Annotated in this window: 45 protein-coding genes and 1 other annotated feature (1 of these 46 running past the window's edge); of the genes, 19 read left to right on the forward strand and 26 right to left on the reverse strand. The window is 45.8% G+C overall.

The window, feature by feature from the left end; genetic code table 11:
* Window positions 1-245: 245 nt before the first annotated feature.
* The 8 genes from L5M29_RS02520 to L5M29_RS02555 all read right to left on the reverse strand — a co-directional run bounded on the left by L5M29_RS02520 (window position 246) and on the right by L5M29_RS02555 (window position 8,303).
* A complete protein-coding gene (locus L5M29_RS02520) occupies window positions 246-530 on the reverse strand; it encodes a DUF2798 domain-containing protein (protein WP_028761002.1) in 285 nt (94 codons plus the stop codon).
* A gap of 71 nt (window positions 531-601) precedes the next feature.
* Entirely contained in the window at window positions 602-1,033 is a 432-nt protein-coding gene (locus L5M29_RS02525) for a glycerate kinase (RefSeq protein WP_105252115.1), read from the reverse strand.
* Between the two features lie 246 nt (window positions 1,034-1,279).
* Window positions 1,280-2,101: a tryptophan synthase subunit alpha gene (trpA, locus tag L5M29_RS02530; protein ID WP_263166028.1), complete on the reverse strand. Its 822-nt coding sequence runs from the start codon at window positions 2,099-2,101 to the stop codon at window positions 1,280-1,282.
* 5 nt (window positions 2,102-2,106) lie between these two features.
* The gene (gene trpB, locus L5M29_RS02535) at window positions 2,107-3,297 is read right to left on the reverse strand and encodes a tryptophan synthase subunit beta (RefSeq protein WP_105252117.1); all 1,191 of its coding nucleotides are present in this window, start codon (window positions 3,295-3,297) and stop codon (window positions 2,107-2,109) included.
* Window positions 3,298-3,476: 179 nt separating this feature from the next.
* The gene (gene trpCF, locus L5M29_RS02540; RefSeq protein ID WP_263166109.1) at window positions 3,477-4,964 is read right to left on the reverse strand and encodes a bifunctional indole-3-glycerol-phosphate synthase TrpC/phosphoribosylanthranilate isomerase TrpF; all 1,488 of its coding nucleotides are present in this window, start codon (window positions 4,962-4,964) and stop codon (window positions 3,477-3,479) included.
* Between the two features lie 4 nt (window positions 4,965-4,968).
* Complete coding sequence (gene trpD, locus L5M29_RS02545; protein ID WP_263166030.1) at window positions 4,969-6,036, reverse strand: anthranilate phosphoribosyltransferase; 1,068 nt, start codon at window positions 6,034-6,036, stop codon at window positions 4,969-4,971.
* A complete protein-coding gene (locus L5M29_RS02550) occupies window positions 6,033-6,635 on the reverse strand; it encodes an aminodeoxychorismate/anthranilate synthase component II (protein ID WP_263166032.1) in 603 nt (200 codons plus the stop codon). The genes trpD and L5M29_RS02550 overlap by 4 nt, the downstream gene beginning before the upstream one ends.
* A gap of 9 nt (window positions 6,636-6,644) precedes the next feature.
* Entirely contained in the window at window positions 6,645-8,303 is a 1,659-nt protein-coding gene (locus L5M29_RS02555; RefSeq protein WP_263166034.1) for an anthranilate synthase component 1, read from the reverse strand.
* A 97-nt stretch (window positions 8,304-8,400) separates the two neighbouring features.
* Window positions 8,401-8,508, reverse strand: a sequence feature (Trp leader region).
* 211 nt (window positions 8,509-8,719) lie between these two features.
* Between L5M29_RS02555 and rnm the strand changes: the two genes are divergently transcribed.
* The 6 genes from rnm (at window position 8,720) to L5M29_RS02585 (ending at window position 13,680) form a co-directional block, all read left to right on the forward strand.
* Window positions 8,720-9,580 carry an RNase RNM gene (rnm, locus tag L5M29_RS02560; RefSeq protein ID WP_105253095.1) on the forward strand — a complete coding sequence of 287 codons (861 nt, stop codon included), beginning with the start codon at window positions 8,720-8,722 and terminating at the stop codon, window positions 9,578-9,580.
* Window positions 9,577-10,197 carry an L-threonylcarbamoyladenylate synthase gene (locus tag L5M29_RS02565; protein ID WP_028760994.1) on the forward strand — a complete coding sequence of 207 codons (621 nt, stop codon included), beginning with the start codon at window positions 9,577-9,579 and terminating at the stop codon, window positions 10,195-10,197. Before rnm ends, L5M29_RS02565 begins: the two co-directional genes overlap by 4 nt.
* A 159-nt stretch (window positions 10,198-10,356) precedes the next feature.
* Window positions 10,357-11,145, forward strand: a complete 789-nt coding sequence (locus L5M29_RS02570; RefSeq protein ID WP_105252121.1) for a segregation and condensation protein A — start codon at window positions 10,357-10,359, stop codon at window positions 11,143-11,145.
* Between the two features lie 3 nt (window positions 11,146-11,148).
* Window positions 11,149-11,745 carry an SMC-Scp complex subunit ScpB gene (scpB, locus tag L5M29_RS02575; RefSeq protein WP_011788946.1) on the forward strand — a complete coding sequence of 199 codons (597 nt, stop codon included), beginning with the start codon at window positions 11,149-11,151 and terminating at the stop codon, window positions 11,743-11,745.
* Complete coding sequence (gene rluB / locus L5M29_RS02580; protein ID WP_028760991.1) at window positions 11,738-12,613, forward strand: 23S rRNA pseudouridine(2605) synthase RluB; 876 nt, start codon at window positions 11,738-11,740, stop codon at window positions 12,611-12,613. Before scpB ends, rluB begins: the two co-directional genes overlap by 8 nt.
* A gap of 101 nt (window positions 12,614-12,714) precedes the next feature.
* Complete coding sequence (locus L5M29_RS02585) at window positions 12,715-13,680, forward strand: exo-alpha-sialidase (protein ID WP_263166036.1); 966 nt, start codon at window positions 12,715-12,717, stop codon at window positions 13,678-13,680.
* 146 nt (window positions 13,681-13,826) lie between these two features.
* On the opposite strand, the gene L5M29_RS02590 is transcribed toward L5M29_RS02585, so the two are convergent.
* Complete coding sequence (locus L5M29_RS02590; RefSeq protein ID WP_263166039.1) at window positions 13,827-14,564, reverse strand: YciK family oxidoreductase; 738 nt, start codon at window positions 14,562-14,564, stop codon at window positions 13,827-13,829.
* A 262-nt stretch (window positions 14,565-14,826) separates the two neighbouring features.
* Between L5M29_RS02590 and L5M29_RS02595 the strand changes: the two genes are divergently transcribed.
* A complete protein-coding gene (locus tag L5M29_RS02595) occupies window positions 14,827-17,310 on the forward strand; it encodes a VolA/Pla-1 family phospholipase (protein WP_263166041.1) in 2,484 nt (827 codons plus the stop codon).
* A 111-nt stretch (window positions 17,311-17,421) separates the two neighbouring features.
* Window positions 17,422-18,438, forward strand: coding sequence for a protease SohB (gene sohB / locus L5M29_RS02600; protein ID WP_105252126.1), 1,017 nt, complete (start codon window positions 17,422-17,424; stop codon window positions 18,436-18,438).
* Between the two features lie 87 nt (window positions 18,439-18,525).
* On the opposite strand, the gene L5M29_RS02605 is transcribed toward sohB, so the two are convergent.
* Together L5M29_RS02605 and L5M29_RS02610 are read right to left on the reverse strand one after the other, a co-directional pair.
* Window positions 18,526-19,593, reverse strand: coding sequence for a DUF3083 family protein (locus tag L5M29_RS02605; protein WP_028760986.1), 1,068 nt, complete (start codon window positions 19,591-19,593; stop codon window positions 18,526-18,528).
* Window positions 19,594-19,738: 145 nt separating this feature from the next.
* On the reverse strand, window positions 19,739-20,338 hold the full coding sequence (locus L5M29_RS02610; protein ID WP_028760985.1) for an arylesterase: 600 nt from the start codon (window positions 20,336-20,338) through the stop codon (window positions 19,739-19,741).
* A 52-nt stretch (window positions 20,339-20,390) separates the two neighbouring features.
* Between L5M29_RS02610 and L5M29_RS02615 the strand changes: the two genes are divergently transcribed.
* The 3 genes from L5M29_RS02615 to lepB all read left to right on the forward strand — a co-directional run bounded on the left by L5M29_RS02615 (window position 20,391) and on the right by lepB (window position 24,588).
* The gene (locus tag L5M29_RS02615) at window positions 20,391-21,119 is read left to right on the forward strand and encodes an ABC transporter ATP-binding protein (protein WP_212600695.1); all 729 of its coding nucleotides are present in this window, start codon (window positions 20,391-20,393) and stop codon (window positions 21,117-21,119) included.
* Between the two features lie 2 nt (window positions 21,120-21,121).
* Complete coding sequence (locus tag L5M29_RS02620) at window positions 21,122-23,617, forward strand: ABC transporter permease (RefSeq protein ID WP_263166043.1); 2,496 nt, start codon at window positions 21,122-21,124, stop codon at window positions 23,615-23,617.
* A gap of 308 nt (window positions 23,618-23,925) precedes the next feature.
* Window positions 23,926-24,588, forward strand: a complete 663-nt coding sequence (gene lepB / locus L5M29_RS02625) for a signal peptidase I (protein WP_263166045.1) — start codon at window positions 23,926-23,928, stop codon at window positions 24,586-24,588.
* A gap of 75 nt (window positions 24,589-24,663) precedes the next feature.
* On the opposite strand, the gene gltS is transcribed toward lepB, so the two are convergent.
* From gltS to folX, 3 genes are all read right to left on the reverse strand, one after another.
* Window positions 24,664-25,887 carry a sodium/glutamate symporter gene (gene gltS, locus L5M29_RS02630; protein WP_263139015.1) on the reverse strand — a complete coding sequence of 408 codons (1,224 nt, stop codon included), beginning with the start codon at window positions 25,885-25,887 and terminating at the stop codon, window positions 24,664-24,666.
* Window positions 25,888-26,419: 532 nt separating this feature from the next.
* The gene (locus L5M29_RS02635) at window positions 26,420-27,313 is read right to left on the reverse strand and encodes a TIGR01777 family oxidoreductase (protein ID WP_028760980.1); all 894 of its coding nucleotides are present in this window, start codon (window positions 27,311-27,313) and stop codon (window positions 26,420-26,422) included.
* 87 nt (window positions 27,314-27,400) lie between these two features.
* Complete coding sequence (gene folX, locus L5M29_RS02640) at window positions 27,401-27,763, reverse strand: dihydroneopterin triphosphate 2'-epimerase (RefSeq protein WP_006082167.1); 363 nt, start codon at window positions 27,761-27,763, stop codon at window positions 27,401-27,403.
* Window positions 27,764-27,861: 98 nt separating this feature from the next.
* Between folX and L5M29_RS02645 the strand changes: the two genes are divergently transcribed.
* Window positions 27,862-28,971, forward strand: a complete 1,110-nt coding sequence (locus tag L5M29_RS02645) for an AI-2E family transporter (protein WP_028760979.1) — start codon at window positions 27,862-27,864, stop codon at window positions 28,969-28,971.
* Between the two features lie 6 nt (window positions 28,972-28,977).
* On the forward strand, window positions 28,978-29,895 hold the full coding sequence (locus L5M29_RS02650; RefSeq protein WP_131523541.1) for a class I SAM-dependent methyltransferase: 918 nt from the start codon (window positions 28,978-28,980) through the stop codon (window positions 29,893-29,895).
* Between the two features lie 102 nt (window positions 29,896-29,997).
* Here L5M29_RS02650 and L5M29_RS02655 read toward each other — a convergent pair whose 3' ends face one another.
* The 4 genes from L5M29_RS02655 to ackA all read right to left on the reverse strand — a co-directional run bounded on the left by L5M29_RS02655 (window position 29,998) and on the right by ackA (window position 35,073).
* A complete protein-coding gene (locus L5M29_RS02655; RefSeq protein ID WP_263146341.1) occupies window positions 29,998-30,126 on the reverse strand; it encodes a hypothetical protein in 129 nt (42 codons plus the stop codon).
* Between the two features lie 569 nt (window positions 30,127-30,695).
* Window positions 30,696-31,130, reverse strand: a complete 435-nt coding sequence (locus tag L5M29_RS02660; protein ID WP_263166047.1) for a hypothetical protein — start codon at window positions 31,128-31,130, stop codon at window positions 30,696-30,698.
* A gap of 478 nt (window positions 31,131-31,608) precedes the next feature.
* The gene (gene pta, locus L5M29_RS02665) at window positions 31,609-33,762 is read right to left on the reverse strand and encodes a phosphate acetyltransferase (protein ID WP_028760976.1); all 2,154 of its coding nucleotides are present in this window, start codon (window positions 33,760-33,762) and stop codon (window positions 31,609-31,611) included.
* A gap of 111 nt (window positions 33,763-33,873) precedes the next feature.
* Window positions 33,874-35,073: an acetate kinase gene (ackA, locus tag L5M29_RS02670; RefSeq protein ID WP_107948097.1), complete on the reverse strand. Its 1,200-nt coding sequence runs from the start codon at window positions 35,071-35,073 to the stop codon at window positions 33,874-33,876.
* Window positions 35,074-35,214: 141 nt separating this feature from the next.
* Between ackA and yfbV the strand changes: the two genes are divergently transcribed.
* Complete coding sequence (gene yfbV / locus L5M29_RS02675; protein WP_081729091.1) at window positions 35,215-35,658, forward strand: terminus macrodomain insulation protein YfbV; 444 nt, start codon at window positions 35,215-35,217, stop codon at window positions 35,656-35,658.
* 44 nt (window positions 35,659-35,702) lie between these two features.
* Here yfbV and pflA read toward each other — a convergent pair whose 3' ends face one another.
* Window positions 35,703-36,443 carry a pyruvate formate lyase 1-activating protein gene (pflA, locus tag L5M29_RS02680; RefSeq protein ID WP_105252135.1) on the reverse strand — a complete coding sequence of 247 codons (741 nt, stop codon included), beginning with the start codon at window positions 36,441-36,443 and terminating at the stop codon, window positions 35,703-35,705.
* Between the two features lie 63 nt (window positions 36,444-36,506).
* Window positions 36,507-38,789: a formate C-acetyltransferase gene (gene pflB, locus L5M29_RS02685; RefSeq protein WP_263166049.1), complete on the reverse strand. Its 2,283-nt coding sequence runs from the start codon at window positions 38,787-38,789 to the stop codon at window positions 36,507-36,509.
* 1,197 nt (window positions 38,790-39,986) lie between these two features.
* Between pflB and focA the strand changes: the two genes are divergently transcribed.
* Window positions 39,987-40,982, forward strand: coding sequence for a formate transporter FocA (gene focA, locus L5M29_RS02690; RefSeq protein ID WP_263166051.1), 996 nt, complete (start codon window positions 39,987-39,989; stop codon window positions 40,980-40,982).
* Between the two features lie 158 nt (window positions 40,983-41,140).
* Here focA and L5M29_RS02695 read toward each other — a convergent pair whose 3' ends face one another.
* The 4 genes from L5M29_RS02695 to cysK all read right to left on the reverse strand — a co-directional run bounded on the left by L5M29_RS02695 (window position 41,141) and on the right by cysK (window position 47,836).
* Window positions 41,141-43,792, reverse strand: a complete 2,652-nt coding sequence (locus tag L5M29_RS02695; RefSeq protein WP_411569027.1) for a TonB-dependent receptor plug domain-containing protein — start codon at window positions 43,790-43,792, stop codon at window positions 41,141-41,143.
* A gap of 642 nt (window positions 43,793-44,434) precedes the next feature.
* Window positions 44,435-45,439: a TDT family transporter gene (locus L5M29_RS02700; protein WP_263166055.1), complete on the reverse strand. Its 1,005-nt coding sequence runs from the start codon at window positions 45,437-45,439 to the stop codon at window positions 44,435-44,437.
* A 152-nt stretch (window positions 45,440-45,591) separates the two neighbouring features.
* Window positions 45,592-46,665, reverse strand: a complete 1,074-nt coding sequence (locus L5M29_RS02705; RefSeq protein WP_263166057.1) for a methyltransferase — start codon at window positions 46,663-46,665, stop codon at window positions 45,592-45,594.
* Between the two features lie 202 nt (window positions 46,666-46,867).
* Window positions 46,868-47,836, reverse strand: coding sequence for a cysteine synthase A (gene cysK, locus L5M29_RS02710; RefSeq protein WP_113940761.1), 969 nt, complete (start codon window positions 47,834-47,836; stop codon window positions 46,868-46,870).
* A 250-nt stretch (window positions 47,837-48,086) separates the two neighbouring features.
* Between cysK and L5M29_RS02715 the strand changes: the two genes are divergently transcribed.
* Window positions 48,087-49,289 carry an RDD family protein gene (locus tag L5M29_RS02715; protein ID WP_263166059.1) on the forward strand — a complete coding sequence of 401 codons (1,203 nt, stop codon included), beginning with the start codon at window positions 48,087-48,089 and terminating at the stop codon, window positions 49,287-49,289.
* Window positions 49,286-50,407, forward strand: a complete 1,122-nt coding sequence (locus L5M29_RS02720) for a beta-ketoacyl-ACP synthase III (protein WP_263166062.1) — start codon at window positions 49,286-49,288, stop codon at window positions 50,405-50,407. Before L5M29_RS02715 ends, L5M29_RS02720 begins: the two co-directional genes overlap by 4 nt.
* A gap of 100 nt (window positions 50,408-50,507) precedes the next feature.
* Here the strand turns inward: L5M29_RS02720 and L5M29_RS02725 are convergent, their stop codons facing one another.
* Entirely contained in the window at window positions 50,508-52,949 is a 2,442-nt protein-coding gene (locus tag L5M29_RS02725) for a carbohydrate binding family 9 domain-containing protein (protein WP_263166063.1), read from the reverse strand.
* 142 nt (window positions 52,950-53,091) lie between these two features.
* Window positions 53,092-53,871, reverse strand: coding sequence for a sulfate transporter CysZ (cysZ, locus tag L5M29_RS02730; protein ID WP_131523549.1), 780 nt, complete (start codon window positions 53,869-53,871; stop codon window positions 53,092-53,094).
* A 197-nt stretch (window positions 53,872-54,068) separates the two neighbouring features.
* On the opposite strand from cysZ, the gene L5M29_RS02735 reads away from it, so the two are divergent.
* Both L5M29_RS02735 and zipA read left to right on the forward strand, forming a co-directional pair.
* Window positions 54,069-57,485: a chromosome segregation protein SMC gene (locus L5M29_RS02735; protein ID WP_263166066.1), complete on the forward strand. Its 3,417-nt coding sequence runs from the start codon at window positions 54,069-54,071 to the stop codon at window positions 57,483-57,485.
* Between the two features lie 23 nt (window positions 57,486-57,508).
* Window positions 57,509-57,671, forward strand: the start of a protein-coding gene (gene zipA / locus L5M29_RS02740; RefSeq protein ID WP_028760961.1) for a cell division protein ZipA. 911 nt of this gene lie beyond the right edge of the window; 163 of the gene's 1,074 nt are visible here — the first part of the coding sequence; it begins with the start codon at window positions 57,509-57,511; its stop codon lies beyond the right edge, outside the window.

Here is a 57,671-nt window from a genome sequence, read left to right on the forward strand (position 1 = left end):
TAAACGGTCAGTGTAAATCCATTGTAAAGCGTGGACTGGGGGCTCAATGAGCGCTTTGATTTAATACGATTGGTATGGTGTAGGTCGTACTGTTTTAGTTTAAGTGAATATTGGCAGGGTAACAGATCGAGCAATTATCGATGTGATTTTTAGTCGCTGTACGCATAAGAGAAGGAGTTCAAGATAAAGCCGTCCTAAAACGGCTTTGAAATAAAATAGTTAAATCGGAAGATTAAGTCGTAAAACTAGCGTAAATCGACAAAATGAGCTGTGATTTTACGCACCAAAGGTAACACCATCAGCAGTGTAGGAAAGGCGACAACCCATGAGATCAGCCAAGCGCCTAGCCAGAGTTCGAGAAATTGCGGTGAAGCGCCAACGCCATTGAAAGTGCTGATCCCAGAAACGATACAACTCATGAGAATAGAGAGAAAAAATGGCATCACCACAGTGGCATACTTGGCCGGTAATTTGGGTGTTCCCAAAAAAGTACGAGGTTTGTTATCGGGTAAAGATTTAGAAATGGTCATCGGATCCTCTAATGGATATGTATCAGGCGAATGATTTGTTACAGGCTAGCACTATACCTTTTTTTATCGACTCAATTCATCCAATTTGTTACCCAAAGCTCGCCTGTTACATTAACCCAATGGCCTAGCGAGATAGGGGATTTCCCAAGTTCATTATCAAAGGGGAGCGGTAAGTTTGATTGCAACAGGTAAATTGTATCTTCGGGTGTTTGGCTGATGTCGATGATTTGTCCCGAAGCTTCAAAGTGACAGTTATGCAACGGGAATTTCAGATGCTGGTGTGGCGTTTGTTTAATCATATCAGCTTGAAGACTGGCACTTGCTAATCGGCCAAGCAATTCAACTGTGACCCATTGGTTAACCGGAAAGCGAATTTCGGCCTGCTGATCGCTACCTTGGTAGTAAAACCAAATTGGTGCACCATTATCGCATTTACCTGCAACTTCACCTTCAAAACCACAGCCCCAAGGCGTTAATTCGAGAATATAGATCCGATACTGCATAAAAAGTCCGTTTTTCTTCGATAGGGCATTCTATCGAGGAACTGTGACTAAATAAATACGCTGTCAGTGTAGTACTGCGTGAGTGTCAGTATTGCCTTGATAGATTGTGTTTGAGGGAGATAAAGGCTGAGTAAACATAGAGCTTGGTAAATACAAACAAAATAAGCGAGGCGACGAGTCTACCTCACTTATTTTATTTGTAATTGAACTTTTGATTTATATTGGATTATTTAAATCAAGACTCGCTTAGGTTGCAGCCTTCATTGCGCGAGTAAATTCCCCAAGCGTTGCAAGTAGCTTAACTTCATCGTGCTGGTGGGTTTCGATGATTTTTACTACGGCAGAGCCAGAAATCGCCCCCGCAGCGCCCGCTTTGATGGCGGCGCTTACCTGTGAAGGCTCGGCAATACCAAAACCGAGGAGCGGTGGCGGGGCGTTAAAGGCTTTTAATTTAGATAAAATTTCCTCTACCGGCACGCCAGCTTTCGTGTCTGTGCCTGTGACCCCCGCGCGGGATAAGAGATAGGTGTAACCTTCACCACTTTTACTCACTTGCTCAAGGGTTTCACTGTCGGCATTGGGCGGTGCGATAAAAATCGGCGCAATACCATGGGCTTTAGCGGCTTCGCTAAAGGGCGCTGATTCTTCCACTGGCACATCGGCGATAAGTACTGAATCCACACCCGCTTGTTGCGCTTTGGCGTAAAACGCATCTATGCCATTAGCAAACACCAAGTTTGCATACAGCAGCAAACCGATTGGAAGTTCAGGATATTTTGCACGCACTTGCGCCAGTAATTCAAAACACGCCGTTGGAGTCGTGCCTGCGGCTAAAGAACGCAGGTTAGCGCCTTGGATCACTGGGCCATCGGCCAAGGGATCGGAAAATGGAAAGCCCAGTTCTAAGGCATCGGCACCGTTTTGCACTAAGGTATCGATAATTTTTAGCGATAACTCAGGGCTAGGATCGCCAAGGGTGACGAAGGGGACAAAAGCGCCACGGCCTTCGGCGTTGAGTTTGGCAAAGGAGGCTTGGTAACGGCCAGTGTTGGTAGACGTGTCACTCATGTTTATTATTCCTCTTTACCATTCAAAATGTCAGAAACGGTGAAAATATCTTTGTCGCCACGACCGGAAAGATTGACCACTAAAATGGTTTCTTTGGTGCACTCGCGCGCCATTTTCACGGCATAGGCGATAGCATGCGCCGATTCCAATGCAGGGATAATCCCTTCACAGCGCGCCAGTTGTTGGAAGGCTTCTAAGGCTTCATCGTCGGTAGCCGATTCATAACGGGCGCGGCCTGTAGCATTAAGATGCGCGTGCTGCGGGCCAACGGAGGGGAAGTCCAATCCGGCTGAAATCGAGTAAGATTCTTCAATTTGCCCTTCGCTATCTTGCATCAAAGGCGCTTTCATGCCGAAGAAAATCCCTGTCTTACCGTGTTTAAGCGGCGCGCCGTGCATTGGCGTGTCTATGCCTTTACCCGCAGGTTCGACGCCAATCAGTTCGACACTTGGTTCGTCGATAAAGTCAGCGAACATGCCGATAGCGTTGGAACCGCCGCCAACACAAGCGATAACGGCATCGGGCAGGCGACCTTCACGTTCCAGCATTTGCTTCTTGGTTTCTTCACCAATAATGCGTTGGAATTCACGCACGATTGTTGGGAACGGATGTGGCCCCGCAGCGGTGCCCAGAAGATAGTGGGCCTTTTCGTAGCTGCCAGACCAGTCGCGCATTGCTTCGTTACAGGCATCTTTTAGGGTGGCAGAACCTGAGGTGACAGGGATCACTTCCGCGCCCATCAAACGCATTCTAAATACGTTAGGTGATTGGCGCGCAACGTCTTTTGCGCCCATATAGACTTTACATTTCAAGCCTAATAGCGCGCAGGCAAGGGCGGTGGCAACGCCGTGTTGTCCTGCGCCAGTTTCGGCAATAATTTCTTTTTTACCCATGCGCTTAGCCAGCAGTGCTTGGCCTAACACTTGGTTGGTTTTATGGGCGCCGCCGTGGAGTAAATCTTCCCGTTTAAGGTAGATTTTCACCATAGGATTTGGGCTTAAATTGCGGGTTAAGGTCAGTGCTGTTGGGCGACCCGCGTAGTTTTTCAGTAAATCGGTAAATTCGGCTTTAAAGTCTTCATCTTCTTGCGCTTCCACAAAGGCAGTTTCTAATTGCTTAAGGGCTGGCACTAAAATCTGTGGCACATACATGCCGCCGTATTCGCCGAAATAAGGGTTAAGCTTTAACTTTGACATACCTTTTTCCTTATCTTATCAATCAGTTTGTCAGTGGCTTCGATTGTACTAACAGCGTCTTGGGGTTAACCGCATCGTTATCTATTTGGCCACTGGCATTAATAGGTTCATATTGTTTGTTGAGCATCACGCTTGTCCTGCACCAACAGCATCTAGGGCTTCTTGCTTAGCGCGATAGGCTAGAGACGTAAATGGGCAAAAGCCGTTTGGATCAGTTGCGCCGATTTAATTCCTGCGGCGGTTTCTAGGCCAGAATTAAAATCTAAACCGTAAAATCCTTGGGCATTGGCACTGGCCGCATTCTCGGCGTTGAGTCCACCCGCCAACATGGCATGGGCCTTTTGCTGGCCTAAGGACTTCACATCAATATTTTGCCAATTAAAGGCTTGGCCCGAGCCGCCAAATTGGTTTGCCGTTTTACTATCAAACAGATATCGCGATGCTCCCTGAGGTAAGTTACCAAGCTCACCCGTTTGCGCATCGACGCTGACGGCTTTCCAAATTTGAGTGGTGAGTCCCGCTTGCTCAAGTCGCTTAGTGAGCTCTGCGATTTCAAGTTCAGTTTCCGTGCCATGCAGCTGCACGGCAGATAACTGCAAACTGGCTGCGGTATCCGTAATGGTGCTTGGCGCTGCGTTAACAAACACACCGACGAATTCAATGGCGGGAGCCGCGGATGCGCGATATTCCCTGAGCAATTGTTCAGCGGCGTTAAGGGTTAACGCGCGCGGGGATTTTTCAGCAAAAATCAGCCCGGCATAGACGGCGCCTGACGTTGCCGCGGCGCGAATATCTTCCATGCGGGTGAGGCCGCAGACTTTATTGTGACCGAAGATCAATTTACGGCAGGCTAAGTCGATATCAGCCTCGGCCATTATCGAACTACCGACGAGGAAACCATCAACCAGTGGACTCAGGCGGCGTACTTGCTGATTGTTGTAGATGCCTGATTCGCTGATCACCACGCGGTCGCTGCCAATATGTGGCGCCAGCGTTTCTGTGGTGGCGAGATCGGTACTCAAATCCCTTAAGTTACGGTTATTGATCCCGATAATCGGCGCATCTAATGCGATGGCGCGTTTAAGTTCTTCTTCGTTACTGACTTCGGTCAGCACATCGAGTTGATACTTAGCGGCTTCTTTCGCTAGGCGGTGATATTGCGCATCATCGAGTACGGATAGCATTAACAGAATGGCATCGGCACCTTGGTGGGCGGCGAGTTTAATTTGGTATTCATCGACAAAAAAATCTTTGCACAGAATAGGTTGGTTCACCCGAGCGCGCACCTTAGGGATATAGTCCATATCCCCTTGGAAAAACTGCTCGTCGGTTAATACCGAAATGCCCGCCGCATATTTTCCGTAAATATCGGCAATGGCTTCTACATCAAACACATCGCGGATAAGCCCTTTGGACGGGCTGGCTTTTTTACATTCTAAAATGTAACCCGCCTTGGGCGCCTTGAGTGCGGCAAATAAACTGCGGTCAGAGATTTTTGGCGACAGACTGGCCTCGGGGAAACGCAGCTTCAGGGCGGCAATATGGGCAGCTTTGGTATCGACTATACGGGTTAACACATTACTTTTTGGCATAGGGTTTGTGGCTGCCTCTGGCTGAGTACGCAGGTCTTGAGTCATTGCTGTTGGAGTCACTTCTACTTGAGACATTCGCTTATCTTCCTCTTTCTTGACCGTTGGCATGGGCTTCACCGCTGACTTTTGCGAGCTGGCTTAACAATTCAAAGGCTTTACCGCTTTGTATGGTACTGAGCGCAAGTAAGGTTCCCGTTTTCACTGAATCAGCAATTCCACACACATATAAAGCACAACCGGCATTGATGGCGACCGCATTGGCATGTGCTTCAGTACCGTTGCCTTTTAAAATCGCCTCGGTAATCAAGGCATTCTGCGCGGGCTCGCCCCCTTCTAAGTCTGTTATTTGCGCTAAAGGCACACCTAAATCGGCGGGCGTGAGTTGATACTCAATAATGTCGCCGTCTTTTAACTCAGCAACTTGGGTGTTGCCGTGCAGCGCGACTTCATCTAAACCGCTGCCGTGCACTACCATAGCGCGTTTTGTGCCAAGCGCCTTTAATACTTTCGCTATCGGTAAGACTAACTCAGGGCTATAAACGCCAAGTAACATAAATTCGGGGCGGGCAGGATTGATAAGTGGCCCTAACACATTGAATAAAGTGCGCGTTTTCAGTGCTTGCCTGACCGGCCCCGCATGTTTTACTCCGCCGTGGTAGTGGGGCGCAAATAAAAAGCACAGGTTCAATGCGTCGAGGCAACGACTGGCGGTGTCTGGTGACATGGTTAAGTCAATGCCAAACTGCGCCAAAAGATCCGATGAACCCGATTTACTCGACACGCTACGATTGCCGTGTTTGGCGACCTTGGCGCCCGCCGCCGCGGCAACAAAGGCCGCAGTGGTGGAAATATTAATGGTATTAAAGCCATCGCCACCGGTGCCAACTATGTCAACGATGCCATTGCTAAGGTTATCGCCATTCGAGTAGGGAAACGTCTTGGCAGCGGCGCGCATCGCATCGGCGGCGCCGCTGATTTCATCAATGGTTTCGCCGCGCATCTTGAGCGCGACTAACATTCCAGCCATAGTGGCTTCACTCATTTCACCGCGAATTAACGCGCTAAAAATCTCAAAGGTGTGCTCGCGACTTAAACTCTTACCTTGGTATAAAACGTCGAGTAAAGGCTGAATATTGTTTGTACTCATGCATTTACTCCTGCTGTCATGTCTTGGGTCAGAAATGCCAAGGTTTGAATGAGCAGTGTGCTGCCCAACGTCGTCAGAATTGATTCTGGGTGGAACTGAAATCCAACGGCTCTATGCTGCGGGTGCAAAATTGCCATAGGCATAGCGTCAGTGGTTGCGATCACTTGCAAGCAATCCGGTACTTGAGTGGCGACGAGACTGTGATAGCGGGCAACGGGCAGGGGAGAGGGCAAACCAGCAAATACGCCAGTACCGTCATGGAAAGTGGGGCTTGCCTTGCCGTGTACCACAAAAGGTGCGCGTGCCACTGTGCCGCCGTAATATTCCACCATGGCTTGATGCCCAAGGCAGATACCCAGCATAGGCACCTTACCCGCAACTTTGGCGATAAGTGCCATCATAGAACCTGCCTCATGGGGTGCACCTGGTCCTGGTGATAACACGAGGGCTGCAGGCTCTTGTTCGTTTAGCAGTTTTTCAGCGATATAATCGGCGGCAACATCGTTGCGGTAAATCACCACTTCACAGCCAAGGCTGCGAAATTGATCCACTAAGTTATAGGTAAAGGAGTCAAAGTTATCGAGTAGATAGAGTTTCATGTTTGGCTCCTATTTATATTGTGCTGAAGAGGATTGTGCTGACGATTCATTCACTGGTGATTCAGTTACTAGCAGTCCAGCGCCCATTTTGATGGCTGAAATCACGGCTTGGGCCTTCTGACGGGTTTCATCTGCCTCGCTTTGTGGATCAGAATCAAATACCACGCCAGCGCCCGCTTGAATAAAGGCGGTGCCATTTTTCACAAAGGCGGAGCGGATAACGATGCAAGTGTCCATGTCACCAAGGGCATTAAGGTAACCCACTGCACCGCCATAGCTGCCGCGACGGGCTTTTTCTGCTTGGCGTACCAGTTGCGATGCACGTACTTTTGGTGCGCCCACTAATGTGCCCATATTCATACAGGCCTGATAAGCATGCAGCGCATCTAAATCTTGGCGCAGTTGACCCGTTACGCGGCTGACGAGGTGCATCACGTGGGAATAACGGTCAACTTTTAATAATTCGGCGACTTTGCGGCTGCCGCTTTGGCTGATGCGTGCGATATCGTTGCGCGCTAAATCGACCAGCATTAAGTGTTCCGACAGTTCTTTTTTATCTAAACGCAGTTCAAGTTCAATACGGCTGTCTAAGTCAAAATCAATCTCGCCCGTTGTGGTTTTGCCGCGTTTGCGGGTGCCAGCAATTGGGTAGACCTCGACTTGATTACTGCTGGCATCAAATTTGAGCGCACTTTCTGGCGAGGCGCCAAACAGGGTGAAATCATGGCCCCTGAAATAAAACATGTAAGGGCTAGGGTTAGTCAGGCGCAGGGCACGATAAGCCCCTAAAGTATTCGGGCAAGGCAAACTAAAGCTACGGGATGGCACTACTTGGAAAATATCGCCCGCAATAATGTGTTCTTTCAAATCGATAATGGTTTGTTTGAACACCTCATCGGAAATATTGACTTGCTCAGTTGCGTCGATGGCGACCAGTGTCGGTATATCGGCAGGTGAATTACCCAGAGTTTTACATTGTGTGCTTAACTGCTGAACTCGTTCGCTTAGCGCTGCGGTGATGGCGGCATACTGGGCTGAATCACGACTGAAATTATGGGTAATGATGTCGGCTTGTTTCAGTTTATGGTCGATAAGGATTAAGGTTTCAGCGAGGTAAAATAAGTAGTCAGGGCAATCGTTATCGCGGTTCGGTACGGCAGGCAGTGGTTCGACGGTATCAATCAAGTCGTATGCCAGCACGCCACCTAAAAACAGATCCTCAAAGGCGGGCTTGGTCTGGCTGTCAGTATGGGCGCCACAATCAATCTGCTGGATAAACATCCGCAGGCCATCGAGTGGCGAGGTCGATTTTAAGCGCGCATCTTCATCCTGCAGTTGAGTGTCTTTTTGCAATGTCACCACTAAGGTCAAGTTATCTCTGGCGACATTGACTGCTGTACTGAAAAACAGCGCGATGGGAGCAAGTAAGCTCGCGCCATTGTCGGTCAGTGCGGTGAAGGTCAGCTGATAACCGTCACAGCGGATCATCATGGCGGCATGGGTCATTACCATGCTTTTTAAGTGATCTTTACTGTCGATTTCGGCCGATTCGAGCAACATAGTATGGGGCGCATCTTGGGTGATGTGCTGATATAAGCGTAGTGGATCGCTGTGGTAGGTTAATGCCGCTTTGAGTGTGCTTGAGCGTGCGAATGTCTGTTTGGGCATGTTCATATTCCAGCTACCTTATAAAATGTCTTTAACATCATGAGTTATCTCGCTTTCTTAATTTTTTGCCCGAGTCTGCCGACATTTTTCGCACCTAACAAAAAAGCCCGCATTTCTGCGGGCTTCTTGTTGATTCTGGTCACTTTCAAATGAGCACAGAGCTTCACACCACCCGCTACGTTGGGAAGTGCCACCACCAAATGATGTTTAATGAAGCGTTAATGTGTGTCATTCAAAAGGGTCTCGCTAATTCAGTCAATTGGTGTATAGAAAACCTTAGCTGGAGCTGAATGTCAATTGAATATTTTTCACTTCCTGCGATTTATTCGCTGCAATGATGCATAAAATTGATGTTACTCAGCCACAAAATACGAGATAGCAGCGCATTTGTTAACAAGTTCGCGTACAATAGCGCCATGAATACTCAAAGCATATTGGCTGATCTACACAGCCACACGACCGCGTCCGATGGTCAGTTAACGCCGTCTGAATTGGTGGCAAGAGCCCTTGAAAAGGGGGTGCAGTTATTTGCCATTACCGATCACGACACAGTGGCTGGTTTACCTGAAGCCCGTGCCTTTAATCAGGCACAAGCTACTCCATTGAAATTGATTTCTGGCGTGGAAATCTCTACTCGCTGGAACAGTTACGATATCCACATAGTGGCGCTTAACTTCGATGCTGATAATCCAGCGTTATTAGCATTTTTAGAAAACCAGCGTGAATTACGTGAATTACGGGCTCAAGAAATTGGCCATAGATTAGCTAAAGCTGGCATTGAAGGTGCCTACGAAGGTGCTAAGGCGTTGGCGGGTGATGCGGCATTGAGCCGTGGACATTACGCTCGCTGGATGGCTGAAAATGGTCATGCTGTGGATATGCCCAGCGTCTTTAAACGCTACCTTGCACGCGGTAAAACCGGTTATGTGCCTAATAATTGGGGTGATATGGCCAGTGCCATTGATATCATCCATAACGCAGGTGGGTTAGCCGTGTTGGCGCACCCCAGTGGTTATAAGTTATCGGCTAAGTGGCTTAAGCGCTTAGTGCGTGAATTTAAAGAAGCCGGTGGAGATGCCATGGAAGTGGTGCTTGGCCAGCAAACATTAGACGACAGGGCCAATCTTGTGGCGCTGAGTGTCCAAAACCAGTTGCTCGCATCGATAGGGAGTGATTTTCACTTTCCGAGCAATTGGATAGAATTAGGTAAAAATCTGTATCAGCCCCAAGGTATTGATTGGGTCTGGCAATCGGAATCTTGGATGGAACGACCATGAGTCAGTTTTTTTATGTACATGAAGTAAATCCGCAAACGCGGCTTATTAGTCAGGCGGTCGCCGTATTGAAAAGCGGCGGTGTGATTGTTTATCCCACCGATTCGGGCTATGCCTTAGGCTGCTTGATTGGTGAGAAAGACGCGATGACGCGGATGGCGAGAATTCGTCAAATTGAGAACGATCATAACTTTTCCTTGATGTGCCGTGATTTATCCGAGCTTGCGACCTACGCTAAAGTGGATAATCAGGCGTATCGCATCCTAAAAAGCTGCACGCCTGGGCCTTATACGTTCATTTTCAAAGCGACTAAAGAAGTACCGCGTCGCTTACAAAATGACAAGAAAAAGACCATAGGTATTCGTGTGCCCGACAATGTAATCGCACTGGCGTTGCTGGAAGCCTTAGATGCGCCGCTGATGTCGACCAGTTTAGTGATGCCGAATGCAGAATTTGCCGAGTCTGATCCTGAACAAATTCGTGATTTGCTCGAGCATCAAGTGGATGTGATTATCCACGGTGGTTATTTAGGCGAAAAGCCAACGACTGTGATTGATATGTCTGAAGATGGCGCCGAGATTTTACGTGAAGGCGCGGGTGATATCACGCCGTTCCTCTAAATCTGCCACATTAGATTTATCGCTAATGGATGCGGGTAAGTGATTCTGATCGTGGTAGTCAACATTTGGCAGTTTTATCGCCGTAGATTTACAGGTATAATCGCGCGTTTGGCGTTAGCCTAGGTTGGATAGCGCAGTGTTAACGGAGCAAGATAGCGGATGCAGGGCACGCAACAAAGTTTACCCTTAGCCGTTATTCGTGGTCAGGCAATGACCGAAATGCCGCTGGATTTGTTTATTCCGCCTGAGGCATTGGAAGTGTTCCTCGAGTCCTTTGAAGGGCCATTGGATTTACTTTTATATTTGATCCGTAAGCAAAAATTAGACGTTGTCGATTTACCCATTCAGCAAATCACCGCGCAGTATTTAGAATATATTACGTTGCTGACTCAGGCTCGAATCGAACTTGCTGCCGATTACTTAGTGATGGCGGCAACGCTTGCCGAGATTAAATCCCGTTTGCTGCTGCCGCGTATGGTGGCTGAAGATGAGGTTGAGGAAGATCCTCGGGCGCAATTGATCCGTCAGTTGAAAGCCTATGAAGTGATTAAAGAAGCGTCGCAAAAACTCGATGATTTGCCGCGGCTCGAGCGGGATGTGTTTCAAGCCAAGGCAGTGGCAGCACCTGACATTAAGCCGTTAATGATCCCGCCAGAAGTCTCGTTGTTTGAAATTGCCCGTGCCTTTGGTGATGTACTCAAACGTATCGATGCCTATGAAGATCATCACGTTAAGCGTGAACAGTTATCGACCCGTGAGCGCATGAGCCAGATTTTAGCCATGTTGAACTCGGAAGATTTTACGGCATTTGAACGTTTATTTACCCTAGAAGAAGGCCGTGCCGGCGTGGTTGTCACCTTCTTAGCTTTGATGGAATTAGTCAAAGAATTATTGGTCGAATTGTACCAAACAGAACCGTTTTCAACTATTTACGTTAAGGCCTATTAATTGATGCAGATAAATCCTACTCAATTAAAACAGCTTATTGAAGCGAGTTTGTTTGTATTGGGGAAACCCTTGTCGGCGAAAATGTTGAAAGACACTGTATTGGTGGATTTCACGGTTTCCAGAGACAAAATAAAAGCTGCATTGGATGAGCTGCAGCAGGATTATCAAGACAGAGGTGTGCAACTTGTGAAAGTCGCTGGGGGTTATCGCTTCCAGACCTTAGAAGTCTTGAGTCCATTTTTGCAGCCTCTGTGGCAAGAAAAGGCGCCTAAATATTCGCGTGCGACATTAGAAACCTTGGCGGTGATTGCTTATCGTCAACCTGTGACTCGCGGCGATATTGAACAGGTGCGCGGTGTGGCTATAAGTAGCCATATCATAAAAAGTTTGTCAGATAGACATTGGATTAAAGTAGTTGGCCATAAAGAAGTACCGGGGCGACCCGCGTTATATGCCACTACCTTAGAATTTTTAGCATATTTTGGCTTAGATACCTTAGCGGATTTACCGCCGTTGTCGGATACTGAGTCATTGCAGGCGGTTTTTTCAGGTTTGAAATCAGCGCCAGAACAGTCAGAAGAGCAAAATACTAATGAGTGAAAAATTGCAGAAAGTCTTGGCCCGTGCAGGCCATGGCTCCCGTCGTGAGATGGAGGCATGGATTGCTGCAGGCCGAGTTAGTATTGATGGTGAAATTGCTAGCCTTGGGGATCGTATTGAAGCTGATGCTAAAGTGCGTATCGATGGCAGAGCCATTTCGTTAAAGTCTGCCGAAGATGTGATTTGCCGTGTGCTGGCATATCATAAACCTGAAGGCGAAATTTGTAGTCGTAAAGATCCTGAAGGCCGTCCAACGGTATTCGATCGCTTACCTAAAGTGCGTGATTCACGCTGGGTAGCGGTTGGTCGTTTAGACATTAACACCTCAGGCTTATTGTTGTTTACGTCAGATGGTGAGTTGGCGAACCGTTTAATGCATCCATCGAACGAAGTCGACCGCGAATACGCAGTGCGTACCTTTGGTGAAATCCCTGAGGCGACAGTGCAACGTTTACGTACTGGCGTCATGTTAGAAGACGGCCCTGCGCAGTTTGATAGCATCAAGCCAGCGGGCGGCGAAGGCATGAACCAGTGGTGGCATGTGTGTTTACGCGAAGGTCGCAACCGTGAAGTGCGCCGTTTGTGGGAATCCCAAGAAGTACAGGTGAGTCGTTTGATCCGTATTCGTTATGGTATGGTCGAACTGCCAAAATCACTGCCTCGCGGTGGCTGGGTTGAATTGCCAGTAGAGCAAGTTAACTACTTGCGTAAGCTGGCGGGTCTTGAGCCCGAAACTCGTACTATGCTCGCCGCTGATAAACACAGCGTAGCCCGTGCTCAGGTGAAGAGTGCTAAAATTCGCCGCGCCGTACGTAAGCATAAAGTGACCGGATCGGGAAAACCCAAGCCATCGCGTCAGCGCAGCTAAGTTGTTTTATCCCAATGAAAAAGGCCGCTAAGCGGCCTTTTTGCTTTCTGTTATTTGCAGCTATGTTATAACAAGTCTCAGTTGGATTGAGGAGTGAATGAATGAAGCTAATTTCAGTGAAACGGATTTGGGAACACGCTGCCCATAATGCGTTTACCGATTTAATCACGTTTCAGGGGGCACTGTTTTGCGTTTTCCGTGAAGGGACAGCCCATGTGTCACCCGATGGTGCGCTACGAATTCTACGCTCAGCGGATTTAGGTGACACTTGGCAGAGCGTGGCGCTGATCCGTTCGGATGAGGCGGATTTACGCGATGGCAAACTGATTGAGTATCAAGGGGAATTACTCTTACTCGGCGGCGGGACTTTACACGATAAGTCTGGTTTACAATCACATCTTTGGCGCTCAGCCAATGGGCTAGCGTGGTCGGATGCGTTAAAAGTCGCTGATAAAGGCTATTGGTTATGGCGCTTAACCGAGCATCAAAATGCACTCTATGGCGTGGGTTATCGCGCTGGGCCCGATGGTGATACCCGTTTGTATAAGAGTGAGGATGGGGTGAAGTTTGAAACTTGGCTAAAGCTGTTTAATAATCAAGGTTATGTCAACGAAACTGCCATTGTTTTTCATCAAGAAAACGGCTTTTGTCTATTGAGGCGCGATCCCGTATGGGGCCCAGAATTTGTCGGTTTACTCGGCCGCAGTCAAATGCCATTCACTGATTGGCAATGGCAAGAACTCGATAAGCGCATTGGTGGGCCAGTGATGTTGATGTATCAATCCCGTTTGTTGGCTGTAGTGCGTTTATATGATGAACGAGTTCGCACGGCTTTAGTTGAAATTCATCCAGATACTGGCGTGGTTCAAGAACTACTGACACTGCCATCGAAGGGCGATACCAGTTATGCGGGCGTTGTGATTGACGGAAATGAGTTGTGGGTAAGTTATTACTCCAGCCATGAGTTAGCTGACTCACAGCTGGATACACAAAATTCGCTTGATGAGTCAAACAGAGTCGCCAAAGCTAAAACGATGATTTATTTTGCAAAAATTCAGTTAAGCTAGGATTGGCGGTGCGGTATCTTTGTCGTACTTAATATCATCGACAAGTTCTGGGTTTCATTTTGAGAATATCTAAAATATTAAAGAGCCATAAATAGGCCCTTTAATATTGCTGAATCATATCGGCAGAAACTCAATAAGCGATTCGATTACTGTGCGTTAAACTGCCGTCCGTTGACGGCACTAGAATCTTGACCCATCAAATAGAGATAGGTCGGCATGATCTCTTCAGCTGTTTTGAGATCCAGTGGATTCTCTGCAGGGTAGGCTTTAGCGCGCATCTCAGTGCGGGTAGCTCCTGGATTGATGCTGTTAACTCGAACTGAGGTGCCATCGCATTCATGGGCGAGAACTTGCATCATGCCTTCGGTGGCAAACTTAGAGAAGGCATAAGGTCCCCAATAAGCGCGGCCTTGACGACCCACACTGCTCGACGTAAAGATAATCGATGCACTGGGTGCTTGGCGCATCACAGGTAGTAATGCTTTAGTTAGCATGACTTGGGCCGTGACGTTCACTTTGAGCACGTCTTCGAGTGATGGAATATCTATGTGTTCAAACGGACCTAAGGCACCGAGTAAGCTAGCATTATGTAATAAGCCGTCTAAATGATCGAATTGCTCGGCTATGGTATCGGCCATATCGCGATAATTTTGTTCCGTTGCGCCCTTAAGATCCAATGGCACTATGGCAGGCTTGGGATAACCGGCTTGTTCTATTACGTCGTAAACTGCTTCCAATTTTTTCACTGTTTTACCAAGTAAAATCACAGTGGCGCCGTGTTTTGCAAACTCAATGGCGGCGGTTCGGCCTATGCCAGCACCAGCGCCTGTGACTAAAATCGTCTTGCCCTTGAGTAAATCTTTTGCTGCTTGATATTCCAACATGAGTCTCTTTTTCCTCTTGGCGAGAATGCCCGCCACTTCTAGAGTCGCCGAAGTGATAAACGCATGTTTCAAACAAATGAATGAAACTTTGTTATCAATAGCTGAAATCTTTGTGACAAACTTGTGGCTAACTCAATATTTTTACGTTAACTTGAAATGAGTTAGGGGCTAACATAAGCCCTATTGGTCACAGATCTAAAAGCTATTGTGACTAATTTCTTGGGGAAAACAAAACTATTACAACAAGATTTGGGGAAAAAAGATGAAAAGACTCATTTTGGGTGTTGCGATTGCATCTGCACTGGGCCTCACAGGATGTGGTGAGGACAGTTTTAATGAACTCAAGGATAAGACAGAAGTGCTCATCCCTGAATCGCACATGGTGTTCGACCCTGCTAATTCAAAAGTTCCATTACCGAATGATTTGCTGTTCAGTGGCACCAAAGATGGCACATTATCAATTCCGGGTGAAAGCTCGGGCAATTATGTTGATCCACAAATAGCGCTTGGGGCGTTAGATGGGTGGTCGACAACATCACCGATTTCTATTGATATCGATTTGGCGAAAAAACATGACGGTACACCGCTAACCTTAATGGCGGCATCGGTTGCGCAACCGGGTGCTGTCAGAATGTTTGAAGCCACAGTAGGCGGCGCATTATCATCTGATCCCGAATGTAAGGCTAAACCGTCAGTTTCAGCCTGTAAAGTGGGCGCTGAGTTGCAGTTTGGCGTTGACTTTATATCAACCGCTTCGGGCAAAAAAGTGGTGATAATTCCGCTTAAGCCACTCAAAGCCGGGCAATCTTATATTTATGCGACAACGAATCTTATTCAAGATTCTGAAGGTCGTGGTATCGCTCCTTCAACGACCTATGGTTTGTTGAAGCTGGATATCAATACGTTACCTTTAGAAACGCCAGATCAATTGATGCTGCAAACCTTAGTGAACAGTTATGAGAAAGGGATTGCTGCGGCCCATAAGGTCGATCCTTTAACCATCAGTTACTCTGGCTTATTTACCACTCAGTCTGTTGCTAACGTCTATGAAACCACCAAATTGCTGATGGCGAAGGGTGCTCCCTATGCACCAAGCTTTGCCCAGATGCCAACACCGACTGGATTGACTGTGGCTCAAGTGGCAGGCTTAACACCAGCTGCTGGAGCTGCCTATGTTGCCGCAAACTTGGCTGATGTGTATACGGCAAAAATTAAACTGCCTATTTACGGTGATTGTTCTTCAGTTGGTTGTTTATCCGCTGAAGGTAAACCATTAATTAATGGTCATTGGAAAGCCCAAGGTGATAGCCCTGTATCTGTGCTACTAGCACTGCAAGCGGGCACACTCAGCCAGAATAATTTTGGTATGCAAGCGGTGGCTAATGGTATTGCCAACCCTGCTGATGCTTTAGCCAATCCCTCGTTAATGGCGGGTAAAACATGGGTTTTAGACGATGGTACGGCAGTTGATAAAACCAAACATCTGACTAAATTCAATCCTATTCCAGCAATCAAAGGTTATGAAACAGTATCTGTACTGATTTCTATGCCCAATGCAACGAAATTGGCCGCTTTTTATCAACAGCAAGGTCGTGAGTTTATTCCTCCTACATCTGGTTGGCCAACAACAATTGCCCTTCACGGTTTAGGTGGCGGTAAAGAAATGTCATTGGCCTATGCCGGCACGTATGCGGCAATGGGGGTTGCGACTGTTGCTATTGATATGCCACTTCACGGTGCGCGTTCATTTGATGCTAACGGAGATGGGATTTATGAAGTCTCTGCGACAGATCCTGCCTTCGGTGCAGTTGTTGGTAAACCGGACGCCTTTAAAAATGGTAACCCGTTGGTGTTTGTGAATATTTCTAGCACTTTGTCGGTGCGAGATAATTTCCGTCAAGCGACGATGGACCATTTAGGGGTGCGTCTTGCTCTTACGGGCTTAGCACAGGGCTTAGCACAAGCAGGTCAGCCGCAAGTATTTGATGTGACTAAAATCAGTGCTCAAGGTCTGAGTTTAGGCGCCATTGTGGGCACCGATTTTGCGACCTATGCCAGCACGGGCATGAAGAATCCAGCAACCGGCGATGCCTTGCCAAATGCTTATGTTATCAATGCTGTATCCTTAGTTGCGCCAGCAGGTGGATTAGCAGGATCATTCGCAGGTTCTGCAACCTTTGGCCCAGTACTGTTTAGTAATATTACGGCATCTGCAACTTTCCAAGCACAGGTCGATGCGGCTAATACAGCTGGTTATGAGCCTGGTAGCCCTGAATATGCGGCACTGGTGCAGGGGGTATATGCCCAATTTATTCCGACGTTTGCCTTTGCGGTTCAAACAGCGGTAGATTCTGCAGATCCTGTTAACCATGCTGCTATGTTAAAAGCGACAGGCTTACCTGTTCACTTAATTGAAGTGGCGGGTGATGGTAACGGTAACTTAGCAGATCAAGTGCTGCCTAATCGCGTCGATAACTTCCCATTATCGGGCACTGAGCCGCTGATCGCTGCCATCGGGCTACCTTGTGCCGATAGCACGAGCAAAGGTCATGGCGTTGTGCGTTTCGCTAAAGGTCACCACAGTTCGATTGTTGATCCTAAAGAAAAGGAATCAACGGATGGTATGGCCGCGGCTGCCACGGTTGAAATGCAGACTCAAGTGGCAACCTATGCTGCTACTGCAGGTAAGGACGACGTGACGATTTTAGTGACAAACAGTGGGGTCATTGCGACTTGTCCTAACTAATCTTGCCTTAATCGGAAAAACCCAGCCTTTGCTGGGTTTTTTTATGGGCCTTTAGGCTGTTAGAATAGCGCGCAATTGATTGAATGATGTAACGCCCTAACGGAGAACACTTTGGAATTTTTATACGAGTATGGAATGTTTTTGGCGAAAGCCGTCACAATAGTGGTCGCAATCGTTGCCGTTATTATTGTGGTGTTGGCTTCCACTGTAAAACACAAGTCAGATAAGGGCGAGCTGAGGATCACTAACTTGTCTGAAGAGTTAGAAGAACTTAAGCATGGCTTAAAAGAAGAACTTCTGTCAAAGAAACAATTCAAAGCCTATGAAAAGCAATTAAAAGCTGACGAAAAGGCAAAAGACAAAGCCGCAGATGAAGCCTGCACGGGCAAAGTGTTCGTGATTGATTTTAAGGGCAGTATTGATGCCGCTGAGGTCGCATCACTGCGTGAAGAAATCAGTGCAATTATTGCTATCGCAGAAAAAGGCGATGAAGTGGTTGTCAATGTAGAGAGTGGCGGTGGTATGGTGCATGGTTATGGTTTAGCCTCCAGCCAGTTAGATCGCTTACGCCAAGCTGATATTCCATTGACTGTCTGTGTTGATAAAGTCGCCGCCAGTGGTGGCTATATGATGGCCTGTGTAGCGAATAAAATTTATGCTGCACCTTTTGCCATTGTCGGTTCTATTGGTGTTGTTGCTCAACTGCCTAACTTTAATCGCCTGCTGAAAAAGCATGAAATTGATTATGAGCAACATACGGCTGGTAATTTTAAACGCACCTTGACAGTGTTTGGTGAAAACTCCGATGAGGGAAGACAGAAGTTTCAAGAGGAACTCGAAGAAACCCACGTCTTATTTAAAGCGTTTGTTGGTAAGTATCGCCCTGAGTTGGATTTAGTGAAAGTCGCTACTGGCGAGCATTGGTACGGTCAGCAAGCTATTGAATTAGGTTTAGTTGATGCGATTTCGACCAGCGATGATGTGATAATGTCACTCGCCACAGAGCGTACTGTGTACAAGATACGTTATCAGGTGAGAAAGAAACTCGCCGATAAAATTGCCCACGGTGCTTCTTTGTCTGTGAACGCTATTTTCAATCGCCTCATAGAAAAAAATCGTCCTATGTAATTCTGTCTATTGGTGAATAAAAGTAAAAATGCCTGCATTTGCAGGCGTTTTCATTTGCTGAGCTTTCGCGGCTAATACCGAAGTGGGTTAGATTTGATAGCTGATATGTTGATGGAAACGTACGATGAGATCTTCACGCTCCGGATCGACACCTATGTCGGCTGCGAAGGCCTTCAGAGCCGTTTCAACATTGTTCATAAAACGACCGAAACCCGAATCGTCACAGTCCTTAGTACCTGCCACTATTGTAAAGTGCGCGGCTTCGACTAAGTTATCGGCATCCCAGCGACGGATAACTTGTTGCTCAGTCGCATTAGGATCGAACCCTATCATTTGTACTTCGGCTTTGCTGTCGAGCTTTTCAAACTTACTGTTACGCACAAGTGGTGTTAAGCCGTTCGCTATCATAGCAAGGCGTGTCAGTTGTCTATTAGCTGCCGCTTTGAGGAAGCAGTCTTCAAGATGCTGATATAAAGGCGTAAAGTCAGTGGCTGAGTCAGGTAATAAACCCTGTTTGAGTTTGCGACTCAGCGGCAAGCTCACCGTCACATAGGTAAGAGAGCTAACGTTTTCTGGTAACTCACATTTTCTGGCTTTATATCTTGGGCCGATGGCGCGCAGTTTATAACCATAGGTTTCTTTATAGCCCTTAGCTTTTGCGAACAGATCATAGGATAAATGCTGATGGTCGCGGACCTTAACCTTAAGATCGCTTATTGGCATTAAGGGCATTAATTCAGTGAGCAACTCACGCACCTTGATATGGAAACTGGCGGAATTACTGCGAATATCGTCACCTGTGGCAAGAAACACAATGCGCAGTTTGCGGGCGCGATAGTTTTCTTGCGAGAATAAGTTTTGGGCTTCGTGGTAGGCTGGGTTATAAAAAAATAGAATTTGTTCAGTGGTTTGGAAGCAATATGCTTCGGTATGGTAACGCACTACTGGCAGTTTATCGTTAGTGATCACGTGAACATTACGGAGATCGTGTTGTTCTGCCAAATTAAATATCAAACGGCTTAAAGTTTGATAACAGCTTTGATAATCGGGATATTGATTGAGTAGCTCATCCGTCACCTTGATTTCGGCTGTGATGTATTGATTTGTACGGGCTTCCTTGGGTATGTACACTTTTTGCTGATGGCTAAGGGACATATTGACTCCTTGTTTGAGTTAACCATTTGCTAACACGAATTTTACTGTTTATCTATAGGGTTAATCTTGCGTTAGAACACGTTTTTATCCGTTGAGTATGAGTTTAGCTAAGTAAGCGGTTCGTTAGCTTAAAATAGCAGCTATTTTATTGGGTTAACGCATTTTCTATCCATGGTTGCATCCAAGCCGCAATCTGAGCTTGTGCCTTTTCGTTGGGATGAATGCCATCCCTTTGCATTAATTCTGGATGGGGCGCGATATCCTGCATAAAGAAGGGGATCAACACTATATCCTGGGTTTTAGATATGTCTTGATACACTTGGGTGAACTTTTGGGTATAGCGAGGGCCATAGTTAGGCGGTACCATGATCTCGGTCAGCAGCACTTTTGCGCCGCTATCTTTGGCTAGGGTAATGATTTGGATTAGATTATTTTCGAGTTGCGTTGGGGGGAATCCACGTAAACCATCATTACCTCCTAGCTCAACGACCACAAGATCGGGAGCAACAGAATCGAGCAAGGCGGGTAATCGGCGTAGGCCGCCCGCTGTGGTTTCGCCGCTCACTGAGCCATTGGTAAACTGATGTTCGGGCAGATTTTTTTGCAGTAGTGCTACCCAGCCTGACTGTTCTGCCATGCCGTAGCTAGCGCCTAAGCTATCGCCGAGGATCAGTATCTTTGCCGCGTGAGCGGGCGTGACCATGAGTACACTCAGTAGGATGAATGCCCCTAGGGTCTTCGCCATTGATTTTAATCTTAGCGATTGATACCAGAACGATTTATATAAGAAGGATCCTATGTCTAACGTCATCTTAAAAAACAGTGCCATTAATGTTGTTAACCTCGAAAAATCAGTGATTACTCAGGAAGGAACGCTCACTATCCTCAAGGGCATTAACTTAGATGTCAAGCAAGGTGAGAGTGTGGCTATTCTCGGCCCATCAGGTTCGGGCAAATCCACCTTATTGGGATTGCTTGCGGCGCTTGATACGCCTACGTCGGGGGAGATTTGGCTCGATGGTGTGGCATTATCACCACTGAATGAAGAGCAAAAAGCGGCACTGCGTAAACAGAAGGTCAGCTTTATTTTTCAATCCTTTATGTTAGTGGATACCTTAACTGCGCTCGAGAACGTCATGTTACCCGCCGAGCTTGCGGGCGTGAGCAATGCCAAGGAAAAAGCGCAGGCCATGTTGGTGCGGGTTGGTTTATCCCATCGCTTGACTCATTTACCCAAACAGCTTTCGGGTGGTGAACAGCAAAGGGTGGCGATTGCCCGCGCTTTTATCTGTGAGCCTACAGTTTTGTTTGCCGATGAACCAACAGGCAATTTAGACAGCGTCAACGGCCATAAGATTGCCGATATGTTGTTTGAGCTTAATCAAGAAAGCCATACAACCTTAGTCCTCGTTACCCATGATCTGCTGCTGGCCAAACGGTGTGAGCGTCAACTAGTGATGGATAACGGCCATTTACAGGAAGATATTACTCAAACAGAACCGCTAGCCGATGTTAAGGAGGCTTAATAATGGAGTTAAGTCTGGCATGGCGTCTGTTTAAACGCGAGTTACAGCAAGGGCAATTGTTATTGATTATCCTCGCTATTACGCTCGCGGTTTTGTCTGTGAGTGGCTTGGCGCGGGTGAGTGAACGTCTGCAAGTGGCAATTAGTGGTCAAGCTTCACAGTTTATTGCGGCCGACCGTATTATCGATTCGCCGGTTAAAATTGATGCGGCGATTTTATCCAAAGCCGAAGCGCTTGGGCTTAAGCATGTGACTAACATGCAATTTAATTCCATGGTCTATTCGGGAGATAAGTTTCAGTTAGTCACAGTACGCGCCGTAGAGTCGGGTTACCCGCTTAAGGGCGATATTGAACTCACCAGCGGTAAAACAAAGGCGTTACCTCAAGCGGATCAAATTTGGTTTGAGACTCGCTTAGGCGGACTTTTGGGTTATCCCAAATCCATCGAACTAGGTAACAGCGAATTTGTGCTCAGCAATGAGATCAGCCGCTTACCCGACGCAGGTTTTAATCCTTTTGCTTCATCGCCAGTGGTATTGATGCGGATGGAGGATGTCGCCAAAACAGGTGTTATTCAACCGGGCAGTCGCGTGACTTATCTGTATCAATTTGCCGGAGATGAAGCCTCGCTTACGGCCTTTGAACAAAGTGTTAAACCGCTTTTGAATAGTACCCAGCGTTGGGTCGATGTGCAATCCGGTGACTCGCCGATTGCGGGAGCCGTTAAGCGAGCGGAGCGCTTCTTACTGCTGGCAAGTTTGATGGGCATTGCATTGGCCTGCGCGGCGATAGGTATTGCCGCCCAGCGTTATTGTCAGCGCCATTACGATGTGGTGGCCATGCTGAAAACCTTTGGCGCCTCGGCAAAGCAAATTCGCCTGTTGTTTGGTACTCATTTATTGTTGGTAACGCTACTGGGAATTGGTCTAGGCCTTATTGGGGGAGGGTTACTCGATTTTGGGATCAGTTATCTCTTGCCACCCGAAATTGCGGCCTATTCACCGCCACTCACACGGCCATTATTACTCGGTATCAGCACTGGGCTCATCAGCGCCTTTATGTTTTCGGCTTATCCATTGATGCGTTTACTGGCTATTCCGCCACTGCGGGTGTTGCAGCGTCAGTTAGAAGGCTTACAGCTTGGTATGTGGCTGCATTTGCTACTGAGTCTAGGGGCTATGGCACTACTGGGCTATTTGTATTCCCAAAGTTGGACTTTGACTCTGACTGTGGTCGCGGCTGTGCTATTGCTGGCTGTGCTGTTAAGTCTGCTTGGATTTGTGATGATACGAGCAGGACACAGTGTTGGTATGAAGACTACCAATCCTTTGCAATTAGCGCTGGCGGGGCTAAGGCGTCGTGCGCGGCAAAATGCGGTGCAATTGGTTGGTTTTAGCGCTGCACTGGTACTGTTATTGACGATTTTGGCGCTAAGACAAGATTTACTTAACGAATGGCAAAAACAGTTGCCCGAAAATGCGCCTAATTATTTCCTTGTCAATATTGCGCCTGATGATGCAAAGCCCTTGAATGATTTCATGACTACTAAGGGGATAGTGGCGACGGACATTTATCCGGTGATCCGTGGCCGGTTAACCCAAATTAATGGTGAAGCACTGATTTCGAATGAACAGTCCGAAGCGGGTGAAAAGGGGAGAGTGGGCATTTCGCGCGAGTTAAACCTAACGTGGCGCAATACACTGCCTGCTAACAACGAACTGTTAGAGGGGCATTTTAATCAAGCCGCCGATGAAGTGTCGGTGGAGTCCGGCGTGGCGGAGCGTCTAGGTATTGGTCTTGGCGATAAGCTGACTTACGTGATTGATAATCAAGAGCTCACAGTTAAAGTTGCCAGTATTCGTGCCGTGCATTGGGAAACACTGCAACCGAACTTCTTTATGATTTTCACCCAAGAAGCGCTCGCGCCTTTTGCGTATACCTCGATGGCGAGTTTTTATCTGAATGATCAGGCGACTAACGATAAGACTATTAATGCTGATGGTACGCCTAAGGGGGCAGTGATCCTTGCGCTTATTCAGCAATTTCCGACGATATCTATCATAGATGTTGGCGCTATGGTGGGGCAGTTGCGGCAGATAATTGAGCAAGTGTCGCTGTCGTTGTCTTTAGTGCTGGCCTTAGTGTTATTAGCCAGTGCCTTAGTCTTGATTGCACAGACTGAGGCTGGCATGGCAACTCGGCAACGTGAATTAGCTGTGTTGCGTACCTTTGGTGCTTCAGGATGGTTATTGCGCAGTGCAACGGGTTTAGAGTTCGCCTTACTTGGCGGTATTGCGGGTGTGTTAGCCGTAATTGTGGCCGAATTTGCGTTATATCTACTTAAGACGCAAGTATTTGAACTTAATGTATACATGCACTGGCCTTGGTGGGGTATTGCCCCTGTTTCTGGAGCCTTAATTGTCGCCCTACTTGGGGTTTGGCGTTGTCGACAATTGCTCAGCCAATCTTGTTCCGAGCTATTGAAGGCTGGGAGCTAGGGCGGTTTGTGAACTCTGTTGATGGGCTAAAACATAAAGCTTATTAAGACAACAAGCTGAGCCAACATTAAAAGCACTGATGCTGCCTAAGCTCAGTGCTTTTTTATTGTCTGGCTGATTCTGCTGAGTATGAGCATGACTCGAACATGAGCATGACTCGAACATGAATTTGAGCATGAACATGCGTTTTTGCATTGGCTTACAAATTGATCTGTGCTTAAGCAGGTAGCAACAGAACTTAGTGCAACTCAATGGGTCTATCTAACTGAGAACAGCGACTAGCTTATATATGCCATAGAGGGAATATTATGTTCAAAGGAATAACAAAACTGCTTAAAGATAATCGCTCTTTTTTTCTGTTTATCAGTTTAATGTTAGTGTTCAGGAGCGCTGTGGCCGATTGGAATACTGTGCCATCGGGTTCTATGCTGCCGACTATCGTCGAGGGTGATCGCATTCTAGTTAATAAGATGGCTTATGATCTTAGGGTGCCATTTACGCATATCGCATTAGTTAAACTGGCAGATCCTGCTCGCGGCGATATCGTGGTATTTGACTCAAAAAAGGCTGATAAAAAACTGATTAAGCGGGTAATAGCTGTGCCAGGCGATACTGTGATGATGCAGGATAATCGCTTGTATTTAAACGGCGAACTGCTCAGCTACACATCCCAAGCATTGAGTACTTATGCTCCCGCTGATGTGACAGAAATGCAGGAAAATTTACTCGGTATGGTCCACAGTATTCGCCTTAACCCAGTACCCTCAAGGCTTGCCAATTTTGGACCTGTCACAGTGCCGGATGCGCATTATTTAGCACTGGGTGATAATCGTGATAACAGCGCAGACTCTCGGGTTATTGGCTTCGTGCCCCGTGATGAGATTGTTGGCCGTTCAAGTTCAGTCGTTTTCTCCCTTGATTATGATGATTATTACCTGCCTCGGCCTGAACGCTTAATGCGTGAATTCTAGTCTTAACTATTTTGAACCATGAAATAGGGCGCTAAAGTCGGCGCCCTATTTTTTAAGTGATTGAGTTATAAACAACTACTTCATAAAGCTCAGATAGCCCTGTAAGACAATTAAGTTAACTATGTCGATGAAGAAGGCACCGACGATAGGTACTACCATAAAGGCTTGGGGTGATGGCCCTGTGCGTGATACTAGCGCGCCCATATTCATTACCGCTGTTGGGGTTGCACCCATACCAAAGCCGCAGTGGCCACCGGTGATCACCGCAGCATCGTAATTACTGCCCATGACTTTGAACGTCACGAAATAGGCAAAAATGGCCAACACTGCGGTTTGTACCAGTAAAATCACCAGTAGCGGGATCGCTAAATCAAAAATTTCCCATAACTTTAAAGTCATTAAGGCCATTGAGAGGAAGAGTGACAGCGCGACAGTCCCTATCACATCGATACTTTCGGTATGGGGTTTGTAACCGCGGGTGAGTTCTGTGAGATTAGCGATGAGCACGCCAAGAAAAAGAGCATATACAAAGTCGGGCATTTTTAGCCATGCAATACCCGATTGGCTGATCCACAGCGTGAGCCATTTTGATCCTGCAACACACAACAACAGCACAAACAGAGTTTCTAATATAGTTTTGGCGGTGACTTGGTCTTCTTCTAAGTGATCATAAGTGACTAAATGCGGATGTTCACTGTGATGCTTGCGGCCAACCCCATAGCGAGAAACAAGATTATGCTTACCGATTAATCGCTGCGCGACGGGGCCACCGATGATCCCACCCATGATCAAACCAAAAGTTGCCGCGGCCATAGCAAACTCTAAGGTGTTGATACCGTAGCGCTCAGCAAAGGTTTGTGACCAAGCAACGCCGGTACCATGGCCGCCCGACAGGGTAATTGATCCTGCGATAAGTCCCATTATGGGATCGAGCCCCAATAGGCTGGCTAAACTGACTCCGACGGCATTTTGAATCACAATATACATTGAGGCCACACCTAAAAAGATGAAGACTTTTTTACCACCGCTGAGCAATAGCTTGTAGTTTGCCGAGAGGCCAATGGTGCTAAAAAACATCAGCATTAAGGTATTTTGCAGTGATAGGCTGAAGTCGAGACTGATATTTTGAAAGTGAAGAAATGTGACTCCCGCGGCGACAACTAGGCCACCCACTATGGGTTCGGGAATATTATATTGTCTGAAGACACGTACATGGCGATTGATAGAGTGGCCGATAAACAGCACGAAAATGGCAATTAAAAATGATTCTAGCTCGCCAATCATATAGGTCGTGTGCATGAAAATTCCTTACAAACTGTCTTAGTGCGGGCGTTTCATTGGGCACAATGTCCAATGAGAAGTAACCCATCTTGTTATTAAGTACCTGCTAATGCTGGATGTTAAGCGCTTGATGTCGAGGACAGATCAGTGTCAATCCGATAAAAAATTTAAAGGACGAGTAGGCGCGAGTGTGTATCGTTTTATGGTCTACAGACCAAGAACAGCAGATTAAATAGCCTGTTCCTGAGCATAAATAACTGTCTATTTATGAGGTGTTGCTGAGTCTATCTGTGGTCAAGGCTGAGGCGGTTAATGCGTGCCTCCTATGACCGAATGGAGGCGAGTTTAGCAGAAAATGGACGGATTGTCGCTAAATCATAATAGAAATCATGATGTTACATTCTTGTTTTTCTAGTGTTGCTAAAATAATGGCAAGATTGACGCTACAATATACCTGGTTGTTGAGCGGATTTGGGTACTAAGAACCGCCTGCATCAGCGACTGATTTTATCAGCATATTAAAGCTGAGTTTGGGCTCTAGCGTGCTAGCCTATTTGGCTAACACGTTTGTTAAGGCGTTATCGAGATCACTGAATTGAAACTGAAAACCCGCTTCGAGGGCACGTTTGGGGTAAACAAATTGCCCTTCTGTCAGTAGCTCCGACATTTCGCCCATCGCTAAGCGTAATGCAAGCGGTGGGGTAGTGATTAATGCTGGGCGATTAAGTGCTTTTCCGAGCGCTTTGGTAAACACAGCGTTACTCACTGGATTGGGTGCAGTGGCATTAAATATGCCTTTACAGTGTTGTTGAGTGAGTAAAAAATCAATAAGGGAAATGAGATCCTGCACATGTATCCAGCTCATACCTTGGCGTCCATGGCCAATTGGGCCACCGAGTCCGAGTTTAAATGGCGGTAACATTTTCTCTAAGGCACCACCTTTACCTAGCACGATACCAATACGGATAATGCAGACGCGTGTGTGCTCTGAGGTTGCATTTAGCGCTTCTTGCTCCCATTTTCGACAGATGTCATGGCTAAACTCAACATGGGCGCCACTAGACTCATCGAGTAATTTATCATCGTGCCGCCCGTAATAACCGACTGCCGAACCACTCACCATGATCTGAGGAGGAGTGCTACTCTGTTGTATTAGCTGAGTTAATCTTGCCGTAATATCCCAGCGACTATCACAAATACGTTGCTTCTGGTTTTTACTCCAACGTTTAGCGACTATGGGTTCACCCGCAAGATTTACGATGGCATCAATGTGATTTAAGTCGCTTAGCGCATCGAGACTTTCGAGGTAGTGGTGCTGATTGCCGAGCACTTTTTGTGTTTGTTGCACCGAGCGAGTTAATAACGTCAGTTGATGATATGGCGCCAGTCGTTCGACTAATTGGCGGCCAATAAAGCCGCTTGCGCCGGTGATCAGTATATTCATGGAACCTCTCTTAATTGGTTAAGCTCTGCGGATATATACCAAAATGCGGTGTGCAACGATCACTTAGTCGGAGTATTTTTAGCCAGATTATTTTTGATAACATAACTCCATCGAGACTGAATCGGCAAAGCGTAGTGCATGGGGTTTGTCGATTTCGACACTGGCAAATTCAACCCAAGGATGCTCACTGGCGATGGCCAGCGTTTGGCTGGTGAGATTTTCGAGTAATGAGAAACGGTTATTTTCAATCAGTTCAATGATCTTTTTGGTAATTGTGCGGTAATTGAGCGCATCCTCGACATTGTCACTGTTGCGGGCACGTTCGGCACAATAATGGATCACGACATTAATGATCACGTCTTGGCGATTTTGGATTTCATCTTCTTTAATGCCAATAAAAGTACGAAGTCTTAAGTTTTTAATGCGTATAATCGCGGTTTCTGGTTTCATAATGACAAATGGCTATCTTAAGCTAAAGTTTCTGAGGTTAAGTGGTTTCAAGGGTTAGCCTAACAATTTTATCTAAGATCAAGAAGGATTTTTAATAAATGACTCGACCTAATGCGCCCTCTGCTGCTTATCGTGGCTTTGCGGTTATGGCCTTTGTAGTGATTATTTTGGCAGGGATTAAGGCGGCGAGCCCGATTGTGGTGCCGTTTGTGCTGTCCAGTTTTCTTGCGGTGATTTGTAATCCTGCAATCGGTTTGATGACAAAGTTCCGTGTGCCTAAATGGCTGGCAGTGATCCTTTTGATGGGTTTTATTGTGTTGATGGGCCTATGGTTAGCCTCAGTCGTTGGCAGTTCTGTCAATGAGTTTTCTAAACAATTGCCCCAATATCGCGATCAGCTGGTGGAGCAGTTTTCGTGGATTATCCATAAATTACAGGCATTAAATATTCAGATTTCGAAGGATCAGGTATTAGCCTATTTTGACCCTGGCATGGCCTTGTCTATGACCACGAATATGCTATCGGGTGTCGGCAATGTGATGGCGAATTTATTTCTGATCATCCTCACTATCGTCTTTATGCTGTTTGAAGCTCAGTCGCTGCCAAAGAAATTGCACCTGGCATTGGACGATCCCGATATGCGCTTAAAGCAGATTGACCGCTTTTTACAATCTGTGAATCAGTACATGGTGATCAAGACCTTAGTGAGTTTGGCTACTGGGATCATCGTCGGTGTGGGATTGACCTTCATCGGCGTGGATTACGCCATGTTATGGGCGGTGATTGCTTTCCTGTTTAATTACATTCCCAATATTGGTTCTATCATTGCCGCCATTCCAGCGGTGTTGTTGGCCTTTATTCAGCTTGGCCCTGCGGCTGCGGGGGGGACTGCACTTTTGTACGTGGGTGCCAACATGGTGATGGGCAATATCATTGAGCCTAAATTTATGGGGCGCGGTCTGGGGTTATCGACCTTAGTGGTGTTTTTATCATTAATTTTCTGGGGCTGGTTATTAGGTTCTGTGGGCATGTTGCTGTCAGTGCCATTGACTATGGTGGTTAAAATTGCCCTCGAATCGAGTAAAAGTGGTAATTGGTTAGCCATTTTATTATCGGACGATATTGAAGATAAGTTCTTGGCCAGTAACACGGAAAATTCAATTCCCAATGGCGATGAAGCCAATACAAGTGCAACTGAGAGTAAGTAATAGAAGATGCAAAGTTTTATACAAGCGCTAGCGACAATTGAGTTAGGTGATGATGCGGTGCGGTTATTCCACGGCCGCGGTGGGCATTACGTGGGTTGTGAGCACCTATGTTTAGATTGGTTTGCACCCGTACTATTGCTGACCAGCTTTACTCCCTTGGAGGATACGGATTTAACCCTCTGCCAACAGGCGATTGCAGCGCGCTGGCAAGCTATTAGGCCAGATAGCCAATTGAATTTAGTCTACCAATACCGTAGTGCGGGGGAGACGTTTACCCAATTATTGCAAGGTGAAGTGCCTGAGCCGCATATCGTTAGCGAAAATGGTGCACGGTTTCAGGTGCACCTAATGCGCGGACAAAACCACGGACTCTTCCTCGATATGGCTAATGGTCGTGAGTGGGTTAGAGCAAACGCCCGTTATAAAAAGGTGCTTAATTTGTTCGCTTATACCTGTGGTTTCTCGGTCGCGGCATTACAAGGGGGCGCCGATGAAGTTGTGAATATGGACATGAGCAAAGGCGCATTAGGCATAGGTAAGCAGAACCATTTGCTGAATGGCTTTAGCGCGGGAGCCCGTTTTTTAGGCCATGATATTTTTAAATCTTGGGGCAAACTGAAAAAGCTCGGTCCCTACGACATTGTTGTTGCCGATCCACCGAGCAATCAAAAGGGCAGTTTTGTCGCGACTAAGGATTATGTGCGTTTAATTAGGCGTTTACCTGAGTTGCTTGCCGAGAATGGTGAAGTATTACTGTGTCTAAATGCACCTGAACTCGATACCGCTTTCCTGCGTCAACAGGTAGCGGAAGCAGCACCTGCACTCGAATACATAGAGCGCTTAGCCAATCCGCTAGCCTTTATGGATGTGTCGGAAGAGAAGTCACTTAAGGTGCTTCGCTACCGCTTATCGACTCAAGCCTAGGCCTGATTTAGCTTAACTGGCCAGTATTAACTGGCCTTTTTTGTCGGCTTAGGTTGAGTGTTTAGCTTTTTACACTGTCGCTTATTACACAGCACTTATTCTTCAGTAGCTTAATCGCTCTGATAGCTGCGATCGCCCATAGGTTTCAATCACTTTACTGACTTGATGTTGGTCTAAGTGTTTGAGGGTGGAAATTTCACCATAAAGCCTGCCCTGAACATCTAATGGCATTCCCTAGATTCATTTTATGTAAGCGATTTTTGTTAATCGCTTTTGTGTATAAAGCGAATGATGAAATGGCGTCAGCATGGTCTCAATATCCTCGTAGAAAGTGAAAGTCTTTCATGTAGAAGTACTGATTGTGAGCTATTCAAATGATAACCAGCCTTAAATGCCATGCTTGGTGATACAAAACTGAAAGTTTTCTGTAATTATGGCTTTTGCTTTGTTATACTCCCGCCCACGGAATGTATCCCTTTCCTCATAGGCAAAATGTCAGCATAGAATGACAAGCCTCTGCGACCTTACCCAATCAAGCAGGAGTTGTTATGGAAGTTCATGAATACGAAAATGCTTATTATCAAGTGAAAGACGATGTACTAACGTCTTTACCTGCTGAAAGCGAAGAAGAAGTGATCCAGGCTTAATCGATAACGATTAAACTGACGGTACTTATGAGTCGGAAATAACAGAACAAGCACAAAAAAATAGCAACCTTAGGGTTGCTATTTTTTTGGCTGAAAGTAAGCAGGATGATTGTATGACAAGGTATGCGCGGTGAAAGCAGGCAAGAAAGGGGGTTAACCGTTAACTTTGCGCTTTTCAGGCAGAAGTTCGACGATAATCCATTGGCTACCAATTTTGTGTAGGCGTATGGTCCTGTCATCAATCCATGGTTGACCACCTTTAAGACCTTTCATTTTGACCACAACAATGACGTCTTTGGTAAATTTGCGGAAGAAGTCAATATCGATATCATCAATTTCCATTTCAACATTGGTCATAGATAGGCCGAGCATATTACGCTGTACGGCTGCGGCAATGTGGTAATGGGTGAGCACTTGTTTAATGGGATCGTCGACGTATTGCTTGGCTTGTTCAACATTACGATCAACATAAATCGCTTGAAAAAAGCCTAAGCTCACTTCTTCCGGTGATAACTGGTGCTGCTCTTGCGTTGAGGGATCGCCACAACCGAAGAGGAACAGGAGGGAGAAAAAAAATAGAGTTCGCATAAGTTTTAGTTATTGGAATTTGTTCCGAGTATCGCGATTTTAGCTGTAATGTACAAGTCTTGTCGTGATTCGCTGTCTATTGTGAAAAGCATTGACTCAAACCTCATGTGTGTGGCATATAGTTAGGAGTCATATAAAAAGGTTATCCACAGAAACTGTGGAAAACTATGTTGAAGACTTCAGTGATACTTTGTAAGTCACTGATATTGTCTTGCTTTATTTGCTGGTTAAAAAGTGACGCTTTTCTGCTTTCCATTACGCTCCACTTCTACTTGTGGATATTTTTCGCAATTTGCCGAGCTTATTCACACTGCATAATTCGATATTTCTCGTTTTTTCTTCATCTTTTGCAATTTCGACTTATCCATTAAGCGATTCTTGCGATCAACGGTATGGTTTACGCTAAATTTGAGCATAAAAAAAGCACCGGTAATAACCAGTGCTTTTTTGTGCGTAACGCTATGCAGATTTAATGCTGTTAGCCTTTAGCTGCGTCGTTTTGTGCAGCTTGAATTGCCGTTAGTGCGATAGTGTAGACGATGTCATCGACTAACGCGCCGCGAGACAAGTCGTTCACAGGTTTGCGCATACCTTGCAGCATAGGACCAATACTGATCAGATCGGCGCTTCGCTGTACGGCCTTGTAAGTCGTGTTGCCTGTATTAAGATCTGGGAACACGAAAACGGTAGCTTGACCAGCGACAGGGCTATTAGGTGCCTTAGAGCGGGCAACGTTTGGCATAACCGCCGCATCGTATTGCAATGGACCATCAATAATCAGATCTGGGCGTTTTTCTTTGGCAATACGGGTTGCTTCACGCACTTTATCAACATCAGAACCTGTACCTGAGTTGCCAGTTGAGTAGCTGATCATTGCCACTCTTGGCTCGATACCGAAGGCTTTTGCTGATTCTGCCGATTGGATGGCGATATCTGCTAACTGCTCAGCATTGGGATCTGGGTTAATCGCACAGTCACCGTAAACAAGCACTTGATCTGGCATCAGCATAAAGAAGATGGATGAAACTAAGCTTGAGCCCGGTGCCGTTTTGATCAATTGCAGTGGTGGGCGAATGGTATTGGCTGTGGTGTTAACCGCACCAGAAACGATACCGTCGACTTCGTTTTGCGCCAACATCATAGTGCCGAGCACCATGTTGTCTTCTAACTGTTCACGGGCAACGACTTCAGTTAAGCCTTTGCTGCGACGCAGTTCCAACATAGGTTCTACGTAACGGTCGCGCACCTCTTCTGGATCGATAATGATCACGCCTTCGCCAAGCACCACATCTTGCTGTGCGGCGATACGCAGGATTTCATCTTTTTTACCTAAAAGCACACAGCGAGCAATACCGCGTTCTGCACAAATGGCCGCCGCTTTAATGGTACGCGGCTCATCACCTTCTGGCAGCACCACAGTCTTGTGGGCGGCGCGCGCTAATTCCGTGAGTTTGTAACGGAAAGCTGGTGGTGACAGGCGATGCTCACGGGGCGAGTTTTTAGTCACGCTTTCAATCCACGTTTGGTCAATGTGGCTGGCCACATAATCCTGCACCAGATCGATACGGACGGCGTCATCAACGGGTACTTCATGGTCGAAACGTTGAATGTTGAGCGAGGTTTGCCAAGTGTTACTGTCGATCAAGAACACAGGTAAACCGGTTTCAAAGGCCTGCTCACACAGCTTAAGAATTTCTGGCTCCGGCTCATAGCTACCGGTCAACAACAGGGCACCAATTTTCACGCCGTTCATGGCCGCAAGACAGGCTGATACGATCACATCTGAGCGGTCGCCTGAGGTTACAAGCAAGGAGTCAGTCTTAATATGAGTGACCATGTTCGGTATACTGCGGGCACAAAACGTTACTTTACGCAGACGGCGGGTATGCATTTCGCCAGCATTCAGAATGCGTGCACTTAAATGTTTCGCTAAATCCGATGCACGAGGTGCAACAAGATCAAGATTGTAGGGCACGCTGCCTAAAATACGCAGTGGGCTCTTACCCGGCAGTTGGAACATGCTGGCCGCATCTGAGCGTTGAACACCTTGGTGATCAAAGACTTCAGATAGATCAGGGCGCGCGCGACCTTCGTCGTCCACGGGTGCTCCAATCTTGTTAATCACAGCGCCAATTAAGCGTTTATTCTTTTTCCCGCCCCAAGAGTTATAGGCGATTTCGAGGCGATTCATTAGCCCTGTGGCCGTATCACTGCCTGGTGTGGCAATAAAAATCACGTCGGCATCCATAGCTTTAGCGATGGCATAGTTCACATCATCGGCGAAGGGATGATTACGCGTTGGTACTAGACCTTCGACAATTAAGGTCTCTGTGTTGCTAGCGCAATCGGCCGCACGGGCAATGATTTGCTCCATTAAGACGTCGATTTGGTCGGCGCGGATTAAGGCTTCGGCATGGGCCATGTCGAAGGGCTCTAAGGGATTTACTGTTGGCGATTTGCTCAGAATAGTGGTCGAGCGTTCTGGGCCATTATCGTTTGGACGAAGCTGAGAAATAGGCTTAAAGAACTGAACCTTAACCCCGTGGCGCTCCAGTGCGCGCACCATCCCAAGGCTTAAGGAGGTCAGGCCGACTCCGGTACCTATGGGGATTAACATAATATTACGAGACATAAAAACCTCTAGTTTCGATGGTTTTTGGCAGAAGAGTTTCTGCAAATTTGCTTGTGAGTACGGCTACGTAAGGTATAAAGCCGTTTGGGTGAGCAAACGGCTTAGGTCTTTTTATTTGTTGATAAGTTTAATGGAATCTTCGGCGATAACCCATTCTTCGTTCGTTGGGATCACCATGGCAATCGTGCCTTTATCTTGGGTGATGATACCTTTCTTACCGAAACGCGCCGCTTTGTTGCGCTCACTATCGACATGGAAATTGAATATTTCCAGCATGTTGAGCACTTTTTCACGGATTAAATCTGAGTTTTCACCAATACCACCGGTGAAGACGACTGCATCTAAACGGCCCAGTGGCACAGTGTAAGAGGCGATGTACTTGGCTAAGCGGTAGCAGAAGATTTCTAAGGCTAAGGTCGCGCCTTTATGACCGTCTGCGTAACCTTCTTCGATGCCGCGGCAATCGTTAGTCAGCTCGGAAATGCCCAGCAGACCACTTTGCTTGTTCATCAGGTTATTCACTTCTTCTAAGGTGTAACCCAGTTGATGAACTAAGTGGTAGATGATTGAAGGGTCAATATCGCCACAACGAGTGCCCATGACCAAACCTTCTAATGGGGTTAAGCCCATAGAAGTGTCGACACTTTTGCCGCCTTTGATGGCGGTGACTGATGCACCGTTGCCTAAGTGAGCACAGATTACATTCGTTTCTTCAATTGGCTTGTTGAGCATTTTTGCCGCTTCACGGCTAACGAATAAATGACTCGTGCCATGCATGCCATAACGACGGATACCGTGTTCACGGTATAACTTGTAAGGCAGGGCGTAGACATAAGCTCTGTCTGGCATGCTTTGGTGGAAAGCGGTATCAAATACAGCAACCTGTGGCAATTTAGGGAAAGAGGCCATTGCCGCGCGGATGCCGATAAGGTGAGCAGGATTGTGCAGTGGGGCTAATGAAGCACAGTCTTCGATACCTTTGATCACGCTCTCATCGATGATCACTGAGCGAGTGAATTTCTCACCACCGTGAACGATACGATGGCCAACGGCTTGAATTTTTGCTGCTAATTCAGGTTGTTCCGCAAGAATTTTATTAACAATGTATTCAACTGCTTCACGGTGAGCCGTAAATGCACCTAAGGCTGCTTCATGTTTTTCGCCGTTGATTTTCCATTTAATGCGAGAGTCTTCTAAACCAAAACATTCGGCTAAGCCAGAAATTTGGTCGTCACCTGTTTGCGCGTCAATGACGGCAAATTTGAGAGAAGAGCTACCGCAATTGAGAACTAAAACCAGTTTATTTGACATGTGTAAACCCTTTGCCATTGTGTTTAATATAACGATTCAAAATAATGAGGAACTGCGGTGTTTTTACCATATCAGTCTTGGGGCGATTCGCCAGATTGTGCTATGGTAAGAGCAGTATTCCATTGTAGTTGGTGTCTAAGATTGAGCATTAAGATCCTCAAAACCTTAGGTGATGGTCATCAGTATATGAAGACTTGGCCTATGGTTAGACAACTGGGTTTTTATTTTCCTGAGTATCGGGTCGTCCGAGCGACTCAGCTCGCCATACTGGTGATGCCAGTGCTGGCGATTTTTGTGAGCATGAGCCAGCTGTATATTCACGGTTGGGCATTTCTGCCCCAAGCTGTCACTCTCGGTTTATTTTTCATCAGCTTACCGTTACAGGGGCTGCTGTGGTTAGGCTGGCGAGCTCGCCATCCATTACCGTTAACGCTGTTCGACTGGATTAACCAGTTGAGTGCGAAGTTGTCATCCATGGGTATCAATTGCCACACGTTAGGCGCTAAGGCCTGTTACCTCGATATGGCACTGATTTTAAAAATAGCCTTTGAGCGTTTAGATGCCAGTTATTGGGAAGAACTTTAGGCCGTTGCCGCGGTTATCCCTTTTGGCTCTTTTGTTACTGTGGATTAATAAATCGCGTTAATCCCTTGCTGGACAAATACCGCTTTGATCTTTTCCATGGTTTCTCGACTCGGGGGGGATATCCCATCGAGTTGATAGCTTTCGCCCATGGCTTCCCACTTATGTTTACCTAATTCGTGATAGGGTAGTAATTCTACCTTTTCAATGTTTTTCATGGGCTTGATAAACTCGGCCAGTTGTAATGCCGATGCTTCATCGTCGGTAAATCCGCCCACTACGACATAACGTATCCACGTCGCTTGATTACGCTCTGCCAAATATTGCGCAAACTGTAATGTTCTATGGTTGCTGACTTTAGTTAACTCAATATGTTTTTCATCGTCCATGTGCTTGATGTCGAGCAGGACCAAGTCAGTATGGTCGAGCAACTCATCAATCACTGGCGTGTACTTACGTACAAAACCATTGGTATCTAAACAGGTATGAATACCTTCTTGCTGACAAGCCGTGAATAATTCGGCGACAAATTCGGCCTGTAAAATGGCTTCACCACCACTGGCCGTAACACCACCATTGCTGGCATCGAGAAAAGGCCGATAGCTGATGATTTGACTCATTAACTCATCGACCAGAACTTCTTTTCCGCCATCAAGATCCCAAGTGTCACGGTTGTGGCAATATTGGCAGCGCATTAAACAGCCCTGCATAAAGGTGATAAACCGTATGCCGGGACCATCTACTGTGCCAAAGGATTCCACCGAGTGGATCCGACCGATAACTGCCATTGTGACTCCTGTTAAAATAAGTGAGGCTGTAGCACAGTGTACTACAGCCTTGACTAATTTAGCTTACAGACCTTTTGTGAACGTACGCGTGATCACATCTTGTTGTTGTTCTGGCGTCAGTGAGTTGAAGCGCACTGCATAGCCAGAAACACGGATGGTCAGCTGTGGATACTTGTCTGGATGCTTAACGGCATCTTCGAGCATCTCGCGGTTCATCACGTTGACGTTCAAGTGTTGGCCACCTTCTTTTTTGTCATTGTGGTCGAAGTATCCGTCCATCAATGCCGCTAAGTTGGTACGGCGAGCATCATCATCTTTACCCAGCGCATTTGGCACGATTGAGAAGGTATAAGAGATACCATCTTGAGCGTGGGCAAATGGGAGTTTTGCCACTGAGGTTAAAGAAGCGATTGCGCCTTTTTCATCACGGCCATGCATAGGGTTTGCACCCGGTGCAAATGGCGCACCTGAACGACGACCATCGGGTGTGTTACCGGTTTTCTTACCATAAACCACGTTTGAGGTGATGGTCAGAATTGACTGCGTTGGGATCGCATTGCGATACATTTTACGGTCACGAATTTTCGCCATAAAACGTTCAACTAAGTCACAGGCGATATCATCTACACGTGGGTCGTTGTTACCAAATTTTGGATAGTCACCGCTGATATCGAAATCAACTGCTATGCCGTTTTCATCACGCACTGGTTTTACGGTGGCGTATTTGATGGCAGACAGTGAGTCGGCTGCGATAGATAAACCCGCAATACCACAAGCCATAGTGCGACGTACGTCTCTGTCGTGCAGCGCCATAAGCGCGGCTTCGTAAGAGTACTTATCATGCATGTAGTGGATTGAGTTCAGTGCAGTGACATATTGAGTCGCTAACCAATCCATTAAACCGTCTAAGCGATTCATCACATCATCAAAGTTGAGCACTTCGTCTGTGATCATGTTTGCTTTAGGGGCAATTTGGATTTTCAGTTTTTCGTCTACGCCGCCGTTAATCGCATACAGCATGGTTTTCGCTAAGTTAGCGCGAGCACCGAAGAACTGCATGTGTTTACCCACAACCATAGGGCTCACACAACAGGCGATTGCATAGTCGTCTGATTGGAAATCTGGACGCATTAAGTCATCGTTTTCGTATTGGATTGAGCTAGTGTCGATAGACACTTTGGCGCAATATTTTTTGAAACCGATTGGCAGTTTATCTGACCATAATACTGTGATGTTTGGCTCTGGACTTGGACCCATAGTGTAAAGGGTGTTCAAGAAACGGAAGCTTGATTTCGTCACTAACGTACGGCCATCTAAGCCCATACCGCCGATTGACTCCGTCGCCCAAATTGGGTCGCCTGAGAACAATTCGTCGTATTCAGGGGTACGTAGGAAACGCACCATACGCAATTTCATCACGAAATGGTCAACCATTTCCTGAGCTTGTTGCTCAGTTAAGGTGCCATTTTTCAGATCACGTTCAATATAGATGTCGAGGAATGAAGAGGTACGACCTAATGACATGGCAGCGCCGTTTTGGCTCTTCACTGCAGCTAAATAGCCGAAGTAAGTCCATTGGATCGCTTCTTGTGCATTAGTCGCTGGACGAGAAATATCGAAGCCATACTTGGCAGCCATTTTCTTCATTTGGCCTAATGCACGGTGTTGCTCGGCAATTTCTTCACGTAATTGGATAACGTTAGATAACTCTTCACCCGCTTCGAACTGCGCTTGCAGTGAGCTAAATTGGGCAAACTTATCTTTCATCAGGTAATCGATACCGTAAAGTGCCACACGGCGATAGTCACCAATGATACGGCCACGGCCATAAGCATCGGGTAAGCCCGTTAAAATACCTGATTTACGACAGGCCATAATTTCGGGGGTGTAAACATCGAACACACCTTGGTTATGGGTTTTACGCAGTTCTGAATAAACGTATTTAACATCTTCATCCAGTACACGATCGTAGGCGGCGCATGAGCTTTCCACCATACGAATACCACCGTTAGGCAACATAGCGCGTTTTAGCGGCGCGTCTGTTTGTAAGCCAACGATAGTTTCTAATTCTTTGTTGATATAGCCAGCGTCGTGGGAAGTGATGGTTGAAACCATCTTAGTGTCGAAATCAACAGGCGCGTGGGTACGGTTTTCCTGTTTGATGCCTTCCATGACTTTATCCCACAATTTTGTGGTCGCTTCGGTGGCACCGGCGAGGAAGGACTCGTCGCCTTCAAAAGGCGCGTAGTTTTGTTGGATAAAGTCACGTACATTGACTTCAGATTTCCAATCGCCAGGAGTAAAGCCTTCCCATGCGTTGGCAAACAGTTCAGTTTTGTCGGTCATCGTACTAATACCTTCTGGTTGAGATAAAAGGTTATTGGCGATCAGCGTTAAGCAATGCTGAGTATAAGCCAATAGCTAATTCCTGAAATAAAGCTCCCTTCATGATGACGCCCTATGATGGGAACTGGATTTTGAAGCGCTCGTCACTCCAAAAGTCTGTCTATTGATATCCGATAAGATGACAAATATTCGCTTACTTTGATTATCGGCTACTGATAAATCTTTATAATTGGTAAGACCAATTGTCCATAAGTATATTAACATAGGTCTGTCGCTATCGCATCTTAAACGGCTTGGTTTATGCTCTGTTAATCCCAAATTTGCTAGCTAGGTAGCATTTTTTTACCACAATAGGGAATACGGCACGCTTTTTAAGTTGGTGTGACATCTGAACCCCATTATCTCTTAAATCAGCCTGCCTATATTGTTCCCATTTACTGTCCACCTTTAGCAAGGATAAATCTATCCTCGTATAGGCTGATTTTGATTGGTGGGAGTCACGGCTCGATAATGGGAGCTGTCACAGTGGTTATGATATTAAAAATAAGTTTGATGCTAGCTATTTGTATTAATTTATTTTTATTTGCTAACTTAGTGTCGATTTAGGAGACGGCATGTCATAACGCCATCAAATAAAGCATGCAATGCTTAAATCATTCAGGAAGGGTTAAAGAGTGGCTAAATACAGTAGTTTGTTATGATGCAGGCAACTTGTTACTTGCTGTTGGACTAAACTGTAAATGCTAAAGTATCGGTTCAATTTAATGAATACCGAGAGACACGCGTCAAGCTCTTGGTCATTTAATGTGTCATTGCTGAGGTTAACTTGAATCTATAGGGCATTAATTTAAGCGTTAGTTCACTAAATATGAGATGGAAACGTGCAGGATTTGCATCGTATACCATCTTAATTAAGCCACATTCTCGCGATGAAAATTGTGTCACCATGGTAAGACCAATTAACCTTTTGTGTTTTTGGCTTCAAAGTTTTCACATTTTGGGTGTGAATAGCATCACGCTTTAGCAATATCTGCTTCACAGCATAAGCGCGTTGTATGATACAAAGCGAGACTTTAGTGAATCATCATTTAAGCAAATCATTATCTCGGTTTTGATTCGTATTATCTGCGCAATGGCGCTGCTGGAGATACCTATGCTACGCGTTCAAGTTTGTTTATCTGAAGTTGGAGTTATGCAATGAAAAGCCCAAATCCATCGTCATCAGTTCCAACTGTGACAAACAGCGCACATGAAGCGCCACAGGTTTCAGCTCATTTTAGTTGTTACAATCAGGCTGAAATTTACGGGACAAGCAAAGTGGTTAAAGCACCTTGGCAGTCCTTTGGTTTAGCCGTGTTTGCTGGCGCATTTATCGCCTTAGCCTTTGTTTTTTATTTAACCGTAACCACTGGCGCAGGCGATGCGTCTTGGGGTTTAGTTCGTTTCGTTGGCGGAATAGCCTTTAGTTTAGGTTTAATCTTAGTGGTTGTTTGCGGTGGAGAATTGTTCACCAGTTCTGTACTCAGTACCGTCGCCTGGGCACAAAAACAGGTCACTGGCGCTGAATTACTCAAATGTTGGTGCCGCGTGTATGCCGGCAATTTTGTCGGCGCTATGTTGATGGTTTGCTTGATCACTGCCGCAGGTATGTATGAGCTCGATGGTGGTAATTGGGGATTAAATGCCCTTAAAGTGGCACAGCACAAACTGCACCATACTTGGATTCAAGCCTTTAGTTTAGGCATTTTATGTAACATGTTGGTGTGTTTAGGTGTGTGGATGACCTTTGCCAGCCGTGATGTGCTGACTAAATCGTTACTGTTAATTTTACCTGTGGCTATGTTCGTCAGTAGTGGCTTTGAACACAGTATCGCTAACCTGTTTATGGTGCCTATGGGCATGATGATCCAATCAATCGCCAGCCCAGAGTTCTTCGCGTCTTTAGGGGTTACTCAAGCACAATTTGCCGATTTAACCGTGGCAAACTTTATATTCAATAATTTAATACCTGTAACCTTAGGCAATATTGTCGGTGGCGGTGTGATTGTTGGTTTAGGTTATTGGTGGATAGAGCAGGGTAAAGTAACCTTGGCTGAACCACACAAAGCTCATCATGAACACTTTTCTGCACCACATTCACATACTGAAAAACCTCAGCATCAGAGTGAGATTAAGCTGACTAAACATTCCTAAAACGTCTTTAATTATTAGTCTGAAGTGAAAGTGTCCAGCAGGTAGCTGGGCATTTTTATGTCGGTTTACTATGATGTGTAAATAATGAAGTAAATAAAAACGGCATCCGAAGATGCCGTTTTTTGATTAGGTTCTAGTTCTAATTGAGAAATGCGATATTAGAACTTAACTTTGTATCCTGCAAATACTACACGACCTAAGATGTTGTGCGTATCAGTGTCGTATCCAGGGTAACCTAAGCTATAGTTAACTGTTGGCATAGCATCAAATAAGTTACGTGCACCTACAGTGACTTTCCCATAATTGTTGAAGTCATAGTTAAGTGTCATATCCCAAGTTGTAAACGAAGAGAAGTCTTGCTTATTAGTGCCGGCTTCCTGCTGTTGTGGTGTTTCACCATCATAAGAATCAATATATTTAGCGATTAAAGACGCGGAAAAATCGTCAATAGCGTAGCTAAATGTAGTATTGAAACGCAGTGGTGGATAACCTTTAGTTCCTAAAACATCATAGCGTTGAGCAATTGGACTTGCTTGCTCTGAATATTCAAGTGCATATGTACCCTCAACTGCGAACTTCAGCTCACCCATAGTGCCTAGATCGTATTTAGACGTAAAAGAGACATCAAGACCTGAGGTTTGTACGCCATCCATGTTGATGTTGCCAGCACCAATTTCATCGATTGTGCCATCAGCTTTACGTTTTACATAAATGTAGTTTGGATCGTAGGCGCCTAAACCAGCTGTCGCTTCTAAGTCGACAATAGTCTGAGCATCGATATAACTTACTTGGTCAGTGATTTCAATATTGTAGTAATCAACGACAAAATCAATATTTTCGGTGATGTTCCACACTGCACCAAATGAGTATTGAGCTGATTTTTCTGGTTCTAAATCTTTATTACCTGAACTTTTACGTAAATACTGGTTATCTTCACATGCTTTGTTACCTGCTTGTTGATCATCAGGTAAGCTTTGGCACAGAGTTGTATCAGTTATTGAATCATAACTTGTTGCTGGCTCGCCTAGTAAGTCGTCTAAAGACGGTGCTCTAAAGCCTTGTCCATAAGATGCTCTTAATACTAAGTTATCAAGCACTTCATAACGCACGTTAATTGAACTTGATAATTGGCCAACATCAGGAAGACTGTATTGGTCATAACGACTAGCAAGTTTAACGTTTAAATTTTCTAGAACTGGAAGCTCTAATTCAACAAATGCAGCTTTATAGCTTCGGTCACCAGCTGAATCACCACCATAAGTACCTAGTACATTGCCTGCCGCTTGTTGTGCATCACGAGTATCTTTGTACTCCATTTTTTGATATTCAACACCGACGGCATAGCCTAAATCGCCACCAGGTAATGCTATTGGTGCTAAAGCTGCCCAAGATAAACCTGTACCAGTTGTGTTCGATGTCGCTTTACGTGTTGCTGTATGCAAAAATGTATCTAAGGTTGCCTGTGTTGCATTGCCACCTTCCACAAAAGGGTTATACAGTTCTTTATCTACAGCTTCTTGTAACTTATCTTCAAAGACATAAGAGTCCGTTTCAATATTAACGACTTGATCAGAATATTGAACATACCAGCTTAATGAACCAGCATCTAATTCAAGATTCAAGCCAGTAACGATATCGACTACATTTGAGTCGAATTCTGTTTTGCGATCAGCTACACCTTTTAAGCGGTGATAGGCTTGAACCTCTGACGCTTGAGCTGTGCCATATGTTGGATTTAACTTGTTATCAGCAGCCATATATAGATTAGGAGTCCATAATGCTGTTGAAGATGTGGTTGATTTATCACGCATTACAATTGCTTGACCAAACCACTCTAGTTCATCAGTAATGCGATGAGTCATATTTGAAAAAATAGAGTCTTTAGTTTGTTCAGGTAAGTAATCTGTGCCATCAAAATGACTGAATCCACAGGCCGAGCCATCTTTAGTGGTAATAACTCTATCAGCAGGACAGTCTTTACCTGGAACTTGTAATCCTGTGTAAACAGGGTCATCAAATGTTCCATCAGCGCCTTTTCCTGGGCGAGATGCTACAGGACGATATGTTCCTTCTGGAGCATACAAACCACTTCGACCATATTTTTGGTCCCAGTTAGCTGTTATGTGAGGGCGTTGTCCACCTTGCAGAGGGTCAAATGCCTTATGTTCGATAACAACTAAACTACTACCTTTATCATCAGTTTTACCAAATGTAATAGAAGCAGATTTTTCATCACGGCCACCTTGTGTTGGGCTACCGAATTTTGCATCGAATGCTAAGCCATCGAATGTCTTTTTAAGAATGATGTTAATTACACCACCGATAGCGTCAGAACCATAAATAGCTGATGCACCATCACGTAAAATTTCGATACGCTCAATTGCATCCATGGGGATTAAGTTGAGGTTGGTTGAATCACCACCAAATGTTGCGGAAGGAGCGATCCGACGTCCGTTAATTAATGTTAGCGTACGGTTAGAGCCTAATCCGCGCATACCTGAACTTGCATGGTTACTTGCTGAACTTCCAGCGTCACTAATAAAACTTCCCGCAGTGTTAAATGGCATTTGTGCTAATACTGCAGAAACGTCGCTTAAGCCTGTTTTAGCTATATCTTCAGCCGATAAAACCGTAACAGGCAATGCTGATTCCATATCAGTTCTTTGAATACGAGAACCTGTTACTTCAATACGTTCAACTTTTGCACCGTCTTCAGCAGCAAATACTGCTGAAGTTGATAATGCTGCTGTAGCAGCTCCGCTGATTAACGCAAAGCGAACTGCTTTGGCTAATGTAGATTTTGCGCGCATTCTATTCTCCCTTAACATTTGTTTTTTTTGTTTAATTCTTATTTTATTAAAAGTCACTTTTGTAACCAATAAGTGTCACCTTTAATTAGGTTCAAGATATAACCACAAGGAAATAACAAGTGCAACATTATAAATGTTGCTTAAATTGTTTCAAATTTGTAAATTTCTATTCTAAATGTTTTTTTACAAAGGGTTTGTGCATCATTAATGCCGTTAATGATGGCTACTTAGTACTGGTTTTGATGTTTTTTTGTTAAGCCTGTTAATTAAATGTTTATTTATTTTTTATAATTGTTTTCATTTTGTTTTAATTTGCTTTTGGTTAAATCATACTTTTTTATTATTTTTATAGGGAAAATAGGAAATTTTGCTTATTTAGTTAGTCATTCTGTATCTCTTCAGGTTTTCTTGTGCAGCTTAACTTTATATATAGAATTTCATGCTGTTTAAGTTAGATGGCTGATTCTCTTAAATATGCACTTTTTTAGAAGGGCTAGGATAGGTTCGGTTTGAAATTGAACTGATTTTTGAGGGTTTTATTAATATCTTCGTTACTCAAAAAAAGATGAATCTCGATTCATCTTTCTTTGAGTTTTGGTAGGTTATTCCAATTAATGTGTACAGAGCGCATAAAATTGAGAATTAATTTTTACTTGGTTCTATTCTGTTTATTAGCTCTTCCACTTTAAATTGCAGTGGAAAGTAGTGTCCTAAATAACGTAGGGCGACATAGGCAACCACTAAGGTGGCGATTACCAGTTCGAATTCTGCTAAGTATTTTATCCATATCGCTAACTCACCCATGTTATTGAACTGCGTTAACCAAGCTGCGGTTTTAAAGAGGGCGGTTGCACCGATCACCATAGGGAAGGTAAAGGCTGCGTAGCCTGGGCTAAAGGGCAGTTTTAGTAGGTGAAAGAAGGCCAAGTAGATGATGCTGGTCATCAGAATGGCGATGCTCAGTAGTAAGGCGACTAAGGGAATCGACGCCTGCTCGCAAACGGTCAGATAACCTGCAAGTGATAAACTGGCGGGCGCCGCGAGAATGGCAATGGTTGGTTTAGCGGCATCGGGTATCGCCTGACAGAAAATGAGGCGATAGAGCATCAAAGGCAGCATGATTAAGTAAGCCAACATCCCAAAAACCAAAATGGCGTTTGCTAACCATTGGTAATCAGACACAGGGAAAGACACCGCCGCGACGATAATGCCAATCGGTGGTACAAACCAGCTTGGAACCATGTGCTCGAGTTTAAAATCGATGGCGCGAAAGTAGATAAACGCGCTTAGGAAGATCACATGGATACCAATGGCGACTAGCCACAGAGTTAAGCCTGCATGGGGGAAATAATCGCCGAGTGATTTAGACACCACCATCAAGCCCATGGCGAAGGTGGGGATCACACTACCAATCACAGGGTGGCTTAGCTCGTCCTTTAAAATATTAGGATGAAGCATGAATTTACCCATGAGCAGTAGCAGCAACACAGAGGCTATGATGGCACCTGTGAGTTGTCCTGCGCCATTAAGTGAAGGTGTCATGTTCTCCCATGTCCAACCTAAGCTGGCAATTGCCAGTGCCAACCCAGCCATAGGGCTGGGAAGTTTAGCTGCGTGGGATGTCCAGCGTTTGCGTTTTGAAGTCATTTTGAATACCTCTCAATACTGACAATGCTTAACATCGCTTTTTTGGGGCGCTGTTTTGATGTATTTAGTGTACTGCGGGTATCAATGATAAATAAATTTGATTAATTTTATTCATTGCATAAGTTTTGTTTACTTTGATGTTGCTATTAAACTTAAGGTTTGAGTTTACAACGCAGTAGCGTGTGCCCTAGGCCAAGATTGTCTGTGTCTTCATCCACATACAGTCCCGCTTGGTGAAGCAGGGCCAATAAATCCTTAGAGTGATACATGCGGCTATTGCCATTGGCCATGGCGCTGAAATAGAGGCTAGTGGCATTTACGCAATAGGCGGAGGCGGCCGATGGCTGTCTATCCCAAAAGGTTTCGACGATAAAGAGTTGGCTGCTTGAGGTCATTGCCTTTGCCGTGCGTTGTAAAATGCTCAGGATTTGGCTTTTTGAAAAGCAATCCAAAAATTGACTCATCCAGTAAGTATCGGCGCCTTCGACAAAGGGTAGGGAGTCGTCCAGCAGATCGGTGGCAAAGGTATGCACGCGCGCTGCAAAACCTCGTGCGAGTGCATTTTGTGTGGCTACCTCTAGTTGCCCCGGGAAATCCATAATCGTGACTTCAACGTTTGCGTCATAATCACAGCAGCTCAGTGCCCATTTTCCCGTATTGCCGCCTATATCCACTAAATGGCTTGGCTTATGGGCAAACGCTAATGGCAGAAGCTGTGGAAAGGCATGATCCGAATAGTAATGATCGAAGGCAAACCAGCTCTGTTTCGCTTTGGGTGGTAGATCTTTTAAGGCAGGGTAGATGGTATTCCAGTCACCGAACACCTTAAGTCCTGCGGCCTTGCCTTCGAGTAGCGCGGTATCAAGGTTAAAAAGGCCTTGATAGCAAACATCCTGCACAAAGTTAAGGTTGATGGCGGCCATGTCGTCATGGAGTAAAAAGTGCCCCGTTTTATCGAGCACATAGCCATTTTCATTTTGCCAAACGAGCCCCATGCTAAGTCCCATATCCAGCAATACCCCAAGGGCGTACTCGCTCAGTGGTGTCGATTGGCTTAACTCGGCTGCAGTGATCCCATGCTCGGCCGCTTTATCTATTTGGGCTAGCACATCGAATTTGAGTAGGCAGTGGGCGACTTGAAAGCTGATGGGGCCAAAGGCAATTTTTTGAGCTTCAAACTTCGCATTGAAGGCGCTGATGTTACTTGGTGTTCGGTAAAAAGACATAAAAAGGAATGAATTGGCGAGCGGGTCCGTTCTTTATAACCAAGTTAGCCGTGAAAGCCAGTTGAGATACGAAGAACTATGAGCTGTATCCAAACTTGAGCAGTAACTTGTTTATGCTCTGTAATCGAGATCTAAATAATGGAATGCCATAAATAAAAATACCCAGCCAAAGCTGGGTATTTTAAGGACGATAAAACGTCGTTTATTGAACGTTTTCTTCGTCGCCGAATTGGCCTTGGAACAAGACTGAAGATAGATAACGCTCGGCAGCCGATGGCAAAATCACCACAATGGTTTTGCCTGCAAACTCTGGCAACTCAGCGATGCGGTTGGCGGCGACAACGGCGGCACCCGATGAAATACCCACTAAAATGCCTTCTTCTTGCATTAAGCGGCGGGCCATGTCGATGGCTTCATCGTTAGTTACAGCCTCAACACGGTCAATCAATTCTAAATCTAAGTTACCTGGGATAAAGCCTGCACCAATACCTTGAATTTTATGCGGCCCTGGTTGCACTGGTAAACCCGCTAAGGTTTGAGCTATAACAGGAGAATCTGCTGGCTCAACCGCAACTGAGGTGATGGTTTTACCGGCCACTTTTTTCAAGTAACGGCTTACGCCAGTAATTGTACCGCCAGTACCTACACCAGCAACAAACACATCCACTTCACCATCGGTATCATTCCAGATTTCTGGACCTGTGGTTTTTTCATGGATTTCTGGGTTAGCAGGGTTATTAAACTGCTGCAATAAAATGTATTTTTCAGGAGCCGATTGGCGAATTTCTTCCGCTTTATCAATCGCACCTTTCATGCCTTTCGCGCCTTCAGTCAGCACGAGAGTTGCGCCTAGGGCTTTGAGTAGCTTACGACGCTCTAAACTCATGGTATTTGGCATGGTCAGGGTCAGTTTATAGCCACGGGCCGCGGCAACATACGCTAATGCAATACCTGTGTTGCCTGATGTCGGCTCAATCAGCTCGTGATTTTTTGTTAATAGACCTTTCTTCTCGGCATCCCAAATCATATTGGCACCGATACGGCATTTAACACTGAAACTTGGGTTACGGGCTTCGACTTTGGCCAGCACTTTACCTTGGCTAACACGGTTTAAACGTACTAGTGGTGTATTACCAATAGTATATGAATTATCTTCGAAAATTTTGCTCATGGATTGCTTGCTCCTATGTTGGCACTACTGAATCATAATCTGCTGTGGCGCTTTTAGAAGTGATTGTTTGTTCTTCTTTATTCGATTTGGTTATTAAAGGGTGTGCTGTTATTCGCAAACCCTGATTGGCAGCCAGTTTAACTGTGTTAACCTTTTGCTAACATAAAAAAGATTGTGGCATTAACAGGGATAACTTCTTGATGTCTCAATCGTAAAACTAGCCTATCACTCGTATCGGACAAGCGCAAAGATGAAGCAGCAACAAATGGATCTGGGTAAAGATCCAAAAACGATGGTAACACCAAAGGCATTTACCATTGCAGCATCCGTGTTATACACCCCATTGGCGACACCGTTGAAGCGGATGTTAGCCATACTGATTGATGGTTTGCTGATCACTGTGTTAGCTGAGCAGATGGATTGGATGTTTGTCTTGCTGGTGGTCAGTATTATCTGGATTGAAAAGCGCAGTCGTAAGTTTGGTCGTTTACTCAAGTGGGGACTTTATGCCTTGATGTTGGTTTTTATGTTGCTGACAACCGCCAATAATCTGTTTGATTTTAATGGAACAGACGTTAAAAGCAGTGAGGGAGTAGAGCAACAATTGGCATTAGGTGAACAAATCATTACGTCACTACCAGCATTGATGTCGTTGAGCCAGTGCAATAATTATGCTTGTGGTAAAACTCAAGTTCAATCCCTACATGAAGCGATAAAAAGCGCTTCAGGATCAAAGGGCATGACAGAAAATGATCAACGTGAAATAGTGCTAGCAACCATAGCCAACAGTAGTTTGCCTGCCATAGACAGTGAAAAGTTACAGGCGGAAGTGCTTAATGGCAGCCTATGGCCTGTTATTACGCTTCCTGTTGAGTTGGCGACAACAGATTCTCCGCCTGAGCCACTTCAGCCTATTCAAGCTATTTCGCCGGATGTACAGCCGCAAAGCGCGGTGGCTGATGCAGTGAATGTGAGCTCTTCGCAATATTCTCGCCTCAGAACCGTTGATGAAGCTACAAGCCATAGTGTTGTTGCTTGGGTGAAAGGCTTTCTGAGTGATATGGGGCTGGGTTTTGGTTGGGCAGCGTTTTACTTTACCGTCTTTACTGCACGATTTGATGGTCAAACCTTAGGTAAGAAGATGCTGGGCATTCGGGTGATCCAGCTCGATGGTGCCAACATCAGTTTATGGGCCGCGTTTGGCCGTTATGGCGGCTATGCCGCAGGCTTTACCACTGGCTTACTTGGCTTTATGCAAATATTTTGGGATGCCAATCGGCAGGGGATCCAAGATAAAATATCTTCAACAGTCGTGATAGACTTAGTGCAAATGCATAAAAAGCAACGATTAGAGCAACAAGCGCAGGGGCAAAATGAGTTAGCACCTGTGCTTACGAGTGATGATGCATCCTCTGCTCACCTTACAACCAGTACCCGTTTGGAGCATTTATGAAACAGGTCGTCATTTCGGGGAGTGGCCTATTTACGCCGCCCCACAGTATTTCCAATGAAGCCTTAGTTGAGAGCTTCAATGCTTATGTGGATATTTTTAATCTTGAAAATGCAGGCTTAATTGAGCAAGGCCATGTCGCGGCTTTGTCCTATTCATCGAGCGAGTTTATTGAAAAAGCCTCTGGCATCAAGCACAGATATGTGATGGTGAAAGAGGGCATTCTGGATCCCGAAGTCATGATGCCGTTGATTCCTGAGCGCAGTAGTGACGAATTATCTATGCAGGCCGAGATTGGCCTTGAAGCCGCATTGATGGCGCTTAAAAATGCCAATCTCAAGGCTGAAAAAATTGACTTAGTGATTGTTGCCTGCGCTTATACTCAGCGTGCGTATCCTGCTATGGCGATTGAAATTCAACGTGCACTGGGTACGCGGGGTTATGGTTACGACATGCAGGTAGCGTGTTCATCGGCGACGTTTGCAATTGTCGCCGCGGCTAATGCCATTGCTACGGGTTCTGCCTCAAGAGTGCTAGTGATCAACCCTGAAATTTGCTCGGCACAGGTGAATTATCGCGACCGTGACAGCCATTTTATCTTCGGTGATGTGGCGACGGCTCTGGTACTGGAAGAACAAAGCTTAGCCCAGTCTGACCATGTGTTTAAGATCATCTCAAGCCGCTGTTTTACCGATTACTCGAACAATATTCGCAGTAATTTCGGTTTCTTGAATCGCTGCGATCCGAGTGCGGCCCATCAAGCCGATAAGTTATTCCACCAACAAGGGCGCAAGGTATTTAAAGAGCTGTTGCCGATGATTTATCAACATTTGGATGAACATCTGGCCGAACAAGCGTTAACGCCACAGTCTTTTAAGCGTTTATGGTTGCATCAAGCGAACATCAACATGAATCAGTTCGTAGTGAGAAAGTTGCTTGGGGATGATGTGTCAGCGGAACAAGCGCCCGTGGTACTAGATGAATACGCCAATACGGCTTCCGCGGGTTCTGTTATTGCATTTCACAAGTTTTCCGGTGACTTTAAGGCTGGCGATTTAGGTTTATTGAGTTCGTTTGGCGCAGGATATTCTATTGGCAGTGTAATTCTGCAGAAGGTCTAAGATTCTAACCGTCATAATCAAAAGCCCACATCTTCCTCGATGTGGGCTTTTTTATGTCAGTTGTTTGCCTAAGTTGCTTTCTGTTTAATGTAATGATTGTTTATAGCAACCATGCGTAACTTAACTTCATAAAGTAGGTTTTCTCGTCCCGCGTCAGGCGGCTTAACTCATCATTAGCCTGTAAACTATCAGAGTATCCGAGGTAGAACACACTCTGCGGATTGAGTTTATAACCGTAGAGGAGCTCATTGCCTAAATGCGCTTCCTCACTCTGCGGCGCCGAATATAAATACTGCGCCACATTGCGATTTATCCGGGTGTAAATGCTAGAAAGGCGAATAAAACTGTGTAGACTGAATTGCCAGTTGAGGCGTACATCGCTCAGATTAGCGGTAAAAAGTGCACTTTGTTCCACATCCATTTGCTGATAAAGATGGGAGATATCGATAGAAAGTCCATTAGCAATTTTCCAATTGATACTCGGGTTCATTTGCGTTTTAGTGCCCAGCCTATCATTGATAAAATCAATTTCATCGCCGTAGTACATTTCAAGCTCCATACTCAGGGGCGATAACGGGGTTACTGCGCCATAAAACCACACTTGGGTTTCATCATATAGTTGACTATTTCCGGCGATAGTGAGTTGTGAAGCATCGCGGCGAGGGCCCACACGTTCACGGGTTTCTACACCAAAGGTGATTTCGCTTTGTAATGCGCCGAGGATTTCGATGTAGGCTTCATACTCTTCTTCAAGTTGTTCGCCTGCTTGGTTATGAGTGATATCCCAATCTCCCGCTAATTCCACCTTGTTAAAGGTGCCCGTAGGATACCAAATCAAACCCGCACCAGCCTCAAAGGTGCGGTAATCGATTTTTTCGACAAAGCCTAAATCGGCACGAAAATCGGGATCAACTGCGTTGTATTCACTGTAAGCAAACCAATTTCGTTCTTCGTGCTTAAAGGTTAACTGATATAAATTGCCGCCAAAGCGGCTATCAGATTGGCTACGTAATACTTGTTCGTTGAGTTGACAATGACCGAGTTCGCAATCAAGCTGAGATTGGCCACAGGGCAAACCATTACTAGGGGCATTTTCAGTATCAGTACAAAATTGACGATAGACTCCCGTGGGGTATTGAGTATCCGATTGGGCCACTTGTGCAGTGAAACTGTCCTGTGGTGTTGGTTGATATTTCGCATCCAGACTAATCACATAGTTGTGGTAATCGGGTTGGCTGTTGATCTCATTGTGGGGGGTATTTGCTGTACCATTGTGAGTGTTGTCACTGCTTGTTTTCGCGGTAAGTAATCCGCCGATGGAGAAGGTTTTGCTCATGTCGAAACGATAACGTCCCGCAAGGTTCAAACTTTCTTGATCAAGCGAGGCAACCTCTGAGCTTAAATTTCCCGGTACCAAAAACGTGGTTTGGCTATCGTTACTCGCTAGCAGAGCTAAAGTGTGATCATCGCTCTTACTTGTCAGTTTGATACCATAGTCAGGTGCAACAATATTGCGGGTGTGCAGCAGATTCACCTGTGTGTCGAAATAGTCTTTATTATCCAAAAAGAACGGCCGTTTCTCATCATAGAACAAGGAGAAAGTGCTGTTCACATCGAGCTGGCCAGCATCGGATTCCACTTGGGAAAAATCGGGATTAATGGTGGCATTGAGTAAGGTGCTGGAATTAATGCCCCAGCGCAAGTCTACACCTGGCTCGAGATTGTTATCAGCTTCCCAGCCATCCGCCTGTTTATGTTCGTTACGGTTGGCGATAAAAGTCGGGGTGATTTGTACATCCTGTCCTTGTTCTGCCCCCGCCAAGCCAGAAGCCACACCTAACTGACAAAGTTGACAACTCGTATTACGGTCAATCTTATGGGTCGATAGGCGATGTTTTTCATTGCGTGGATAATAACGAATTAACTCAAAGCCCCATTCTTGCAGGCTTTTCTTGTCGTCAAAGTTGAACAGTCTCAGTGGTAACTCGACTTCGACCTGATAGCCATCGGCGGTGATCTTGCCTGCGGATTTCCAAATACCATCCCATGCTTCGCTTTCTTCACCCGTTAATTCGTTTTCAATTGAGTCTAATTGCACGCCAAGAGGATTAATAAAAAATTGGTATGCTAAACGGGCATTATTAAAAGTATCGAGTTTAATTCCGACTAAATCATCACTCCACAGCTTGTCTCTGTCCTTGAGTGTGGCGCGAATGAGTTTGGGATTAATGTCTTTGGCAGTAAATGCCACAAAAAGACTGGTTTTAGTCGCATAGACTCGCGCCTCGGTTTTCACTAATGCGGCAATGTTTTCCCCTGGTTGGGTTTCGTATTTGAGCTCTGTGACTGCGGCTTGTTGCCAAATGGCATCGTCCAACTCACCGTCTATATTGGCAGCACTGTTAAGTGTTGGAATGGCTAACTGAAATTGGCTGGCATAGCCAGCAATACAAGTTACAGGTAGAAAAGCAAGACTAGATAAGATGATGGCTAAGATTGATTTCAACAAAAAAGACTCAAATAACACATTCGTGGCGCGCATTTTGCCAGAAAACGTGAAGTTAACAATAGCGAGTAATTGTTACAAGGTTTGCGTTGATTTTAACGAGGCGAAACATGATTGGATTATTGGGTCTAAAAATTGGGGAGCAGTGCTGAGCCATGACTCAGCACTGCTGGTGTTACTACTCGGGTGCTATGGCATGGTTGCGATATGCTTCACGATACTTATCGACCCACATGGCCGTCGCGCCACAAATCGCCACTGGCATGACGATAAAGTTGACTATGGGGATCATCGAAAATAGCGTCACAGTGGCGCCAAAGCTAAAACTGGTGCCACGGGTTTGATTCAAGGCAAAGCGCATATCTTTAAAACTGACCTTGTGGTTATCGAAGGGATAATCGCAGTACTGAATCGCCATCATCCAAGCGCTGAACAGAAACCATAAAATCGGCGCCAGCGTCTGGCCTACCATAGGCACTAAAAACAACAACAAAAATACCAGTGCGCGGGGCAGATAGTATTTGAGTTTGATCCACTCACGCCCAAGGATACGCGGTAAGTCTTTGATTAAATCAATACCAGAACCGGTATTCAGCTGCTTACCAGTTAACAACTGCTCGACTTTTTCAGCCAACAGACCATTAAAGGGGGCGGCGAGCCAGTTCATGACGGAGCTAAATACAAAAGCAAGCATCACCAGCATAGTGGTGACGGCGAGTGGCCAAAGTAAAAAGTTTAACCAGCTTAAGTACTCAGGGAGCTGGGCATTCATCCAAGTGAATAGCGTATCTAACTGGCCTATGGCTACATAAATGACGCCAGCAAACAGCAGTAGGTTAATCATTAGCGGAATAAATACGAAAGTGCGCAGGCCTTTACGTGTGATTAAACCAAAGCCATCGAGAAAATAATTAACGCCACTTTTGGCTGGGAAGGGCAAGGTTTTTTTCTGTGTCATATCGTTTTTCCAAAAAGTTAAGCGACAGCTATATGCGATTGTGATCAACTCATGGACAGATGACAAGCTAAAAGCCGCATGAATTCAATAAAAAGCGTTACAAAATGCTGCCTGCTTTGTTAAAGTTGCCAGCAGAATGCATTTGCACCGCTTGGCTCATTTTCGGGCCAGACTTCAGAGACGCGCTAACTGGCACCATGAGATTAAAACAGATAAAACTTGCCGGCTTTAAGTCGTTTGTCGATCCCACTAAAATTCCTTTTTTACAGGCATTAACCGCCATTATTGGCCCAAATGGCTGCGGTAAATCGAACGTGATCGATGCAGTGCGTTGGGTGCTCGGTGAAAGCTCGGCGAAGCACCTACGCGGTGATTCTATGGCCGATGTGATATTTAACGGTTCAAGTGCGCGAAAACCTGTGTCTGTGGCGGGTGTTGAACTTATTTTTGAAAACAAAGAGGGTCGTCTTGCTGGTCAGTATGCCAGTTATGAAGAAATCGCCGTTAAGCGTCAAGTGAGCCGCGACGGTGAGTCTTGGTATTTTCTCAATGGTCAAAAGTGTCGTCGTAAAGACATTACCGACTTGTTTATGGGCACAGGTCTTGGCCCGCGAAGTTATGCCATTATCGAGCAAGGCACTATTTCCCGCCTGATTGAATCTAAACCCCAAGACTTGCGCACCTTTATTGAGGAAGCCGCTGGGATTTCCCGATATAAAGAGCGTCGGCGCGAAACTGAAAACCGTATTCGCCATACCCGCGAAAACCTTGAGCGTTTGGGCGATATTCGCAGTGAACTCGGTAAGCAGTTAGATAAACTCGCGCAGCAGGCTAAAGCCGCTAAACAATATCGTGAGCTTAAACAGGCCGAGCGTAAGACCCATGCGGAACTCCTTGTGATGCGCTATCAAGAGTTGCAAGATCAGATGGCGAGCCTATCTGAGCAGATAAGTGCTATTGAAGTGCAGCAAGCGGCGGCGCAGTCACTCGCGCAAACCGATGAATTACAAACCACTGAATTGCAAGTACAACTCGCGCAACTGGCGGAGCAAGAGCAGCGAGCGGTTGAAGCCTATTATCTGACTGGTACTGAGATCGCTAAGTTAGAGCAACAGCTACAGAATCAAAAGCAACGCGACGCCCAGCTCGAAACCCAGTTGGCGCAAGTCAAAGAGCAGATCCAACAAAATACCGACAAGCTTAACGGCTATAAAGCGAGTCTTAGCGCGTTAGAGCTTGAGCTTGCCAAACTTGGGCCACAGCATGATGAGCAACAAGAGATCATGGATGAGCTGCAATCCCAATGGGAAATGAGCATAGAACGCAGTCAGCAGCAGGCCGAAGTGGTGCGCCAACAGGCAGCGGATGTTTCTCAGCATAAGTTACAGCTTGAACTGCGTCGCAGCCAGTTAGTGCATCAGCAGCAATTACTGCAACACAAACAGCAGCAAAGTCGTGAGCAGCAGGCGCAACTTTCGGCGTTAATGGATGGTGATCTCGCATCGAGTATTACACCATTGCAGCAAGATATTGAGTCTTTGGATGATGCGCTCACACTGCAAAATGAAATTAATCATCAGCAAGAACAAAGTGTAAGTGCAAGTACGCAAGCCTTAGATGAAGCCCGCCATAGCGCTGAGCACATTCAGCAGCAATTAACTGCGACTAAAGCGCGCCATGAGCTGGTTGAACAGTGGTTGACTAAGCAAGAACAGCAGAGTGATAAACCGCAGTTATGGCAGAGTTTAACCGTTGAAAATGGTTGGGAAACTGCGGCCGAACTCGCCCTAAATGGCTTGTTGACCTTGCCCGTTGGCGTCACTGAAACTGAAATGGGGTTTCAAGCGTTAGCGTCACAATCAAGCCAAAGTGAATTTTTACAGGCTAAGGTGAATCTCGCCCCTTGGTTAGCGGGGCTGAAGTGGGCAAAGGATATCCATGCAGCGAAAGAACTGCTGCCACAGCTAACATCCGATCAACGGATTGTCACTGCCGACGGTTATCTACTGGGACAAGGTTTTTTAATCACGAAAACAGAGGGCGCCCAGTCACTGGTGCAACTCAGTAAAGAGCAAGCTCAGTTAGCGCAAAATATCCTCGATTTGCAACAATCCCTGCTGATTCGGCAAGACAAGATGACAGATCTTGCGGCTATTTTGCAGCAACAAAGACTGCAACTGACCGATGGCGTGCAAAAATTACATCAATTGCAGTTAGACAAAGCAACTAAGTCGATGCAGCTTAGTGGTTTAATCGAGCAAATGAAGGCGCGCGTCGAACAGCAAAGTATACTCGACGCGGCTTTAAGTACGAGTTTGATTGATATTGAACGCTTAAGCGAGCAATGCGAATTATTAGCAGAACAAGAAATGGAGCTCGATGAGACGCTGCAGGCTAGTGAAGATATTCAGCGGCAACTCATCCAAGACACACAGGCCGATAGTGTGCGTCATCAAGCATTAAAAGGGCGTATTACTGAGGTAGAACGTCAATTATCAGCCACTGCGACGGGTTTGCAAGCCGTGACGATGCGCATGGCCGTGAGCACGGAGCAAATTGAATTACAGCAAGTGCGTGTCAATGAACTCATCCACTCCCGCGAGTCTGTGTTAACAGAACTTGCCAAAGTTGCCCAATTGAGTGGGGTGCAAAATAGTGTGCAGCTGACTGAACAGTTAACGCAGTTACTAAAGCAACAACATGAACAACAACAGGGCTTAAAAGAGGTTCGTCAGCAGCAAAGTGTGCTCACAGACACATTAAACCGTATAGGAATAAAGCAAAAACAAGAGCTTGGTAAGCTTGAGGACTTGACTCAAAGCCTGAGCACGTTAAAGTTACGTCGTGAAGGAATAAAAGGCCAAGCGAATAGTCAGCTGGAAGTATTACAGGAACAGCAAATCATTCTGTCTGAAATCCTTGGAAACTTGCCTGCAGAGGGGATGCCAGACAAGTGGCAGAGTGATTTAGATCAAATACGGCAGAAAATTGTCCGTTTAGGTGCCATTAACCTTGCGGCGATCGAAGAATTTGAACAGCAAAGTGAGCGAAAATCTTATCTTGATCATCAAGATGACGATTTAAATAAAGGGCTTGCAACCTTAGAGGAAGCGATCCGTAAAATAGATAAGGAAACCCGAAGCCGCTTTAAGACGACATTTGATTCAGTCAACGAAGATCTCGGACGCTTATTTCCGAAAGTGTTTGGTGGCGGCCGAGCTTATTTAGCGTTAACTGACGACGATTTGCTAGAAACGGGCGTGACTATCATGGCCCAACCACCGGGGAAGAAGAACAGCACAATCCATCTTCTTTCGGGTGGTGAAAAAGCATTAACCGCTTTATCATTGGTATTTGCCATTTTTAGGCTGAATCCTGCTCCCTTCTGTATGTTAGATGAAGTGGATGCGCCATTAGACGATGCCAACGTAGAACGCTTCTGTCGATTGCTAAAAGAAATGTCACAGAGCGTACAGTTTATTTATATCAGCCATAACAAAATAACCATGGAAATGGCGGATCAACTTATTGGCGTGACTATGCACGAGCCCGGTGTGTCTCGTATAGTTGCGGTAGACATAGAGCAAGCGGTGGCGATGGCTGACGCTGGATAACTAGAAGAAAGACAGGGTAACCAATGGAAGATTTGCAACTAGTATTGTTCGTTTTAGGCGCCATAGCCATAGTTGCTGTGCTGGTGCATGGATTTTGGTCTATCAGAAGACAACAGCCTAAATCATTGAAAGATAGCCCAATGAGCAACTTTTATAAGAAACAGGCTGAGAAAGGTGAGCCGAGTC

The organism is Shewanella sp. SM95 (genome assembly GCF_025653595.1).
Lineage (GTDB): Bacteria > Pseudomonadota > Gammaproteobacteria > Enterobacterales > Shewanellaceae > Shewanella > Shewanella oncorhynchi.

Excerpts from the sequence above, each read along its gene's own strand:
- L5M29_RS02525 (WP_105252115.1), bottom strand. The coding sequence starts at position 1,033 with ATGCAGTATCGGATCTATATTCTCGAATTAACGCCTTGGGGCTGTGGT.
- L5M29_RS02655 (WP_263146341.1), bottom strand. The coding sequence starts at position 30,126 with ATGCCATTAGATGTTCAGGGCAGGCTTTATGGTGAAATTTCCACCCTC.
- focA (WP_263166051.1), top strand. The coding sequence starts at position 39,987 with ATGAAAAGCCCAAATCCATCGTCATCAGTTCCAACTGTGACAAACAGC.
- pflB (WP_263166049.1), bottom strand. The coding sequence starts at position 38,789 with ATGACCGACAAAACTGAACTGTTTGCCAACGCATGGGAAGGCTTTACT.
- L5M29_RS02615 (WP_212600695.1), top strand. The coding sequence starts at position 20,391 with ATGTCTAACGTCATCTTAAAAAACAGTGCCATTAATGTTGTTAACCTC.
- L5M29_RS02700 (WP_263166055.1), bottom strand. The coding sequence starts at position 45,439 with ATGACTTCAAAACGCAAACGCTGGACATCCCACGCAGCTAAACTTCCC.
- L5M29_RS02520 (WP_028761002.1), bottom strand. The coding sequence starts at position 530 with ATGACCATTTCTAAATCTTTACCCGATAACAAACCTCGTACTTTTTTG.
- L5M29_RS02645 (WP_028760979.1), top strand. The coding sequence starts at position 27,862 with ATGACTCGACCTAATGCGCCCTCTGCTGCTTATCGTGGCTTTGCGGTT.
- L5M29_RS02695 (WP_411569027.1), bottom strand. The coding sequence starts at position 43,792 with ATGCGCGCAAAATCTACATTAGCCAAAGCAGTTCGCTTTGCGTTAATC.
- L5M29_RS02590 (WP_263166039.1), bottom strand. The coding sequence starts at position 14,564 with ATGTTGGAATATCAAGCAGCAAAAGATTTACTCAAGGGCAAGACGATT.
- L5M29_RS02720 (WP_263166062.1), top strand. The coding sequence starts at position 49,286 with ATGAAACAGGTCGTCATTTCGGGGAGTGGCCTATTTACGCCGCCCCAC.
- L5M29_RS02660 (WP_263166047.1), bottom strand. The coding sequence starts at position 31,130 with ATGCGAACTCTATTTTTTTTCTCCCTCCTGTTCCTCTTCGGTTGTGGC.
- L5M29_RS02725 (WP_263166063.1), bottom strand. The coding sequence starts at position 52,949 with ATGCGCGCCACGAATGTGTTATTTGAGTCTTTTTTGTTGAAATCAATC.
- ackA (WP_107948097.1), bottom strand. The coding sequence starts at position 35,073 with ATGTCAAATAAACTGGTTTTAGTTCTCAATTGCGGTAGCTCTTCTCTC.
- cysZ (WP_131523549.1), bottom strand. The coding sequence starts at position 53,871 with ATGACACAGAAAAAAACCTTGCCCTTCCCAGCCAAAAGTGGCGTTAAT.
- L5M29_RS02605 (WP_028760986.1), bottom strand. The coding sequence starts at position 19,593 with ATGTCCCTTAGCCATCAGCAAAAAGTGTACATACCCAAGGAAGCCCGT.
- L5M29_RS02565 (WP_028760994.1), top strand. The coding sequence starts at position 9,577 with ATGAGTCAGTTTTTTTATGTACATGAAGTAAATCCGCAAACGCGGCTT.
- scpB (WP_011788946.1), top strand. The coding sequence starts at position 11,149 with ATGCAGATAAATCCTACTCAATTAAAACAGCTTATTGAAGCGAGTTTG.
- L5M29_RS02610 (WP_028760985.1), bottom strand. The coding sequence starts at position 20,338 with ATGGCGAAGACCCTAGGGGCATTCATCCTACTGAGTGTACTCATGGTC.
- L5M29_RS02585 (WP_263166036.1), top strand. The coding sequence starts at position 12,715 with ATGAAGCTAATTTCAGTGAAACGGATTTGGGAACACGCTGCCCATAAT.
- cysK (WP_113940761.1), bottom strand. The coding sequence starts at position 47,836 with ATGAGCAAAATTTTCGAAGATAATTCATATACTATTGGTAATACACCA.
- L5M29_RS02595 (WP_263166041.1), top strand. The coding sequence starts at position 14,827 with ATGAAAAGACTCATTTTGGGTGTTGCGATTGCATCTGCACTGGGCCTC.
- L5M29_RS02550 (WP_263166032.1), bottom strand. The coding sequence starts at position 6,635 with ATGAAACTCTATCTACTCGATAACTTTGACTCCTTTACCTATAACTTA.
- trpB (WP_105252117.1), bottom strand. The coding sequence starts at position 3,297 with ATGTCAAAGTTAAAGCTTAACCCTTATTTCGGCGAATACGGCGGCATG.
- trpCF (WP_263166109.1), bottom strand. The coding sequence starts at position 4,964 with ATGTCTCAAGTAGAAGTGACTCCAACAGCAATGACTCAAGACCTGCGT.
- L5M29_RS02620 (WP_263166043.1), top strand. The coding sequence starts at position 21,122 with ATGGAGTTAAGTCTGGCATGGCGTCTGTTTAAACGCGAGTTACAGCAA.
- trpD (WP_263166030.1), bottom strand. The coding sequence starts at position 6,036 with ATGAGTACAAACAATATTCAGCCTTTACTCGACGTTTTATACCAAGGT.
- lepB (WP_263166045.1), top strand. The coding sequence starts at position 23,926 with ATGTTCAAAGGAATAACAAAACTGCTTAAAGATAATCGCTCTTTTTTT.
- L5M29_RS02715 (WP_263166059.1), top strand. The coding sequence starts at position 48,087 with ATGAAGCAGCAACAAATGGATCTGGGTAAAGATCCAAAAACGATGGTA.
- folX (WP_006082167.1), bottom strand. The coding sequence starts at position 27,763 with ATGAAACCAGAAACCGCGATTATACGCATTAAAAACTTAAGACTTCGT.
- gltS (WP_263139015.1), bottom strand. The coding sequence starts at position 25,887 with ATGCACACGACCTATATGATTGGCGAGCTAGAATCATTTTTAATTGCC.
- pflA (WP_105252135.1), bottom strand. The coding sequence starts at position 36,443 with ATGGCAGTTATCGGTCGGATCCACTCGGTGGAATCCTTTGGCACAGTA.
- L5M29_RS02570 (WP_105252121.1), top strand. The coding sequence starts at position 10,357 with ATGCAGGGCACGCAACAAAGTTTACCCTTAGCCGTTATTCGTGGTCAG.
- L5M29_RS02555 (WP_263166034.1), bottom strand. The coding sequence starts at position 8,303 with ATGCCCAAACAGACATTCGCACGCTCAAGCACACTCAAAGCGGCATTA.
- trpA (WP_263166028.1), bottom strand. The coding sequence starts at position 2,101 with ATGAGTGACACGTCTACCAACACTGGCCGTTACCAAGCCTCCTTTGCC.
- L5M29_RS02705 (WP_263166057.1), bottom strand. The coding sequence starts at position 46,665 with ATGTCTTTTTACCGAACACCAAGTAACATCAGCGCCTTCAATGCGAAG.
- L5M29_RS02650 (WP_131523541.1), top strand. The coding sequence starts at position 28,978 with ATGCAAAGTTTTATACAAGCGCTAGCGACAATTGAGTTAGGTGATGAT.
- pta (WP_028760976.1), bottom strand. The coding sequence starts at position 33,762 with ATGTCTCGTAATATTATGTTAATCCCCATAGGTACCGGAGTCGGCCTG.
- L5M29_RS02635 (WP_028760980.1), bottom strand. The coding sequence starts at position 27,313 with ATGAATATACTGATCACCGGCGCAAGCGGCTTTATTGGCCGCCAATTA.
- rluB (WP_028760991.1), top strand. The coding sequence starts at position 11,738 with ATGAGTGAAAAATTGCAGAAAGTCTTGGCCCGTGCAGGCCATGGCTCC.
- rnm (WP_105253095.1), top strand. The coding sequence starts at position 8,720 with ATGAATACTCAAAGCATATTGGCTGATCTACACAGCCACACGACCGCG.
- L5M29_RS02735 (WP_263166066.1), top strand. The coding sequence starts at position 54,069 with ATGAGATTAAAACAGATAAAACTTGCCGGCTTTAAGTCGTTTGTCGAT.